The following is a 42,273-nucleotide window of genomic DNA, read 5'->3' on the forward strand; positions in this document are numbered from 1 at the left end:
ACTTCGGCGATGATCTGCTGAGCCAGTACGTCCAGCGGCGCCACGGGAATCTGCAGCGTATCCAGCTCGCCCCGCCTGACGCAGTCGAGCAGGGCGGCGCATTCGATCAAGTCATCGCGGGTAGTGGCAAACAGACGGCCCTTGGGCGTGCCGCCGACCTGATGCCCGGAACGGCCAACCCGTTGCAGAAAGCCGTTGATCGAACCGGGTGAGCCGATCTGGCACACCAGGTCCACGTCGCCGATATCAATGCCCAGTTCCAGCGACGCCGTGGCAATCAGTACTTGCAACTCGCCGGCCTTGAGCCGCTGCTCGGCGTCCAGGCGCAGCTCCTTGGCCAGGCTGCCATGGTGCGCGGCCACGGCAGCCTTGCCCAGGCGCTCGCTCAAATGCCGCGCCAGGCGTTCGGCCAGGCGCCGGGTATTGACGAATATCAGGGTGGTGCGGTGTTCGCGGGCCAGTGTGGCGAGGCGGTCGTAGACCAATTCCCACACATCGTTGGCCATCACCGCCGAAAGCGGCACTGGCGGCACTTCGATATCCAGGTCGCGAGCCCGTGCATGACCGATATCGACGATGGCGCACGCGCGCCCCGTGCCCACCAGAAAGCGCGAGACCGCCTCGATAGGTTTTTGCGTGGCCGACAGGCCGATCCGCGTCAGCGGTTCGGTGCACAGCCCTTGCAGGCGCTCCAGGCTTAACGCCAAGTGACTGCCGCGCTTGCTGGCGGCAATGGCGTGTATCTCATCGACGATCACCGTGCGGGTGCTGCCCAGCATCTGCCGGCCGGAGTCCGAGCCCAGCAGCACATACAGCGATTCTGGAGTGGTCACCAGGATATGCGGTGGGCGCTTGCGCATCAGGGCGCGGTCTTTCTGCGGGGTGTCGCCGGTGCGCACGGCGGTGCGGATCACCAATGGCGGCAGGCCCTGGCGCTGTAACTGTGCGGTGATGCCCGCCAAGGGGTTTTGCAGGTTGATCTGGATGTCGTTGGACAGCGCCTTGAGCGGCGACACATACACCACCAGCGTTTCATCCGGCAGTTGCCCGCCATGGGCCAGGCCCTGATGGACGAGGTCATCGAGTACCGCCAGGAAGGCGGTCAGCGTCTTGCCGGAGCCGGTGGGCGCGGCGATCAGGGTCGAGCGGCGCTGGCGGATCAGCGGCCAGGCCTGTGCCTGCGCATCGGTCGCCGAGGGGAAGGTATTGCGGAACCAGGCGCTGACGGCGGGGTGGAAGCCGTCCAGGGCCGTGTCCGTGGATTCAGGAAGGTTCATGCGCTCAGTTATGGCGCCGGCCCCGACAAGTTGCAACCCCACACTTTTATCCGTGACGGTTGCGCGATAAACCCGCAAAATGCAACGATTCTTACAAATATCCAAAAACCTTCGTTCCACACAGACCGGGCCTGCTCAATCTATGCGAATGCGCCTTATGTTACTGGGCGGCGGGAATGCCCTCGGGCAGGCGCTGATTCGCCTCGGTGCAGAGGAAGACATCGGTTTCCTCGCACCCAAACCGCCCCAAGATGGCTGGGATGCCGCGAGCCTCACCCAACTGCTCGACGACACCCGTCCCGATGCGTTGATCAACCTCGCCTACTATTTCGACTGGTTCCAGGCCGAGGCCGTCAGCGAAAGCCGTCTGGCCGCCCAGGAGTTCGCCATCGAACGCCTGGCTGAACTGTGCCAGCACCACGGCATCACCTTGCTGCAACCGTCCAGCTACCGTGTGTTCGACGGTTCCCGCGCCACCGCCTACAGCGAAAAAGACGAGCCGGTGCCTTTGGGCCTGCGCGGCCAGGCGTTGTGGCGTATTGAACAGAGCGTGCGCGCGACCTGCCCGCAGCATGTGTTGCTGCGTTTTGGCTGGCTGTTGGATGACAGTGTGGAGGGCACCCTGGGGCGCTTTCTGGCCCGTGCCGAAAAAACCGATGAGTTGTTGATGGCGGACGACCGTCGCGGCAACCCGACGCCGGTGGATGACGCTGCGCGGGTGATCATTTCAGTGCTCAAGCAACTCGATTGCGCGGCACCGCTGTGGGGCACCTATCACTACGCCGGCCAAGAGGCGACCACGCCGTTGGCCCTGGGCCAGGCGATCCTCACCGAAGCGCGCAATTATCACGCGCTGGCCATCGAGTCACCCACCGCCCAGGCCCACGCGGCACGGCCGGATGCGAGCGATGAGCCGCAACATGCGGTGCTGGCCTGCAAGAAAATCCTGCACACCTTCGGCATCAAGCCACGGGCGTGGCGGGCGGGGCTGCCGGCATTGCTGGACCGCTATTACCGCCACACCTGACCCGCTACAAAACCCAATGTGGGAAAGCTCCAAATGTGGGAGGGGGCTTGCCCCCGATTGCAGTGTGTCAGCCAATATACATTTGACTGATGCACTGCAATCGGGAGCAAGCCCCCTCCCACAATCCCCTCCCACAGGGTGATACGGTGTTGCTTAGAACTTGTAGCCGATACCCACCATGTAGACCATCGGGTCCACGTCGACATTTACCTTGGCGCGAGTGCCTTGGCCCAGCGCGTTGTTGTCCACGGTCGCCTTGGTGCTGATGTCGATGTAGCGCGCCTGGGCGTTGATCATCCACTTGTCGTTGATCATGTAGTCGGCGCCGATCTGCGCGGCCCAGCCCCAGGAGTTCTCGGCCTTGAAGTTGCTGAAACCGGCTTGCTGCGCACGGCTGCCGACATGCTCGTCGTAGATCCAGGTGTAGTTGATACCGGCGCCGACGTAGGGTTGGAACGCCGACTTGCTGTCCAGCGGGTAGTACACGACGCTCAGGGTCGGCGGCAGGTGTTTCAAGGTGCCGAGCTTGCCGTTGGCGGCGCCCAGGGCGGTGTTCTTGATCTTCACGTCATGCTCGAACGGAGTGGCGGCCAGCAGTTCGATACCGACGTGGTTGGTCAGCATGTAGGCGAAGTTCAAGCCCAGCTGAGTGTCGCTGCTCATGGTCGCCTTGCCGCCCAGGTTGGTGCCCGCCAATGGGCCCTGGTCAACTTTCACGTGGCCGCTGTCAGCCTTCGGGTTCACGGTGATAGCACCGGCGCGAACCAGAATGTCGCCCGCTTCGTGAGCGTGGACGGCAGGGGCGGCGAGGGCGAGCGCGAAGAGGGACGCGCCGAGCAGGGACTTGTTCATGGGAGCTCCAAAAGGACGTTTAAAAGTTGTGCGTCCAATGGTAAAGATCGTTCCGCTCGATCTTTTGACTCAGCTCAATGAATGGGCAATCAGCGCTAGTCCGGCAGTTCGTAGACGTAAATCTTCTCGGCATCCATTTGGTAACCGGCATCCGCCAACTCGCTGGTGGAGGGTTTGACCTGCATTGAACCCTCGATCCAATACGGTTGGTAGAGCTCATCGAGCTTCACGCCGATTTCGCTTTTCACATGCACGATCTGGTTCGACGGCGGCGGCGGTACGTGAATGCACGCGCCGAAATACGGCACCAGCAGAAACTCGGTGGTGCGGCCTTCTTCGCTGACTTCCAGCGGCACGATATAGCCCGGCAAGCGGATATGCTGGCCGTCCAGGCTTTGCACCACCGGCGCGTTGGGCAGTTCCTGCTTGGCCGCGGGCGCCGCCTCGACCGACAAGGCATCGGCCATGTTCGACAGGTCGTGCAACGGTTTCATGTTGGGGATTTCCGGTGGCGCATCCGGCGGGATCATCTCCTGCCAGGACAGGTCCTTGGGCTGGTCGGCGGACCAGGCGGGCACGCTCACCAGCAGCAACAGCGCAAACAGGGCACGACGCATCGAAGCCTTCCTCATAAACGGATCGACAGGCCATCGGCCAGGGATTGCCGATAGGCGCGCCACGCGGGCACGCTGCCCATCAACAACGCTGCGCACAGGATACCGGCGAGCAATGTCCATTCATATTCGCTCGGCCACGACATCGGCAAGTCCAGCCCGTAGTTGGCCTGCAAATACCCACGCGATGCGGCGATGCACAGGTACAACAAGCCCACGCCCGCCACCACGCCGGACAACGCCAGGGCGAAGGCTTCAAAGATCAGCAGCGTGGCGATATGCCAAGGCCGCGCGCCCACCGAGCGCAATATCGCCATTTCGCGGCGTCGTTCGTTGAGGCTGGTGAGGATCGCCGTGAGCATGCCGATCAAACCGGTCAGCACCACAAACAACGAAATCACGAACAGCGCCTTTTCGGCGGTGCCCATCATGCTCCACAGCTCTTGCAAGGCCACGCCCGGCAAGATCGCCAGCATGGGCTCGCCACGGAAATCATTGATTTCCCGTTGCAGGGCGAAGGTGGAAATCTTGTTGTTCAGCCCGAGCATGAACGCGGTGATGGCTTGTGGGGTGAGGTCCATATTGCGCGCCTGATCGGCACTGATGCGGCCTTTGCCCTGGGCTGGTACGCCGTTGTGCCAGTCGATATGGATCGCTTCCATGCCGCCGAGGCTGATGTGCAGCGTGCGGTCTACCGGGGTGCCGGTGCGCTTGAGAATGCCGACCACGGTGAACGGCTTGTCATCGTGTTTCACCAGGCTGACGACCGCCACGCCGTGGGCCAGCACCAGCTTGTCGCCGAGTTTGTAATGCAGGGCGTCGGCCACTTCGGCGCCCAGTACCACTTCGAACGGGTCGGTGGCGAAAGCGCGGCCGCTGGCCAATTCGAGGTGCTGTTTGCGGCCGTACTGGTAATGCTCGAAATAGGACTGGTTGGTGCCCATCACGCGGTAACCGCGATGGGAGTCACCGAGGGAAATCGGGATCGCCCACTTCACTTGCGGGCTGGCGGCGAAGTGCTCGAAGCTGTCCCAGCGGATGTTGTTGGTCGCGTTGCCGATGCGGAACACCGAATACAGCAACAGGTTGACCGAGCCTGAGCGGGCGCCGACGATCAAGTCGGTGCCGCTGATGGTGCTGGCGAAGCTGTTGCGTGCTTCGGTGCGCACCCGCTCCACGGCGAGCAACAAGCACACTGAAAGCGCGATGGCGAAGGCGGTGAGGATCGCGGTAAAGCGGCGGTTAGCCAGGCTGGCCATGGCTAGACGGAACAGATACATCTCAAACCTCTGCAGGCGTGGCGGCGCGATTGAGTTCGGCCAGCGAAAGGTTGCGGTCGAACAGCGGTGCCAGGCTCTGGTCATGGCTGACAAACAACAGGCTGGCGCCCGCTTCGCGACATTCGGCGAACAGCAACTGGATGAACGCTTCGCGGGCGTCATGGTCCAGGGCCGAGGTGGGCTCGTCGGCGATCACCAGTTCCGGCTGGCCGATCAGCGCACGGGCAGCGGCCACCCGTTGCTGCTGGCCGATGGACAGCGAGTCGGCGCGGCGCTCCAGCAGGTCCGGGGCGTTGAGCCCCAGATGCGCGAGCAAGGTGGCAGCCGCCTGATCGACACTGCCGTGACGCTGAACCGCCCGTTGCGCGCGCAGCCTGGAGAAGTGGCAGGGCAGCTCGACGTTCTCGCGTACCGACAAAAACGGCAGCAGGTTGAACTGCTGGAAGATATAGCCGGTGTGGTCGACGCGGAAACGGTCGCGGGCACCCGCCGACAGTTCGGTGAGTTCCTGGCCGAGCAGGCGGATGCTGCCGCGGCTGGGTTTCTGCACGCCGCCCAGCAACCCGAGCAGGGTGGTTTTGCCACTGCCGCTCGGGCCTTTGAGGAACAGGGTTTCACCGGCTTCCAGGCGGAATGCGGGGATGTCCAGCAACTGGGGGTGACCGGGCCAGCTGAAGCCCAGGTCAGACAGTTCGATCAATGCTTGGGTCATGTGTTCAGAACTTCAGGGTGGCTGCGGCGGCCGTCGCTTCAACACCTTGCTGGCCGCTCGGACCGATCAGTTGTACCTGGATTTTCTGGGTCGCGGGGAAGGTCTTGAACACTTGTGTCAGGTCAAGGTTGCTCAATGCCGTTGGCGTGGCGCAGGTGAATTGATAGTGGGCGTGGATCTCGCTGTGATCATGATGATGCTCGTGTGCGGCGGCGCCTTTGCCGTCGGTGGCATGGTCGTCATCGTCGTCGTCATGCTCGGCTTCCGGCTTGTCGCCGAACAGAGGGCTGTTGAGTTCCTGGGTGCTGATCACGCAGCCGGCGGCCTTGGGCAGGTTGAACAGCGCCAGCGGGTTTTCCAGCTGTTTGCGTGCGGCGGCGACCTTGGCCTTGTCGGCGGCGGTGCTGGCCTGGTGTTCGAAACCCACGAGGTTCATGGCCGGGCTGTCGAACTCCACCTCCAGCGCCTGGCCGTCGAGCACGGCGTTAAGGCGGCCGACCCCGTGCTCATGGGCGCCGAGGCTGCCATGTTCATGTTCATGTTCATGTTCGTGTTCGTCATGAGCGTGGGCGACAGCCAATGGCAGCAGGGCAAACGGCAAAGCGAGCAGCAGACGGCGCATGAGAAGGCTCCAGAACATGAAAGTTTTGTTATGTGATCTTATAACAGTGTGTGCAGAGTTTGACCGCCCGCTTGGCGTTGCGCAAGCCGCGTGGGAGCATGCCTGTCAGAAAAATGCAGGAGGAAGGACGATGTTGCGAATTCGTGGAACCGTTGGCGATCTGCCGGTGGATTTGACCCTGGAGCTGGACGACGCCGACTGGGCCCGGCTGGGCGCGCAGTTGCAGGCCGCCCCGGCGCCCCTCGCGGCGACTGCTGCGCCAGTCAAGCAGACCGATGATCTATGGCAGAAGGCCCAGGACTTGTTGCGCCAGGCCGGGCAACTCAGCGGGCTGGAATTGCTCGATCAACTGGAAGGGCTGGCCGGCGATGCCGCGTCCGGCAAGCGCCTGTTGGTGCGCTTGCGACACAGTGCCAATGTCAAAGTCGCCAGCGGCGGGGACACGCCGCTGTACCGTTGGGTCGAGGCTTAATACAGCGCGGCGAACAACTTGCGGCGGTATACCGTGACCAGCGGGTGGTCGTTGCCGAGCAATTCGAACACCTGTAGCAGGGTCTTGTGCGGCAAGCCTTCGCTGTAGCTGCGATTGCGGATAAACAGCTTCAGCAGGCCTTCCAGCGCCGCGTCGTACTGCTGGCGCGCCAGTTGTTGAATCGCCAGCTGATAGGCCGCTTCATCATCCTGCGGGTTTTGTGCCAGGCGGCTTTTCAGGTCGGCGGCGTCCGGCAGGTCGGCCGCCTGGCGCAGGAAGGTGATCTGTGCCTTCGCCCCGGCGAGTGCGGCTTTGTGATCATCGCTCTTCACGGCATCCAGCACCGCCTGGGCTTCGCCCAATTCACCGCGTTCGGCCAGGCAGCGTGCGTACAGGATCAGCGCGGCGGCGTGGGTGTTGTCCTCGCCCAGCAGTGCGACCAGCACCGCTTCGGCCTCGCTGATACGCCCTTCGGCAAACAACGCCTGAGCCTGTTCCAGCGGGTCGGCCGCGGCCGGTGGCGGCATCTGCACATGTGGCTCCAGCATCGCCCGCACCGCCGACTCCGGCTGCGCTCCGGCAAACCCGTCCACCGGCTGGCCATCCTTGAACAACACCACCGTCGGCAGGCTGCGAATGCCAAAACGCGCAACGATATCCTGCTCGGCCTCGCAGTCGACCTTGGCCAACAGCAACTCGCCCTGATAACTCTCGGCAATCTGCGCCAACAGCGGCATCAACGCCTTGCACGGGGCACACCACTCGGCCCAGAAATCCACCAACACAGGCTTGTGGAACGAGTTTTCGATGACTGCCTGATCAAAGGTGGCAGTGGTGGCATCGAAGATGTACGGCGTGGGCTCACTCATGGGGCGTCTCGAATAAAGCGGGAATGGCGCAACTATAAGGGCTAGCGCGGGCTACCGGAAGCGGCTTGGCGTTCACTCGCGGGCGGCTTGCCAAAAGGCGTCTTCATACCAATCTCGGGGAAAACCCATCGACTTAAGGTTAACGGCGGGAAACTCACTGATCAGGTGATATAAGCGTTGGTCCCAGCGGGAGTGGGGGCTTATCTGATGCATCAGGTGGGTAAGAATGCAGAGCACCGGAAAAATACGGGCATGTGGTCCAAGTTGGAAAAGATATTCAGGCCAAGGAAAATTGGCTTTCTTTGGCAGTTCCGGACGAATACCGAGTTCTCGATTCCACATTCGCGAGTGATGGGCGCAAATGTTTCGAATAGTGGTCAGTGTATGCAGCCAGGACTGCATTAATGGAGCCGCAAGCCTCAGGCGCTTGGCGATGGCTTTTTTATCGGTGTCCTTGGCCAGGCCTTTGTAAAGATGGGATAGATCTCCCAGGGTGAGTTCCTCCAACATGGCCCAACCAGGCATCAAAGCCGGATGGTTGTAGTTCGTTGGGTAATGGCGTGAGTAGCTCTCTTTCGCTCTATGGCGTTTCAATCGCTCTTTTCTGGAGTTATTTGCGTTCAGCCTGTCGATCCGGTCGCATTCGCGCTGGTAATCACGCAATGCAGTTGACTGTTTCGTCGACAATGTTGAAAGCAGGCGCTGGTGATCGAACGTCGAATGAAATCTCCGTGGATCCATATACCAGTGGCTACCGTAGGTAGGTCCCATGTGGTTGCTGATAACAGCGCGGGATGCAATCTCAACTCTTTCGATGGCATCCATCGTTAGTAATCGAAGGCGCCGGTCAAAATCGTACAGTTGGGTTAACTGGCGGAACTGGCTGCCCTCACGGAACCGATGGTCGAGACTTTCCGGCTTTTGGAAAGGCCGCATGTAAGGGCTTAATCGAAAGAAACTGACGACCTGTAAAAAGGACTCGGCGCGGGCCTCATTTTGAATGTGCAAACCGCGCTGCTTGAGCAGTTCCAATTGATCAGGAACGTCTATGGCAGGCTTGTTGAATGTCCTCATGCTCAAAAAATACCGAGCATAAAAAACCCGCACAATTTGTGCTTGGTTACTGACGCAACCAGAGGCATGGCGGGTGTATTACTGCGAAGGTTAGGCAGCTGCCCGGCGTTTTGCAAGCCCTTCATACGACCGGCGATAGGCGACGGGGTCTGGAAATGCATGCTGATTAATTGTCCAAGTGCGTGCAAAAGGAGGGCATTTTCCACAGCCATTCCTTTTATGTCTCAGCGAACGTATTGCCAGAAATTTGTAACGTTCGGGTTTAACGCCGCGAATGGTACAGGCTCACCTTGCGAAACTCCCAAGGCTCGGCCAGGTCGGGCAGTGTCAGTGCATCAAGGATCTGCAACCGCCGGTAATCCGGGTGCTGGAAGTCCCTGACCCGCGAGTCGGCCACCAGCGCTTCGCGGCCACGGGTGAGGAATTGATCCAGCAGCGGCAGGTTGGCCCGGTCGTAGAGCACGTCGGCCACCAGGATCAGGTCGAAGCGGTCGGCTTCGGCGAAGAAGTCTGCCGAATAACCCAGCGTCACACCGTTGAGTTCGGCATTGGCCCGGCAGGCGGCCAGCGCCAGTGGGTCAAGGTCACAGGCCACCACTTCGCGTGCGCCCGCCTTGACGGCGGCAATCCCGGCCACGCCGGAGCCGGCGCCGAAGTCCAGTACGCGTTTGTCGGCAACCCACTCGGGGTTGGCCGCCAGATATCGCGCCAGTGCCAGGCCGCTGGCCCAGCAGAAACTCCAGTAGGGCGGCTCATGCAGGATACGCCGGGTTTCTTCCTGGCTGAATTCGCGGTCCATGTTGTCCGCATCCAGCAGCCACAATGACAACTCGGTGCCCGGCAGCGGGCAGGGCACCAGTTGCGCATCGCCGATCAACTCGCTGAGGGCGCGCTGCAGAGGCAGCGGTGGCGTCATGGTGCCTTGACGAGTTGCAAGGGACCGGTGGTCTGGGTGATCGCCTGGGTGATACGCACGGCGGGCAGGTGCAGGATCAACTGGCCGGACTGGCTGGCGCGGCCGCGTAATTCAACCCGCGCACCGGCCGGGAACGCCTCGGGGTTGAAGCGCAGGCGGAAGGCCAGGGGCTTGCCGTTGGCGGACAACACGCTGCTGGCGAGCAATTGTTGCGGGCGGTTGCGCTCATCGATCACCAGCAGTGCCAATTCGACTTCGGCATTGGCCGGCACGCCGTTGAGGATGCCGCTGATTTCCCGCTGATACGCCGGCAAGGGGCCAAGGTCTTCAATACCCGGGACTTTTTTCTCTTGGGCTGGTGTCGGTTGAGGCGCGGTCGGCTTGGGGGCTTCGCTGCTGCAGGCGACCAGAAAACTGAACAGGCCGAGTAAAACCAGTGGTCGTAACTGCATGTACGGCTCCAGAAGTGACAAAATCCGTGGTTTGAAAATCAAGAAACATAATAGCCCGCCTATATACCGTAAAGGCTATGGCTTGTCTTGCCACGGGGATGCGCTACCATGGCCCTCCCTTTTTTTGTTGCCTGCCACCATGCACTGTCCCTTCTGCGGTGCCAACGACACCAAGGTCATTGATTCGCGTCTGGTCGCCGAGGGCGATCAAGTGCGTCGCCGGCGCGAATGCCTGGCCTGCGGTGAACGTTTCACCACCTTCGAAACCGCCGAACTGGTATTGCCGCGTCTGATCAAGTCCGACGGCAGCCGCCAGCCTTTCGACGAAGACAAACTACGCGCCGGTATGCAGCGCGCCCTGGAAAAACGCCCGGTGAGTGTCGAGCGGCTGGAGGCGGCGCTGGTGCACATCAAGCACAAGCTGCGCGCCACCGGCGAGCGCGAGGTCAAGAGCCTGGTGGTTGGAGAACTGGTGATGGGCGAGCTGCAAAAGCTCGACGAAGTCGCCTATATCCGTTTCGCCTCGGTGTATCGACGCTTCCAGGACCTCAATGAGTTCCGCGAAGAGATCGACCGCCTGGCCCGTGAGCCGGTCAAAGAATGAACCCGTCTTCCACTGCCGAGCAGGCTGTCCTCGACGCTCATTACATGGCCCGCGCCCTGGAACTGGCGCGCAAGGGCCTGTACACCACTCACCCCAACCCGCGTGTAGGCTGCGTGATCGTGCGCGATGGGCAGGTGGTCGGCGAAGGCTGGCATGAGCGCACCGGCGAACCCCACGCCGAGCCCAACGCCCTGCGCGCCGCCGGCGACAAGGCGCGTGGCGCCACGGTGTACGTGACCCTCGAACCCTGCAGCCATCATGGGCGTACCCCGCCGTGCGCGGATGCATTGGTGAGTGCCGGTGTGGCGCGTGTCGTCGCCGGGATGCAGGACCCGAACCCGGAAGTGGCCGGGCGTGGCATGCAGCGCCTGGCTCAGGCCGGTATCGAGGTGCAGAGCGGTGTGCTGGAAGCGCAGGCGCGTGCATTGAACCCGGGTTTCCTCAAGCGCATGGAACACGGCCTGCCGTTTGTGCGGGTCAAGTTGGCGATGAGCCTGGACGGCCGCACCGCCATGGCCAGTGGCGAAAGCCAATGGATCACCGGCCCGGCTGCCCGCGCCGCCGTGCAACGCCTGCGTGCCGAAGCCAGTGTGGTGCTGACCGGCGCCGACACCGTGTTGGCCGACGGCGCCCGCCTGACCGTGCGTGCCGCCGAACTGGGCCTGGATGAGGCGACCACCGCTTTGGCCATGTCGCGTCCGCCCTTGCGCGTGCTGATCGATGGCCGCCTGCGCGTGCCGCTCAACGCGCCGTTCTTCAAGGCCGGCCCGGCCCTGGTCATCACCTGCGTCACTCCGGAGAATCAGTTCCCGCGGGGCCCTGAATGCCTGGTGGTGCCGGGCGTTGATGGTCAGGTCGACCTGCGTTCGGCCCTGGTTGCCCTGGCCGCGCGTGGCGTCAACGAGGTGCTGGTGGAGGCCGGTCCGAGCCTGGCAGGCGCCTTCGCCCAGCAGGGGCTGGTGGACGAGTACGTGATTTTCGTCGCCGGCAAGTTCCTTGGCTCCGCCGCCCGGCCTTTGTTGGACTGGCCGCTTGAGAAACTGGCGGATGCCCCCCAACTCAAGATCACTGAAATGCGCGCTGTGGGCGACGACTGGCGAGTCACTGCCATTCCTTTGCCAGTAGCGAGCGTATAATTTCCGGCCTGCGCCCGGCGCAGCCCTGTTTTCCTGGAGAAGGCCATGTTCACCGGCATTATCGAATCCATCGGCAGCATCCGCGCCATGACCCCAAAAGGCGGCGATGTACGCCTGCTGGTTGAAACCGGCAAGCTCGACCTCGGCGACGTCAAGCTGGGCGACAGCATCGCCGTCAACGGCGTATGCCTGACGGTCATCGAATTGCCGGGCAACGGCTTTGCCGCCGACGTCAGCCGGGAAACCCTGGACTGCACGGCGATGAATGACCTCAAGGCGGGCAGCCCGGTCAACCTGGAAAAAGCCCTGACCCCCACCACCCGCCTGGGCGGTCACCTGGTCAGCGGCCATGTCGACGGCGTCGGCGAAGTGGTGGCGCGCAGCGAAAACGCACGTGCCGTGGAATTTCGCATCCGGGCTCCCAAAGAGCTGGCCAAGTACATCGCCCACAAAGGCTCGATCACCGTCGATGGCACCAGCCTGACCGTGAACGCGGTCAATGGCGCCGAGTTTGAATTGACCATCATTCCCCACACGCTCAGCGAAACGATCATGGCCTCGTACCAGCCGGGTCGCCGGGTGAACCTGGAAGTGGACTTGCTGGCCCGTTACCTGGAGCGCCTGCTGTTGGGCGAAAAGGCCGCAGAGCCAACCGGTAGTAACATCACTGAAAGTTTTCTGGCCGCTAACGGCTACCTGAAATCCTGACCAAGGGGGTGCCGCGTGGCGCTCAATAGCATCGAAGAACTGGTTGAAGACATCCGCCAAGGCAAGATGGTCATCCTGATGGATGACGAAGACCGTGAAAACGAAGGCGACATCATCATGGCCGCCGAGGCCTGCCAGCCTGAGCACATCAACTTCATGGCCAAGCACGCCCGCGGGCTGATCTGTATGCCCATGAGCCGCGAGCGCTGCGAGTTGCTCAAGCTGCCGTTGATGGCGCCGCGCAACGGCTCGGGTTTCGGCACCAAGTTCACGGTTTCCATTGAGGCGACCACCGGCGTCACCACCGGTATCTCCGCCGCTGACCGCGCACGCACTGTGCAAGCCGCCGCCGCCAAAGATGCCAAGGCGGAAGACATCGTCAGCCCGGGTCACATTTTCCCGTTGATGGCCCAGCCGGGCGGCACCCTGGCACGTGCCGGCCACACCGAGGCGGCCTGCGACCTGGCGCGCATGGCCGGTTTTGAGCCGAGTGGGGTGATCTGCGAGGTGATGAACGACGACGGTACCATGGCCCGTCGTCCTGAGCTGGAAGCTTTTGCCGCTGAACACAACCTCAAGATCGGCACCATTGCCGACCTGATTCACTACCGCATGATCCACGAACGTACCGTTCAGCGGATTGCCGAGCAGCCTCTGGACAGCGAACTGGGCCAATTCAATTTGGTGACCTACCGTGATTCAGTGGAAGGCGACGTGCACATGGCCCTGACCCTGGGCAACATCTGCGCCGAAGAACCGACCCTGGTGCGGGTGCACAACATGGACCCGCTGCGTGACCTGCTGATGGTCAAGCAACCGGGGCGCTGGAGCCTGCGGGCCGCCATGGCTGCGGTTTCCGAGGCCGGCAGCGGTGTGGTGCTGCTGCTCGGTCACCCGCTTGATGGCGATGTGCTGCTGGCGCATATCCGCGAAACCGCCGACCACGCGCCGGTGAAAAAACCGACCACCTACAGCATCGTCGGTGCCGGTTCGCAGATCCTGCGTGACCTCGGTGTGCGCAAAATGCGCCTGATGAGTGCACCGATGAAATTTAATGCGATATCCGGTTTCGACCTGGAAGTTGTAGAATACGTGCCCTCCGAATAAAGGCCGGCGATTTTTGCCCCTTGTTCGCGGTTAAATCATCACTAAGGGGCGCCTTTTTCGCGTCCCGGCTCTTTAAGAGATTTGTCGAATGACCCTGAAGACCATCGAAGGTACCTTCATCGCCCCCAAAGGCCGCTATGCCCTGGTGGTTGGCCGCTTCAACAGCTTCGTGGTTGAAAGCCTGGTAAGCGGTGCCGTGGACGCCCTGGTTCGCCACGGTGTGAGCGAAAGCGATATCACCCTCATCCGTGCCCCTGGCGCCTTCGAAATTCCGCTGGTTGCGCAAAAAGTCGCACAGCAGGGCGAATACGCGGCGATCATCGCCCTGGGCGCGGTCATTCGTGGCGGTACTCCGCATTTCGAATACGTGGCTGGCGAATGCACCAAGGGCCTGGCCCAGGTATCCATGGAGTTCGGCGTACCGGTTGCCTTCGGCGTGCTGACCGTTGACTCCATCGAGCAAGCTATCGAGCGCTCCGGCACCAAGGCCGGTAACAAAGGCGCCGAAGCTGCCCTGTCCGCCCTGGAAATGGTCAGCCTGCTGTCGCAGTTGGAGGCCAAGTGATTTCCGACGAGAGCGATCGTTTCAACCCACGCGACCCACGCCCAGCGGACGCCGGCAAGCCATCGAAGAACGAGAAGCGTCGTGCTGCTCGTCAGCTGGCGACCCAGGCGCTGTACCAGCGCCACCTGGCGGGTGCTTCGTTGAACGAAATCGAAGCGCAGTTTCGCGTCGACAACGATTTTACCTTTGCCGACCTGCCGTACTTCCACGACATCCTGCACGGTGTGCATGCCCACCTGACCGAGATCGATGCGGCCCTGGCACCGTGCCTGGACCTGACCATCGAAGAGCTGGACCCGGTTGAACTGTGCGTGATGCGCTTGTCGGCCTGGGAACTGCTCTATCGCGTCGACGTACCGTACCGCGTGGTGATCAACGAAGGCATCGAGCTGGCGAAAGTCTACGGTTCGACCGACGGCCACAAGTTCGTCAACGGTGTGCTCGACAAGCTGGCCCCGCGCCTGCGTGAAGCCGAAGTGAAGGAACATAAGCGCTGATTTGCGCTTGAGTCCCTGATGGGTGAGTTCGAGCTGATCCGCAACTACTTCGCCGCCGCGCCCTGTGCGCAAGGCGGCGAAGGCATTGCCCTGGGGATCGGCGACGACTGCGCCTTGCTGGCGCTCCCGCCTGGGGAGCAGTTGGCAATCTCCACGGATACGTTGGTGGCCGGCGTGCATTTTGCCGACCCTTGCGATCCGTTCCTGCTCGGCCAGCGCTCGTTGGCTGTGGCGGTGAGCGACCTGGCTGCCATGGGCGCCAACCCTCTTGCGTTTACCCTTGCCTTGACTACGCCGACGGTCGATGCCGATTGGCTGCAACGCTATGCCCAGGGTTTGAGCGCCATGGCCCAACGCTGCGGTGTGAGCCTGGTGGGTGGCGACACTACCCGTGGGCCGTTGAGCCTGACCCTCACGGTATTGGGGCGTGTCCCGGCTGGGCAGGCGTTGACGCGCGGCGGGGCACGGCCGGGTGACCTGCTGTGTGTGGGCGGTGAGTTGGGCAACGCTGCCGGTGCCTTGCCGCTGGTGCTGGGCCAACGCAGTGCACAGGCGGCCATCGCCGATCCGTTGCTGGCGCATTACTGGTCGCCGCAACCGCAGCTGGCCTTGGGGCTGGCGTTACGGGGCAAGGCCACGTCTGCGATGGATATCTCCGACGGGCTGCTGGCGGATTGCGGGCATATTGCCAAGGCGTCATCTGTCGGCCTGCTGATCGAGCTTCAGAAGCTGCCACTGTCCACGGCCTTGCTGGCGTTTGTCGGCGATGACGAGGCGCGTGTGGCCGCCTTGAGTGGCGGCGACGACTATGTGCTGGTATTTACCTTGCCACCGGCCCAGTTGGCGCCGCTGCAGGCCGACGGCTGGCCGATCCATGTGATCGGTCGGGTCGAAGCGGGGCAGGGCGTGAAGCTGCTCGATGCAAATGGGCAGGACATCACCCCGGCCGTTCGGGGCTATCAGCATTTTTGCGAAACGCCATGAACCGGCGGGCTACGCTACCCTTTATACGGTCCACACTGTGTTGGAGACCGTCACCATGCCTATGCGTCACTGGCTGCTGATTGCGTTGTGTGCCGTCGCCCCGCTGGTGCAGGCGGATGAAGCGTCGCCCCCAGGCAAGATCATGCTGGCCAGCGAGGAATGGAACGACTACACCAACGCGGATGGTACGGGGCTGGCCTGGGACGTGTTGCGCCAGATCTTCGAGCCGGCAGGCATCACCTTGCAACGCCGCAGCGTGCCTTATACCCGCTCGGTCGGCCTGGCCCAGCGCGGCGAAGTGGATGGCTGGGTGGGGTCCTACCGCAACGAAGCCGATGGCGTGCTGTACCCCCACTGGCACTTTGATTCGGACCACATCTACGCCCTTGGGCTGGCCACCGCGCCGACTCCGAGTATCGCCACGCTGGGCAACTATCGTCTGGCCTGGGTGCGCGGTTACAAATATGAGGCGTACCTGCCCAATGTGCAGCGCTTCCACCCGATTGAGCGGCGCAGCGGCATTCTGCCGATGCTGCAATACGGCCGTGCCGACTTTTATATCGATGCGCTCCCCGAAGCCCAATACATCCTGGCTCAGGCAGACGACCCCACACAATTCAAGCTCACCCATATCGCCGAACTGCCGGTGTACGTAGGCTTTGCCGATAACGAGCGGGGGCGTGCCCTGATGGCGGTGTATGACCAGCGCGTGGCTGCCCTGGTCAAAAGTGGCGAATTGAAGCCGATTTTTGCACGCTGGAAACAGCCCTATCCGTTCTGACCTGCATAGAACCAGGACGAAGGCCAATCGAACCGATTGATCTTTATCAGCGATAATTCAGCTTAAGCGTCTGTAGGAACCTGCTGTTACAATGACCGCCTCTGTGAAATCTAGAAATCAGGAGCACACGGTGCCCGTCGTTTTCGTCGCCGCTTCCAAGCTGCCTACCCCTTTTGCCACGTTCACCATGAACGGCTTCCTTGAAGAGGCCACCGGCCGCGAGCACGTTGTGCTCAGCCTGGGTGACATCACCGACGGCGCGCCCGTGCTGGGCCGTGTGCATTCTGAGTGCCTGACCGGTGACGCACTGTTCAGCCAGCGTTGCGACTGCGGTTCGCAATTGGAAGCCGCATTGCGCGCCATCGCCCGTGAAGGCCGTGGCGTGTTGTTGTACCTGCGTCAGGAAGGCCGCGGTATTGGCCTGATGAACAAGATCCGCGCCTATGAGCTGCAGGACGGCGGCGCCGATACGGTGGAAGCCAACGAGCGCCTGGGCTTCGCCGCCGACCAGCGTGACTACGCCATCTGCCTGCCGATGCTGGAGCATCTGGGCGTGAAATCCCTGCGCCTGATGACCAACAACCCGCGCAAGGTCAAAGCCTTGACCGAGATGGGCATTACTGTGGCCGAGCGTGTGCCGCTGCACACAGGGCACAACCCGCACAACAAGCTTTACCTGGCGACCAAGGCCAGCAAGCTCGACCATATGATGGGCAACGAACATCAGGGCGAGGTCGACCGCGCGTGACCCGTGGCCAGGTAAAGCGGCGACTGTCCTTCAATTGGTGGCAGTACCTGGCCCTGGCGTTGCTGCCCTTGTTCGTGATCAACCTGCTGTTCAGCCAGGCCGAACCCATGCTGTCGGTGCTGGCCATGCCGTTTTTTATCGCCGGCGTGGCCTCGATGTTTCTGAGCCTGCGCTACTTCAACGGCTATAAACACGCGCTGATCGCCACCTCCAAAGCCCTCGACACCCCCGATGAACCGGCCGCCTGGATTACCCTCGCGGCGCGTCGACGCACGGCGTTGATGGTGGCTGCCCTGCCAGCCTGGATCGGTACGCTGGCGGTATTCGTGGGCCTGGAAGCAGTGCCGTTGTGTTTGCTGGCACTCTCGACCCTGGTGCTGTTCTACCTTTATCGCATCCCGCGTCAGCTGGGATGAGGCGTCATTGGCTGGCGGTGTTGCTGCTGGCATTCAGTGTGCCGGGGCTGGCCGTTGAACGGGTGGTCAGCCTGGCGCCATCTCTCTCTGAAATCGTCGTGGAGCTGGGGGCGGCCGACCTGTTGGTGGGCGTGCTCGACGGCGGCGAACGTCCTGCTGCATTGGCCAAGGTGCCCTCGGTCGGGCATTACGGCCAACTGGATATGGAGCGCCTGCTCAGCCTCAAGCCGGACCTGCTCCTGCTTTGGCCCGGCAGCGTCGGCTCGGCCCAGCGTGAGCAGCTGCAACGCCTGGATATCCCCGTGTATGTCGCCGAACCCCACAGCCTTGAGCAACTGACCGGCCAAATCCAAGCCATTGCCGAGCAGTTGGGGCGGGCTGAGGCGGGCCGACAGTTGGCGGGGCAGTTGCATCAGCGCCTGGCCGACCTGCGCCAGCGCTACCAACGGGCCGAGCCGTTGCGGGTGTTTTATCAGGTGTGGAACCAGCCGTTGTATACCGTCGGCGGCGGGCAGATCATCAGCGATGCGTTGAGTGTGTGCGGTGCACGCAATGTGTTCGATGACCTCAAGCTGCCCGCGCCGCAAGTCAGCATCGAGTCGGTGTTGCAGCGCAATCCCGAGGTGATCCTGGTCGGCGATCAACCTCAGTTGGAAGCATGGAAAGCATGGCCTCAAGTCGCCGCAGTGGCGCAGGGGCGGTTGCTGGTGGTGCCGGACAAGGGCCTTGAGCGGCCCAGCGGGCAGATGCTGGAGGCGGTGGCGCGTTTGTGTGAGGTGCTTGCCCGTTAGAGTTCCGGAGTCCAGGTGACGCCAAACATCAACGTCCGCCCTTCTTCGCGGTAGCCATATTGCTGGCCTTGATACTGATACAACGCCCGGCTGTAGCGTTTATCCAGCAGGTTATCGAGCTTCATGTTCAGCGCGATTTCACGGCTCATGGCCCAACTGGCGCGTAACCCGAGCAGTCCATAGCCGCCCAACGGGTGTTGGTTCTTCGGGTCGTCATAGCTGCTGCTGACGGCTTGCCAGCTGGCGCCTACGCCGAAACGCTCGAATTGCCGATCCAGGTCCAGGCTCAGGGTACGCCGGGCGCGACGTGCCAAGGTGCGCCCGGTATCGCGGTCGCGTGGGTCAATCATGGCCAGGCCCAGGCTGCCTTGCCAGCCGAACAGCTCCTGCCTGAGCGTGGCTTCGAAGCCATTGATGCGTGCCGAACTGACGTTTTGCGGGCCGTCGCTGCCGAACACGATCGCGTCCTGGATATCGGTGCGGTACAGCGAAGCTTCCAGGTGGGCGGTGTCGCTGAGTTGGCTGCGCCACTGCACTTCGTAACTTTTCGAGGTTTCGGGGCGCAGGTTCGGGTTGCTGTTTTTAAAGCCGTATTCGTCCGGGTAGTACAGGTCATTGAACGTCGGGGCGCGAAACCCCTCGCTGTAACTGAACAGCAGGTCGTTGTCCGGGTTGACGGGCAGGGTCAAGCTGCCGCTCCAGCTGTTGTGGCCGCCGAACTGCTGGTTCTGGTCGCGACGCAGGCCCAGCTCGGTGGAAAAGTACCGCGCTGCAAAGCGATGCTGGATAAACACCGCACGGTTCCAGCGGCTGTCTTCGGCGAGCGCGGTGCTGCTGTTGACCTGATCTTCGTAGCCATCGGCGCCCAGGATCAGGCTGTTCTGATCATTGAGGGTCAGGTCGTTCTGCCAGTTCAGCGAATTGCGGTAGGTGTTGAACACACTGCGTTCATCGCTGAGTTTGTCCAGCGACTCTTCGCGGTTTTCGCTGTGGCCCAGTTCGACGCGGGACTTCCAGGTGTCGTTGATCCGCGCGTCGATAAAGCTGCTGACGTTACTGACGCTGAAGTTGGTGTAGGGTTTCTGTTGGAAACTCTGGAAGGTGGTCGAGTCATAGCGACCAAACGGGTTGTCGTACGCGCTTTTGCCACGGTTATCCAACACGTTGATGCCGGCGTCGACCTGGTCGCTGAAGGCGTGGCTCAGGCTGAAACTGAGGGCCTGGTTGCGATAGGCATCATGATCGCCATCGCTGGGGTAGGAGGTGTAGGTGCGGTTGATCCCGGCGGTGTCATCCAGGCTGGCGCCGAGGTTGAAGCGGGTCTGCGAATCGCCCCCGGACACTCCCAGGCTGCGTTCCCACGTCTGGCGGCTGCCGAAGCCCAGGTGAAGGCGCGGTTGCAGACCGGACGTCGTATTGCGCCGGGTGAAGATCTGAATCACCCCGCCAATGGCATCACTGCCGTAGATCGCCGAGCGTGAGCCTCGCAGCACCTCGACGCGCTCGATCTGCTCGATATTGAGGTATTGCAGGTTGCTGGTGCCGGTGGTGGAACTGCTGATGCGTTGGCCATCCACCAGCACCAGGCTCTGGGCGGTGGAGGTCCCCCGAATGTAAACGTTGGTCGTGCTGCCACGGCCGCCACTGGGGGCCACCTGCACACCTGGCACGCGGCTCAGCAAGTCGCTCACGCTGCTGGGCTGCAAGCGGTCGATATCGTCGCGGGTGAAGACCGTGTTGGCGGTGCTGCTGTCACTACGTGCCTGGACCTGGCGGTTGGCGCTGATGACCACGTCGGGGAGTTTCAGGGCGTCGTCGCGGGTGTCGGCGAGCAGTTCGCAGGAAGGCAGAAGCAGCAGGGCGAGGCACAGGCGTTTCATGGTCTTTCCGTAGTTTTGAAGTGAACACCCATCAAATGTGGGAGGGGGCTTGCTCCCGATAGCGGTGCATCAGTCATAGATATCGAGACTGACACACGGCAATCGGGAGCAAGCCCCCTCCCACAGTTTGATGCTTGTTACAGGCCCAGCAGCGTCATGCGCTCACGCACCGCCACCTCGATACCGGCTTCATCCAGCCCGCATTCAGCCAGCATCTGCGCCGGCTTGGCATGTTCGACGTACACATCCGGCAAGCCCAGGTGCAGTACCGACTTGAGCACATTCTCCCGCGCCAGGAACTCGCTGACCGCCGCGCCCGCACCGCCCATGATGGCGTTCTCTTCGAGTGTCACCAGCAGCTCATGGCTACCGGCGATCTCACGCACGAGTGCTTCATCCAGCGGCTTGACGAAACGCATGTCGACCACGGTGGCGTCGATCTTTTCGGCCACTTTCAAGGCTTCGGCCAATTGCACGCCAAACACCAGGAATGCCGTCTGGCGGCCTTGGCGGCGCACGATGCCCTTGCCGATCTCGATCGGTTCCAGGTCCTTCTCGATCACCGCATTCGGGCCCGTGCCGCGTGGGTAACGCACTGCAGCCGGGCCGTTGTACAGGTGGCCGGTGCTGAGCATTTTGCGCAGTTCGTTCTCGTCGCTTGGCGTCATCACCAGCATGCCGGGGATGCAACGCAGGTACGACAGATCGAAACTGCCGGCGTGGGTCGGGCCATCTTCGCCCACCAGGCCGGCGCGGTCGATGGCGAACAAGACGTCGAGATTCTGCACGGCCACATCGTGGACGAGTTGGTCGTAACCGCGCTGCAGGAACGTCGAGTAGATCGCCACCACGGGCTTGGCGCCTTCACAGGCCATGCCGGCGGCGAAGGTGACCGCGTGCTGCTCGGCAATCGCCACGTCGAAGTAACGCAGCGGGAAACGCTCGCTGAACGCCACCAGGTCAGAGCCTTCCTTCATGGCCGGGGTAATGCCCACCAGGCGCGGGTCGGCGGCGGCCATGTCGCACAGCCATTCGCCAAATACCCCGGAATACTTCGGCCCGCTGGCCTTTTTCGGCGCAGCGGCGGGGGCGTCCAGTGGCTCCAGCTTGGTGATCGCGTGGTAACCGATCGGGTCGACTTCCGCCGGCGCGAAGCCTTTGCCCTTCTTGGTGACGATATGCAGGAACTGCGGGCCCTTGAGGTCGCGCATATTGCGCAGGGTGGCGACCAGGGTCGGCAGGTCGTGGCCGTCGATGGGGCCGATGTAATTCCAGCCCAGCTCTTCGAACAGGGTGCCAGGCACCAGCATGCCCTTGGCGTACTCTTCGGTGCGTCGGGCAATTTCCCACGCGCCCGGCAGACGCGAGAGCACTTTCTTGCTGCCTTCACGCATGCTTGCGTAAGTACGGCTGGAGAGGATTTTGGCCAGGTAGTTGGACAGGCCACCGACATTGCGCGAGATCGACATGTCGTTGTCGTTGAGGATCACCAGCATATTGGCGTCCACTTCCGGCGCATGGTTCAGCGCCTCGAAGGCCATGCCGGCGGTCAATGCGCCGTCACCAATCACCGCAATCGCCTTGCGCTCGCTGCCTTGCAGGCGGGCGGCAATCGCCATGCCCAGCGCTGCACTGATGGAGGTGCTGGAGTGGCCGACGCCAAAGGTGTCGTACTCGCTCTCGGAGCGACGCGGGAAGGCGGCCACGCCGTCCTTCTGGCGCAGCGTGCTCATGCGCTCGCGACGACCGGTCAGGATTTTATGCGGATACGCCTGGTGGCCCACGTCCCACACCAGCCGGTCGTCCGGAGTGTCGAACACGTAATGCAGGGCGATGGTCAGCTCGATAACGCCCAGCCCGGCACCGAAATGCCCACCGGTCTGGCCGACCGTGTAGAGCAATTCCAGGCGCAACTCATCGGCCAGGGTTTCCAGCTCGGCTTCACCCAGTCGACGCAGGCCGTCCGGCGTGGCAGCACGGTCGAGCAGGGGTGTGGACGGGCGCTTGCGGGGAATCTCTTGAAACGTCGTGGGCATCAGGCGAATCGTTATAGGTATAAAAGAGGCGGCAGTTTACCTCAAGCATCGCAAACTGCCCACGCGAAGCGCCGAACTTGGCTGATTAGGCGGCGCGAATGGCCGCACTTGCTCAGTGGCGGCTCAGTGGCGGCGTTCGACGATATACCGCGCCAGGTCGCGCAGCGGCTCGGCGGCCGCGTCGAAAGGTCGCAGGGCATCCAGGGCCTGGTCGCGCAGTTCCAGGGCATAGACTTTGGCGGCTTCAAGGCCGAGCAGGGACGGATAAGTCGGTTTGTCCCGCGCGATATCGGCACCTTGGCGTTTGCCCAGGGTGGCGGTGTCACTTTCCACATCCAGAATGTCGTCCTGCACCTGGAACGCCAGGCCGATGGCCCGGGAGTAGGTCTGCAGGGCCGCCAATTGCGCAGCTTGCGCGCGGCCACTGGCCAGGGCGCCCAGGTGCACGGCGGCTTCGATCAGCGCGCCGGTCTTGTGGCGATGCATGTGTTCCAGGGCGTGCTGGTCCAGCTTGAGGCTGACGGAGCCCATGTCGATGGCTTGCCCGCCGACCATGCCGGCCGGGCCAGCGGCGTGGGCGAGTGTGGTCACCATGCGCAGGCGGATCTCGGCATTCACGCTGCTCAAGCGCGGGTCCAGCAAGGCGCTGAACGCCAGGCTCTGCAGGCCATCACCGGCCAGAATCGCATAGGCCTCATCAAAGGCTTTGTGAGTCGTCGGCTGGCCGCGACGCAGATCGTCGTCGTCCATGGCCGGCAAATCGTCATGCACCAGGGAGTAGGCGTGAATCAGTTCCACCGCACACGCCGCGCCATTGGCCTCCTCGGCCGGCGCACCCAGGGCTTCACAGGCGGCATACGCCAGCAATGGGCGCACGCGCTTGCCGCCATTCATCACGCTGTAGCGCATGGCGGCATACAGGCGGTTCATTTCCGGGCTGGGCGCCACAAACAAGGGTTCCAGCGCCGCATTGACCCGGGCTTGGCTACTGGCCTGATACGCGTCGATCATTCCGGCTGTTCCGCATCGAAAGGTTCCTCGGCCAACTCCCCGTCACGTTCCAGCAGCACTTGCACCTTCTGCTCCGCCTGCGCCAACGCGCTCTGGCAGTCGCGAGTCAGGCCGATGCCTTGCTCAAACGCCGTCAACGAGTCTTCCAGCGACAACTCGCCGTTCTCCAGACGCTCGACCAGGGCTTGCAGGTCGGCGAGGGATTGTTCGAAATCGAGTGCAACTTTTTTGCGGGCCATGGCGGCTATTCCGGTAGACGGTAAACCGGCGCGACACTAGCAGACATGGGGATTCTGGGCAAATGAGCGGGGCGCTCTTCAATCTCTCCCATTGTTGATTTGATAGCGTGTGCTGCGGCCTCCACCGGGCAATCGCACCAGGCAGCCGGTTTCCAGCAGATCAGCCAGGTGACGCGTCGCCGTGGCTTTTGACACCTTGGCGACGGCTTGGTACTGAGCGGCGCTGATCCCGTGCTCAAAACCCTTTTCACCGCCGTCGAGCAGGCGGTTGAGCACCTTGATCTGTTCGGCGGACAACGCGAGGTCGCGGTGCTGCTGCCAGAAACGGCTTTTGTCCAATACCCGATCAATCCGAGCCATCGCCTGCTGCAGGCTGTTCAACAGGGTTTTGAGGAACCATTCCAGCCAGTCGGTGATATCCAGCGTGGCCTTCTGACTGGACTCCAGTGCGTGGTAATAACCGGCGCGGTCCTCGAGAATGCTGGCCGACATTGCGTAAAAACGGATGGCTTGGTGCTCGCCCTGGGCCAACGCCAAATCCGTGATGGCACGGGTCAGGCGACCGTTGCCGTCATCGAATGGGTGCAGCGTGACAAACCAGAAATGCGCCACGCCGGCGCGGATCAGTGGGTCCAGTTCCGGTTGATTACGACTGCTTTCAAACCATTCCAGGAACTCCTCCAGCGCTTGCTCAAGGCCCAGGCGTGGCGGCGCCTCGAAATGCACGGTCGGTCGGTCAAGCCGGCTCGATACCACCTGCATGGGCTCATCCCCGCGCAGTGCACCTATATTCAATGCACGGGCGGCAAAGCCTGCCTCGGGTGCCGGAAACAATAAGTGGTGCCAATTCAATAGACGCGCGAGGGTGAATGGCTGCGCGAATGGTTGAGTGGCATCCATCATCAATTCAGCAAGGCCCTCGCTGCGACGGCTGACCTGCCCGTCTGTCATTGCCTCCAGGCCCAGCCGTCGTGCAAGGGACGAACGCACCGAACCCACATTCAACTGCTCCCCCTCGATGGCCGAAGAGGTCAGGATGTTTTGCAGCAACGCATCCAGCGCATTCTGCGCACTGACCGTTTGGCTGACTGTACCGAGCATACCCAGCAGCTTGCCTTGCGCTTGCCCGCACTCGCGCAACAAGGCGGCCAGGCGTCCCGGTTGCCAGTGGAAATGCGGCCAATCGTTGTGTTGCCAGATCCAGAGCGGGTGATCCATGGAGAGACACCTGAGTGTGTGAGCCGAATAAAAAACGCTATTCGGCTCATTATGTGAGCCGATTGTGCATTCTATTCGGCTCATCGTCCACTCAGGCAGGGGCTGTGGCCGATTGAGAGCAAAGGCCGTGTGCGTTTTTTAATTGGGCTTCGAACTCAAGCAGCCCCGTCTGCATCTTTTGCAGTGCAGCCATCTGTACGGCCAACTCGCGTTTCTTATTGTTGATGGCCTGTTCCGCCCGTTCCCAAGGCAATGCGTCACCTTGATGGCCCTGGAGGATTTCCTGCAATTCCTTGAGTTTGAACCCGAGCTGTTGTGCGCACTTGATAAACATCAGCAACTCGACGCTCTGCTCCGAATAGACCCGGTATTGGCCTTGGCGCTGCGGTTCTGGCAGCAGCCCAATCGCCTCATAGTGACGGATCGCCTTGATGGTCGTGCCTGACAACTGCGCGGCTTTGCCGATGTACATGAAAACTCCCTTTTCCTATTAAAGCGCCGGCCTGTTTCAGCCACTTGTCCCGCTGCGCCGCAGTAGAGCCCAGCACCGGACCGAACTGCAACGTCTTGACCGGCTTGATGCCGCAAAACGCCAGTGTGGTCTTGCGCATCTGATGGATGCCCGGCATGCGATAGAACCAGCGGTAATACCAGGGTGGTGTGTCCAAGGTCACCAACAAGTGTGCGGTCCGGCCCTGCAGCAGCTTGTCAGGGAACGCCTTGCCGGCTCGGTATTTGAAGGCGAAGCCGGACAGGAACACACGATCGATGAAGCCCTTCATCAAGGCGGGGATGCCGCCCCACCAGACCGGGAAAACAAACGTCAGATGGTTGGCCCAAAGGATGTCGCATTGCGCGCTGAGCAGGTCGAGCTCCAGTGGTTGGGCCTGGCTGTAGCCGTGGTGCAGGACGGGGTCGAAAGCCAGCTCCCCCAGGCGCAGCACGCGTACTTCATGGCCGGCGGCTTTTGCGGCATGGATGTAGGCGTCGGCCAGGGCCGAACAGAAGCTGGCGTTAGAGGGGTGGCCGAGAATAACCAGGGTGCGCGGCGGCATGAGGCGGGGTCCTGAACAGGGTGTTTCAGGGTAAGGGTTGCCGTATAGGGGAGAGTCAAGCGTGGGGTCTGCAATGCGCCGATTTGTCAGTGCCAGCAGGACGTTTCGGTAATCCTTGGAAGGCTGTTCCTGAACCGCCCTTGGCCCCTTGTGACAGCCAATACCCCTGACTAGCCTGCCTCAAAACTCAACGAGTGAAACTGCATGAGCGAAACCTGTATCGGCTTGACCACGCCTCCAGCGGGCTACAGCGACTGGCTGACGGACCTGAAAGGGCGTATTCACGCGGCGCAACAGCGCGCCACATTGGCGGTCAATCGGGAGCTGGTGTTGCTCTATTGGCAGATTGGCCACGACATCTTGACCCGCCAGGCCGAGCAGGGGTGGGGGAGCAAAGTCATTGATCGCCTGGCCCAGGATTTGCGCACGGCTTTTCCCCGCATGAAGGGGTTCTCGCCGCGAAATCTCAAGTACATGCGCGCTTTTGCCGAGGCGTGGCCAGACTCGGAATTTGTGCAAGAGGTGCTTGCACAATTGCCTTGGTATCACCAACTTGCGCTACTGGACAAACTCCCCAGCCCCGAACCCCGCCGCTGGTATATCGCCCAGGCAATCGAGCACAACTGGTCGCGTAATACCCTGGTCATGCAGATCGAAAACCGATTGCTGGAACGCAGTGGCAAGGCTGTCAGCAACTTCGAATATCACCTGCCCAAGCCGCAATCCGACCTGGCGCGGGAATCGCTAAAAGATCCCTATCGTTTCGATTTCCTCAGCCTGGGCCTGGACGCGCAGGAGCGTGACATCGAAAACGCCTTGATCAAGCACGTCACCGATTTCTTGTTGGAGCTCGGTGCGGGTTTCGCCTTCGTCGGCCAGCAAGTATTGCTGGACGTCGGCGGCGATGAGTTCTTCGTCGACCTGTTGTTCTATCACTTGAAGCTGCGCTGCTACGTGGTGATAGAACTGAAAGCGGGCAAGTTCAAACCCGAGCACCTGGGGAAGTTGAGCTTTTATCTCGCGGCTGTCGATGCCCAGCTTAAGCATCCACAAGACGGACCCACCATCGGCCTGCTGTTGTGCAAGAGCAAGAACGAAGTCGTCGCCGAATATGCGCTGCGCGACAACAATCGACCGATAGGCGTGGCGCAATACCAGTTGGTTGAGTCGTTGCCCGCAGAGTTGCAAACCAATCTGCCGAGTATCGAGCAGATTGAACGGGAGCTGGCGGGCTGATTGCGAATGGCGAGTTACTCACGAAAAAAGCCTGCTGTTCAAGGCAGGCTTAGTGGTGCAGCGGTTGACTCAGTTCTTGCGCGCCGTCAGCGCCGAATAACTATTCATCAAGTTGCGATAGTTAGGGATGCGCTGGGACAACAGGTTCCCCAGCCCTTCAATGTCGTTGCGCCAGTCGCGGTGCAGCTCACACGCCACCGAGAACCAGTTCATCAACTGCGCCCCGGCTTGGGTCATCCGGCTCCACGCCGCTTGCTGCACCGTGGTGTTGAACGTACCGGACGCATCGGTGACCACAAACACCTCAAACCCTTCCGCCAATGCCGACAACGTCGGGAACGCCACGCACACATCCGTCACCACACCGGCAATGATGATCTGCTTGCGGCCGGTGGCCTTGATCGCCTTGACGAAATCTTCGTTGTCCCACGCATTGATCTGACCAGGGCGAGCGATGTACGGCGCGTCCGGGAACATTTCCTTCAGCTCCGGCACCAGTGGGCCGTTAGGGCCTTGCTCGAAGCTGGTGGTCAGGATGGTCGGCAGGTTGAAGAACTTGGCCAAGTCGGCCAGGGCGAGCACGTTGTTCTTGAATTCGTTGGGGGAGAAGTCCTGCACCAGAGAGATCAGGCCGGTCTGGTGGTCAACCAGCAGAACGATGGCGTCGTCTTTGTTGAGGCGGTTGTAGGTTGGAGTGCTCATGGTTGAATCCTTTTTGTTTAAGTGGGTTTGGCGTTGCGTTGAACATGGGCACAGATTACTGGGGGAGCGAAGAGCGATAAATCGGCTGAAACAGGTCATACCGTCAACTCAAAAGGGACAATGTTGAATGGCTAAAAATCTCACGCGTGAGCTATTGAGTCCGGCAAGCATTACCTGTAGATTTTCTCACGCGTGAGTTTTTCAGAGCGAGGTCAGTGGTATGAACAGCAGCTCTCCATCGAGCCCGTCAGCAGGGCCCGAGACCGATTCAGCAAGCCTTCAGGGAGAGCGCTTGAAACCGTCCGCGAAAAAACCATCGAGCTTCTACATGAAGCAGATGCGCGCGGGCCTGGCGGCCGCCGGTTATGTGAAACACGAGACTTGGGTGCTTCCCGAAAATCGAAGCCTGCTCAAGCAAATGGAGAAACAGCTTCGCCAGCCGATTCTAGCTGGCTCATTCTTGTCGGAGACTTATATGAGCGCAGGTACTAACTGGAACATCGATCGCCTCTTCAGCGCGCTTCAGGCCCTGGACGAGGTGGTCAACAAGGACATCACGCTTTCTCTGCTTCAAGGCTCCGAGTCCAGCATCAAGCTGGAAATGAACGACTTCGGTGGCTTGCCGATTTACATCGCGGTGGTGGGCGATCAGATCATCGTCGACACCGTGCTGGTCGACGTCGAGTCCATCAACGATGTACCCCGGTTCAATGACGCGGTGCTGCGCAGCCGGGAAATGTTCCCGCTGTCTTCCATCGGTATCGAGTCCATGCCTAACGGGCAGGTCGTCTACAACATGTTCGGCGCGTTGAGCTCCGACTCCAGCCTGACCAACATCGTGACCGAGGTGAAAACCCTCGTCGACAACGTGCAACGCGCCAGCGAAGCCTTTGAACGTTTCTTCAATTAAGTATTCGGGAGTATCCAATGACTCAATCCATCTGGAGCAAACTGTTCACCGCGCTGCGTGGCGGTGCCAACGAAGTCGGCGAATCGATCGTCGATCAGCAAGCCTTGCGCATCCTCGACCAGGAAATCCGCGATGCCGACAGCGCCCTGGCCAACGCCAAGCGTGAACTGGTCAGCATCATGGCCAAGCACAAACTGGCGACTGATCGCGTCAACGAGTACAACGCCAAGATCTCTGACCTGGAGTCCAAGGCGATGGCCGCGATCCAGGCCAATCGTGAAGACCTGGCCCTGGAAGTGGCCGAAGCCATTTCGACCCTGACCAACGACCGCGACGTCGAGCAAAAGCAGGCGGCCGAGTTCGGTGGCTATGCCGACGGCATGCGCAAGGACATCACCAAGGCCGAAGGCCGGATCAAAAGCCTGCGCCAGCAAGTGGATATGGCCAAGGCGCGTGAAAGCGTGCAGAAGGCCCAGGTCAGCGCTTCCATCGCCAGCGGCGGTGCCAACGGCAAGCTGGAAACCGCCGTCGGTACGCTCAATCGTCTGCAGGCCAAGCAGCAGCAACGCGCCGCTGAGCTGCAAGCCCAGGACGAACTGGCCGATGCATCGACCGGTACCGACCTCGAGCGCAAGCTTCGCGAAGCTGGCATCACGCCGAACGAAGGCAGTGCCAATGCGATTCTGGAGCGTTTGAAGCAAAAGTCGGCCGAGTAAATACAGCCGCAACAAGAAGGGCGCTGTCTGCCCTTCTTTTATGTCGAGGTCAGGATGGACGCCCTGAAAGGTTTCAAGACAATCGCAGGCCTGGCCCTGTTCATGGTCGCGCTGCAACTGCTGAATGTAGCGACCGGCTACAGCCTCATGGCGTTTGGTCTGATCCCAAGAACACTGCAGGGGGTGGCCGGCATCCTCACGTCACCGTTTTTGCACGCGTCTTTCGCCCACCTGAGTGCGAACCTGATTGCCTTCCTGGTGCTGGGCACGCTGGTGATTATCGAAGGGCTCAATCGGTTCGTGACCGTCAGCGCGATCATTATTCTGCTGGGCGGTTCGCTGGTCTGGTTATTCGGTTTCGCGGGCATACACGTGGGGGCCAGCGGTTGGGTATTCGGCTTATGGGCCTACCTGTTGTCTCGCGCCTGGTTTCACAGGAGCTGGAGCAACCTGATAACAGCGGGTGTCGTGGCGGCACTGTATGGCGGTCTGGTCCTGGGCTTTCTTCCTCGCCAAGGGGTTTCCTTCGAAGGGCATCTGTTTGGTGCATTCGCCGGATTTATTGCAGCCAAGGTACTTCTCTCCAAACCACGTAGCAGGTTTAATGCCGGCTGAGCGCACTCGAGCATCCAGATGCCGAGGCGACGACATCAGGAAGCAAAAACCCAGGGAACCAGGGACGAAATGTCGATTTTTCTTCTATTGCGCATGTACGCTTCCTCCCTTTTTCACCGTTTCGGCTGGGCAGGTCTGGTCATTGCCTTGGGCGTTCATCTGAGCACGGCTTATCTGGGCCTGGTATATCTGGGCGAGCAACACCTGACCGCTCTCGCCACATTTGTTTACTTCTATCTCACCACCACGCTGACCGTCGGCTATGGCGATCTTGCGCCGCAGACTTCGGCAGGCCGAGTGTTCGTGGCGGCTTGGGTCATGCTCGGAGGCATCGCGCTGCTGACCGCAGCCATCGGTAAAACCACCAGCAGTGTCATCGATGCATGGAGAAAAGGCATGAAGGGAAAAGGCGATTTCACCGGCAAGGTCGGCCATACCGTGCTCATCGGCTGGGAAGGCGCATCCAGTGAGCGGGTCATTGAGTTGTTGCTGCAAGACGAGACCTCGAACGACAACCTGATCGTCATCTGCGATTGCACCCTCGACGAAAACCCGATGCCGGGCAAGGCGGCATTCATCCGCGGCGAAAGCCTGTCTTCCATCGCGTTATTGCTGCGTGCGGGGGTGCCCGGTGCAGAGCGCGTGCTGGTGCGAACCCCCTCTGACGATCTGACCCTGGCCACCGTGCTGGCGGTGAACCAACTCAATCCTGTCGGGCATGTGGTCGCCCACTTCAATGACAGTGAAATCGCCGCACTGGCCAGCTCCTATGCACCCCGCCTGGAGTGCACCTCAAGCATGGCCATCGAGATGCTGGTACGCGCCTCTCAGGATCCGGGCTCGTCGGTGGTCATTAATGAGCTGCTGTGCGTGGGGCAGGGTGCCACCCAATACCTGATGAAGTTGCCCGAAGCCTTTGAAGCCACCTTCGGCGACCTGTACACCCGGATGAAAGAACAGCACAACGCCACGCTCATCGGCTATCGCGCCAAAGATGCCCAGCAACCGTCGATCAACCCGCCCAGCGCCACCCGCGTTGAAGGCGGCGAACTCTTCTACATCGCCTCCACCCGCCTCAAGGAAATCTCCAATGGGATGGTTTAAACAGTTGATGGGGCTTGAGGCCCCGAACGCGAATACCCCAGCGAACCGGGCCGCCGCCGAACCGCTGCCGACGACCGGGCCGCTGGGCCTGGCGCCGGGCAAAGGCGTGATGTTCGACAGTAGCCTGAAGTTGCTGCTCGATGGGCAAACCACGGTGGTCATCCCCGGCTCCCAGGAAATCTGGAGCAACGGCACCATTGACCTCGGGCAGTCGACCTGGCTGTCGCGCTATTACATGAACGATGAAGACTACTGGTTGCAGGTGCACAACACAGGCGACATCGCCGGCCAGGTGGAGTCAGTGATCCTGTTCAACTACCTGAGTTACGTCACCCTCAGCAGCGAAGCGGAACTGCGTCGGCTGGCCGGCCCGCAAAGCCTGATCGGGTTGCCGACCTACACCCACGACGGCGTCGAATACGCGCGCGTGTGGGGCAGCGAAAATGGCCAGACAGAACTGGTGGCGATGAGCGAGCAGGTGATAAACCCCGAGACCTCCTACAGCGTTGAGCACCGCTCGATGCTATATGCCCGTGATACCGGCCTGACCGATCGCCGGGAGTTCCTGCTGTTCTCCGTCGAGGAAGACGCTGAAGGCACCGTCAGCCTGAGCACGTCGCTGGGCATCTCGCTGTACACAACCGATTTGAATGTGCTCTAAAAAAGGAAGAAGTCCATGCTCGAAGCTCTCTCTATTTCCCTGAACAAAGCGGCCGTGCTCGGGTTTGTCATCTACATCCTGGGGGCTGCCGTGCTGTTCGGCCTGTTCCAGTTCATCTACACCCGCGTCACCCCGCACAAGGAGTTCGAGCTGATCCGTGCGAACAACGTGGCGGCGGCGGTCGCGCTGGGCGGTGCGATTATCGGTTTCGCGATTCCGGCCAGCAATGTGATCGCGTACTCGATCAACCTCCTCGACTTCGCCGTCTGGGCGGTGATCGCAGCCGTCGTCCAGCTGTTGGCGTTTCTGCTGACCAGCCTGGTGCTCAAAGGCACGTCCGAGCGCATCAAGAACGGCGAGCTCGCGGCCGGTATCTACGTGGCCGCCGTCGCCATCAGCGTCGGCATGTTGAATGCCGCGTGCATGACGCCTACCCAGAACTGATTGCGCACGGAGCCTTTGATGAAACGAAGCAAGTATGTCCAGCTGTCGCTGGCTGCGTCGGTCGCCATGGCGATATCCGGTTGTGGGCCGACGGAAAAAACCTACGATTTGCAGAAGAAGTACAACTTCCAGTCGGTTCAGCAATGCGCCGATGAAAAGCTCCCGGTGGACGTCTGCTCGGACGCCTACATGACGGCCATGGCTGAGCACCGCCGCATTGCGCCGGTGTACGACAGCCAGGCCGATTGCGATGCCGACTTTGTCGCCGACTGGTGCCAGCAGGACTCCACCGGCAAGTTCATCCCCAGGCTGGGCGGTTTCGAACTGACCGCCGCGGGCCAGGTGACACAGTCCCAGGTCGACGCTGCCAACGCCCAAGTGGCTGGCGCGCAAGCGAGCGGTGGCGGCTCCGGCTTCTCCACCAGCAGCCTGCTGACCGGGCTGCTGATCGGCAACATGCTGAGCAACAACCGCAACAGCTACAGCTCCGAGCCGGTGTATCGCTATCGCGATGATCGCGGCAACTACGCCTCCTCGACGCTCAATCAGCGCGTGTCCAATGGGGCCACATTCGGCCGCTCGAACCAGGCCCGGTACGGCAGCAGCAACTACTCGAACACGCTGCGCTCTTCGAGCAAGCCGGTGTCCGTTGCATCGTCCACCTCCCGTGGCGGTTTTGGCAGCAAGGCCAGCGCACGCAGCGGCTGGGGCGGCGGCGGGTCGAGCAGTTAAGGAAATCTGGCCATGAAGAAGATCCATTGCGCAGAGCGTCATGACTGGAAACAGACGGCCGAAAGCCTCGGCTTTCTGTTCCATACCATTGACGACGAACCCTACTGGGACGAGCGCGCGTATTACCAGTTCACGCTCAAGCAAATCGAGCAAGACCTCGAAGACCCGACCACCGAGATCCATGACATGTGCATGGACCTCGTGGCCCGCGTGGTCCACAGCGAAGAGCTGCTCGGGCGCCTGAGCATTCCCGCAGCCTTCTTCGACATGATCCGAACCTCATGGCTCGAAGGGCACCCGCACTTGTATGGGCGCATGGACTTCTCCTACAACGGCGCCGGGCCGGCCAAGTTGCTGGAGCTCAACTACGACACACCGACCAGCTTGTATGAAGCGGCGGCGTTCCAGTGGGGCTGGTTGGAACAATGCATCGAGCGCGGCTTGCTGCCCAAGCATGCCGACCAGTTCAACAGCATCGACACCAAACTGCACCAGGCTTTCGCCCAGTTGCAGGTCAAGCAGCCGTTCTACTTCGCCTCGATGAAAGACTCGGTCGAAGACAAAGGCACCACCGATTACCTGCGCCTGGTCGCGGAAACAGTCGGCATCGAATCGCGCCACATCGACATTGAAGACATCGGCCTGACCAGTGAAGGCCGTTTCGTCGATCTGGAAGATCGCTGGATTCCCCACCTGTTCAAACTGCACGCCTGGGAATTCATCTTCCACGAGCCTTTTGGTGCGGCGATTGTCCAGAGTGATACGCAGTTTTTCGAGCCCGCCTGGAAATCCATCCTCTCCAACAAAGGCATCCTGCCGCTGTTGTGGGAGTTCAACAAAGGCCACCCGAATCTGCTCGCGTCCCACCTGGATACCGACCCCGGCAAGGCCGTGCCGAAAGGCTGGGTGCGCAAGCCGTTCTTCTCGCGGGAAGGCGCGAATATTGAGCTGCAAACCGCTGACGGTCTGATCGTGAAGGAGGACGGGCCTTACACGGATGCGCCGTTTATCCTTCAAGAGTTTGCGCCGCTGCCAAGGTTTGGCGACAGCTACACGCTGATTGGCTCTTGGGTGATTGGCGATCAGGCCGCAGGCATCGGCGTGCGGGAGGACAATAGTCTGATTACCAAGGATTCGAGCCGGTTTTTGCCGCACTTGATACTGGACTGAGAAAGCCTGCTGGCCTCTTAGTCAGTACTCGCAGGCACGCCTCAACCGATCAGCTAATTGCCCGCGTCAGCGGGCAATTAGTCCATCCTCAACAGGTCGCCATCTGAGCGTTGGAATGGTTGTGTGTGAGCCGTTTGAGTGCGATCTCAAGCGCTTGATCGTCGAACAACTTGTTCTTACGAGCACCGGCACCGGCACCGCCCTCCCAGTGTTTCAATGCCTCGCGCACAGCTGGGACGCTAGGGGAGACATTTTTCTGGCTCAGCAACCAATCGACTGTTGCCAGCAGCTCCATACCAAACGGGGACTCAAAGCCGTCAATCAGTTCCGCAGTGCACTCCAGTGCTTCGGAATATTCTTTGGCTTCTGTTTTAAGATAGGTTTGTAAAAAGGCTTTGCGGTCTTGGTCGAACCAAATCACATCACTGTTTTCCGCATCACCGATGCGCTTATCGCAATGCAGATAACTACCGTCCAGGTTGTTAAGGAGGTGCTCTAACCGATTGGCATACGGCCCGTATTTGTGAGCAACGAACTTGAGGTCCAGTGGGTTCTTGAGGTTTGGCCGCTTCTCAATAGCACGTTCCAAGAACCAAGCCAGCTTTTGAATCTCAAGTAGGCTGCATTCCATGCCTAACACCCAGTATCTCCGCACCAGTTCCGCAATAAGCGCGCGGGCCGGCGTGAGCTTCTCCACGCCGCTGCGTTTGGCAACATTCAGGTACTGATTGGATGGTTCAAATACCAATACATCGATGTCCAGATCACTCAAGACATCAACGATCTGTTCGCGAACGGTTGGCCATTTCAGTCCGCCGTTACCTGCACCCAGGGGGGGGACCGCCACAGATTTCACATGGTTTTCGATCAAAAAACGACGTAGGTCGTGTAAACCCTCAGTTATCCATGCCATCTGCGATGGTGATCGCCAATGCCGTTTAGTCGGGAAGTTAACAATCCAGTGAGGTCCGTCCAATTCGTTGACTGCGGTCACATAAACCTTTCCGGTCTCTACTTCGCCAGCCTTACAGGCTGCCGCGTACAAGCGATAGTTTTCCGCAAAGCGCTCCTTGAACATCAGCGCGATGCCTTTGCCCATAACGCCTACGGTATTCACCGTGTTGACGAGGGCTTCGGTGTTGGCCTCCAAAAGGTTGCCCTGGGTGAATCTGATCATTGGAAATACCATCCCGGACGCGCATGCACAGACAACGTCAGGCCTTTGGCGGCAACGTCCTGCTCTATGCGTTGTTTCATTGCATCGGTGTAACACATGATGCCAAGGAGTCCTGTAATCGGTAGGTGGTGGTGAATCAGCGCTTCAGCCTGATAACGCTCCATTTTTCGAGGGTCATCGGGGTCACGTTTGAAGTCGCGTCGTTGAAGGATAGACCAATCGATTTCGTGGAGACTCGCCAGATCACTGTAGTAGTCTGTCCAATCCGGGTACGCATGTGCGTTTGTGAAGACGAACGGTAGGCCAAGCTCGGCGACGCGGTGGAGGCTTGAGACGAGAATCACGATCTCATCATTGTTACGCTGCTGAACGCTCCACCCGGATTGAATATTTTTCATCATCACAGAGAAGGGTGTGAAATAGAAGGGTACGTAGTCTGATAAAAAGCCAGCAGGAGCAATGGGGACACAGCGCGTGCGGCGTTTGTCGATTAAATCAACATTGCCTATGTTCACATACTGCGGAGCCTGCACCTCGGAACTGGCGCAGTGCAGGCCGTTTTCCAGAATCCAGGGCAGATTGTCACGATGAACGATCCGCCAGATCAGAGCCTTTTCTGGATTCAGGTTGCTATAAATCATCTAAGAAACATTCCCCGATTCACCCCTATTTGTACATTAACACCTGCCTCGCACATTTTAGACTCACAGAGGGCTTCAACTTCGGCATTAGAAACAAAAACCTTGAAGAAATCGTTAGGGGAAACTACACCGGGCGATAGGCACTCGGCCATACAGATGCTCTTGCATTGAGGGTCATGGTAATCCCTGGCATTCATGACCTCCCAATTGATGGCCTCGAAGCCCTCAGCATAATCGAACAACTGAATGGCATCGGTAGCCAATGGATGTTGGGGAATGACCTTCCACTGCTTTCTAATTGCCACGTTTCGACGAACCGTAATCACGACAAATTGAGCATCAGGTCTTCTGCGTTGAACGCTTCCATCGAATGGGTTTGCGGCAAACCAGTGGAAGGGTACGTACTGCTCTAGTGCGAGATCTTGTCGTTTTTTCAGAATCTCGGCGTCAGCCACATCTTTGAATTCCCTGAGGTGCGCTCGCGGTTTAAGTCCGTTTTGAAAAATACCGCTCACGTTTTCTAGCGAAGTAAGGTGATAGAGAAGTTTTTGTTCCTTGATATCCGGCATATCGGTCTCCTTGACCTACGTACTAGCTGAAATTGTTTCATTCCTGCTCACTCATCAGTTGGCAGGATGAGTTAAGTGATTCTATTGTGATATCACTTTGGCTCGCAATGGCCGCACTTTATATGGCGAGCTGCTGAAAAACCATGCGGATCAGTAGACTTACAGTGTTCTCACATTCGTTACGCCAGTAGGGCCGATCCCTATCATTTGCGGGACGTTTCCGAGAGAATCCCAAGCGCATTGCGCCAGCGGGGTTGGGTGACTAGGCTGCGGTTTGTCACTGCTTATTCAGTGATCGGGTTTAGTCGCCCGGATTCGATTGGCGCATTAGCAACTCACGAGTCAGGCACCCCTTCGCCTGCATCTTATGGTGGCTGTGCGCAGGGCACCTCCGGGTGCGCCGGGCCCAATCGACCGGTCGACTAACCTGCGTACAGCTGCCGCCTTTTGTTTAGTCGCAGGAAGTGGCAGCTCCAAATTATCGATTGGAGATTTGCTATGGGTAACGTTGTTTCTGATTCGTCGTCGGTCACCAAGCCATTTGTCGTAAATGAAGAGCTGAGCTTTGAGGACGCCTGGGTGCGGGTTGCGGAGTTGCTGCAGTGCGCGGTGGCGACGTCACAGGTGCTTGGAGAACCACGGGCTGCGCCGCAGAGGGCGGTGATGCATTTGGTGGAAATGGCGAAGATGGTGGCGGATCGTGCGGTGGAGTGTTTGCAGCCGAGGTGACGTGACATAGGTATTTGGTCAGCAATATGCTGATCAAATGCCGTAACGGCCAGCATGTTTTAGTCTCGTGCCTATGTCGTCATTTGCCGTTTTTTTCGACACGTTTTTCTTTCATGTCGTTATTGGCGACATATCAATGTCCCACTGAATTTGAGCAGCAGCCTGCTGCCCAATTGCACATCTCGCCAGAATGACGTGCAACGGTGTTAGAGTCCCGGAATTCCACCTCATCAAGGATGTGCCACGTGCCCATAAAAACGGATGTTTGGACCGTCGGTGTTGCGCCGAACAAGCTCCCTGTAAGTCGGTTGGTCAGTGAGCGGCTGCTTGAGGACATGATCCTCAACTCACCTGGCATTCTCTCAGACGAGTGGATGCTGATAGGCAAGCAAGAAAAAACTAGCTCAGGTGGGCGCATTGACCTGCTGGCGATAGCCCCCGACGGCAACCTTGTGCTGGTTGAGCTCAAACGCGACCGTACCCCTCGGGACGTTGTTGCTCAGACACTCGATTATGCTGCGTGGGTTCAAGGTTTACAGCCTAATGAGATAGGTGCGATTTACGAGCGATTCCGGCCAGGAAATACCCTGTACGCTGACTTTTTAACTCGTTTCGGACGAGTTTTAGACGATGACGAACTAAATCAAAGCCATCAATTGGTCATCGTTGCGACGGAGTTAGACGCCAGCAGCGAGCGGATTGTTGAATACCTCAGCAAACGAGATATTCCGATCAACGTGCTTTGCTTTCAAATTTTCCAAATGGGCGAGCAGCAGCTGTTGAGTCGGTCCTGGCTACTCGATCCCGTTCAGACTCAAGTGAATGCGGTATCGGTGAGCGAGGGGCATAACGAGCCTTGGAACGGTGAGTTCTATTGCTCGTTTGGAGATTCGGCTTCTCGCTCATGGGAGGATGCCAGGGAGTTTGGCTTTATTTCAGGTGGCGGCGGCGCTTGGTATAGCAGAACGTTGCAGTTGCTTTCGCCAGGTGATCGTGTGTGGGTGAACATTCCGCAGCAGGGTTATGTTGGCGTTGGAAGGGTGCGTGGAAAGTCGACCCCCGCACACGAATTCACCGTAACAGTGAACGGTGAGGAGCGCCCTGTGCTGGAGGTTGCCAAGCGTGCAAATTATCACGCTGAGTTTGTGGATGACCCGGAACGGTGTGATTACTTTGTGTCGGTTGAGTGGTTAGATACGGTGCCTGTGAGCCAAGCTGTGCGGGAGACTGGGATGTTTGGTAATCAGAATACGATTTGCAGGCCAAGGACACAGAAGTGGCGGTGGACGATTGAGCGGTTGAAGGAGAGGTTTGCTGATTTTGATGAGATTGTTGCGAGTATGTTGTAGCGATGCGTACGGGGCTGAAAATGCGGTTCAGCACGCATTAAAAAGCCGGCTTGTGGCCGGCTTCTCGGGGACCGCCTCAGTTTGTTTTTGACAAACCTCAGCAGCCTTCAAATCGCTCAGCCAACATCGCGTCTGGCTGAATAGTAGGGGCATCCGCGGGAACTCCTCCGCTCCGCCTGGCAGGGTGTGTGACTGAAAGCCTCCCCTGCCCAATGTGCCGCGCATGATACCCACATTCACCTCAATTGCCCACCTCCGGTTCCGATTTAGAGCCTTCCCAGCCCAAAAGCTGGTCATCCAGCGGTACGGGTGGGCGGCGGTTGTTGAGGGTGGACCACCAGAACACCCAGCCCACGATCTCAAAGTTCTGTTCGAAGCGTTGTTCGTAGGTGAGGTATTCGTCGGGGTGTTCGGCGGCGTTGTGGCTTCGCATGCGCAAGCCGCCGCCGGGGCGGTTGTAGAGGTATTTGATGCGCAGCATGCCTTCGTGCAAGACGGCGTAGATTTCGCCGTCGATGATTTGGGTGCGGCCGCAGTCGACGCCGACCGTGGCGCCTTGTTGGATCATCTCGACCATGCCGTTGTCGACCATGTAGGCGCCACAGGCGCGGTCAGGGTTTACTGTGAGGAGGTCGAGGGTGTGCCGGGAGACGCGGATGCGTTCGGTGGAGGTGAATGTGGGGTGGAGGGGGATCTCCACGTCGAGTTTTTCCGCAGGGCAGGCCGGGCCTGTGAGGTATTTGCCGCTATCTTCGCGGGTGAGTGCAGTCCTTGCAGTGGGGCCGTCCAACAGGAAGTTGGCCGGTGGATGTTTGGGGCCCAGGCCGGTGTTCAGCCACCGGCTGGAGACGCATAACAGCTCTGCGATCTCGTTGAGTCGGCCCATGGGGACGCCGCGCTTGAACCAGTTGTTCACGTGTTGAGGCGTGACGCCGCGGTTCTTGGCGAAGTCGGAGGCGGAAAGATGAACTTCCCGTAATAGCGCTTTTAAACGATCACCTGATGTATTCATAAACGCAGAGTTTACTGGCCGGGAAAACTAATCAAATAAACTATGCGTTGAATTGCGCCTGTAGGCTTTTACTGGGTTGTAGCCGGATTTTTCTATAGTTCCAAGGTATTAAACAGTGTTAGTTGTTAGTTGAACTTGGTGTTTAATTTTATGCATAAAAAAGCCCCGAATAGTCGGGGCTTTTTGTATTGCCGAAGCAATGAAGAACCGGTATCAGCCTTTGTAGGCGGCAACCGACTTCATGATCTCGGCGCGGGCGGCGTCTGCGTTGCCCCAACCGTCGATCTTCACCCATTTGCCTTTTTCGAGGTCTTTGTAGTTCTCGAAGAAGTGCTTGATCTGTTCCAGCAACAGTGGTGGCAGGTCGGTGTATTCCTTCACGTCCACGTACAGCTGGGACAGCTTGTCGTGGGGGACTGCGATAACTTTGGCATCGCCGCCGCCATCGTCGGTCATGTTCAGGATGCCGACCGGGCGTGCACGGATAACCGAGCCTGGGGTCACCGGGTAAGGGGTTACCACCAGCACGTCGAGGGGGTCACCGTCGTCAGCCAGGGTGTTGGGGATGAAACCGTAGTTGGCCGGGTAGAACATTGGGGTGGCCATGAAACGGTCAACGAACAGGCAGTCGCTGTCTTTGTCGATTTCGTATTTGATCGGCGCGTGGTTGGCCGGAATCTCGATGGCGACGTAGATGTCGTTCGGCAGGTCTTTGCCAGCCGGAATCTTGCTGTAGCTCATTGGGCGTTGCCCCCGTTAATTGGCCAAGAAACTTGGCCGGATTGGCCTAAAAGTGGCGGCGATTATAGGCATATTCTGACGCTGATGCCATGCGCCAGACGTCGTAAGCTCATTCGCCGTGCGGCGAGTAGCGCGGGTCATGGGCTTGTAGCCGGACCAGGCGTTCCAGAGGGTCCTGGCGGTAAAAACGGCTGAGTTGCGCGTATACCTGCGGATAATGGCTGACCAGTAAATCCGGGGCACTGAAGAAATATTCGCTGGTGACGGCGAAGAACTCCGCCGGGTTTTCGGCGGCGTAGGGGTCGATCTCGGTTTCGGCGTCCGGGTTGGCGTCCAGCTGGCGATTGAGGTCATCAAACGCGCTTTGCATCACGCTGGCCCATTCCTGCACGCGCATGTCGTGATGCAGCGGCGGCAGGCCGTTGGCGTCGCCGTTGAGCATGTCGAGTTTGTGCGCCAGTTCGTGGATCACCAGGTTGTAGCCTTCCCAATTGCCGCTGGCCAGGACGCCGGGCCAGGCGAGGATCACCGGGCCTTGTTGCCAGGCCTCGCCGCTGTGTTCGCCGTCCCATTCATGCTCGACGCCGCTGGCATCGCGATGGCGCTGCGGGCTCAGGAAGTCATCGGGGTATAGCACGATTTCATGGAAGCCCTGGTACCAGTCCAGGTCTCCCAGGTTCATCAAGGGCAGTTGCGCCTGGGCGGCGAGCAGCAGGCGTTGTTCCTGATGCAGTTCGACGCCGGGCAGGGCGGTGAGGTGCTTTTCGGCGAGGAACACCACGCAGGCTTCGCGCAGCCACTGGTCTTGCTCGGCGCTGATGCCGTCGAGGAAGGTCAGGTGGTGGCGCACCCGCTGCCAGGTGTCATCGGCAATCGGGTGCTTGGCCAGCAGGCGCCGGCGACGCCAGGCGCTGAGGGACCACATCGGTGATCAGGGCTTGGCTTCGGAGGAAGCGTTGCCGAAGCGGCTGCGGATCACGCCGATGATCATCGGCACCAGCGACAGCAGAATGATGAACACCACCAGCAACGACAGGTTTTTCTTGATAAAGGGCACGTTGCCGAAGAAGTAACCCAAGGTCACCAGGCCACCGACCCAGATTACGGTGCCGAACACGCTGAACCCGAAGAAGCGCGGGTAAGGCATCTTGGCGATACCGGCGACGAACGGTGCAAAGGTGCGCAGGATCGGCAGGAAACGCGCCAGGGTCACGGTTTTGCCGCCGTGCTTGTCGTAGAAATCGTGGGTCTTTTGCAGGTAGTCGCGGCGGAAGATCTTCGAGTTCGGGTTACTGAACAAGCGTTCTCCCGCCGTTCGTCCGATCACATAGTTGGTGCTGTCCCCCAGGATCGCCGCCAACATCAACAGGCCGGCCAGCAACACCGGGTCCATGCCGCCACCTGCGGCGACGGCGCCGGCGATGAACAGCAGCGAATCACCTGGCAGGAAGGGCATGACCACCAGGCCGGTTTCACAAAAAATAACCAGGAACAAAATGGCGTAGATCCACACACCGTAGTTTTTCACCAGCATGTCGAGGTACACGTCGAGATGCAGGATAAGGTCGAGCGGGTTGAAATCCATGAAAGGCACCTGTGTGAATGGCCCGGCTCAGCAGGCCAGTGCGGGGGGCTACGGTTAAGTTGGGCTACAAGCTTATGTCGTGATTCTTACAACCGAAAGAGGCCCGCATTATACGGATCGGCAAGTGAAAAGCGTGTTGGTTTTGTAGCGGGGGATGTCGCGATTATCAAAGCTATACATCAATTCAGGTGCGGGAGATGTGGGAGGGGGCTTGCTCCCGATAGCGCAGTGTCAGTC

49 protein-coding genes (1 of these 49 running past the window's edge) are annotated in these 42,273 nt (G+C 60.1%); 24 read left to right on the plus strand and 25 right to left on the minus strand.

Annotated features, from left to right (window positions below):
• Nucleotides 1-1,277: the 5' end (the start) of a DEAD/DEAH box helicase gene (locus ACQRBT_RS26885; RefSeq protein WP_412047438.1), read on the minus strand. 2,971 nt of this gene lie to the left of the window's left edge; 1,277 of the gene's 4,248 nt are visible here — the first part of the coding sequence; its start codon is at nt 1,275-1,277; its stop codon lies beyond the left edge, outside the window.
• Nucleotides 1,278-1,419: 142 nt separating this feature from the next.
• Between ACQRBT_RS26885 and ACQRBT_RS26890 the strand changes: the two genes are divergently transcribed.
• The gene (locus ACQRBT_RS26890; RefSeq protein ID WP_090365586.1) at nt 1,420-2,304 is read left to right on the plus strand and encodes a sugar nucleotide-binding protein; all 885 of its coding nucleotides are present in this window, start codon (nt 1,420-1,422) and stop codon (nt 2,302-2,304) included.
• A 153-nt stretch (nt 2,305-2,457) separates the two neighbouring features.
• Here ACQRBT_RS26890 and ACQRBT_RS26895 read toward each other — a convergent pair whose 3' ends face one another.
• The 5 genes from ACQRBT_RS26895 to ACQRBT_RS26915 all read right to left on the minus strand — a co-directional run bounded on the left by ACQRBT_RS26895 (nt 2,458) and on the right by ACQRBT_RS26915 (nt 6,384).
• Nucleotides 2,458-3,156 carry an OmpW/AlkL family protein gene (locus tag ACQRBT_RS26895; RefSeq protein WP_060755268.1) on the minus strand — a complete coding sequence of 233 codons (699 nt, stop codon included), beginning with the start codon at nt 3,154-3,156 and terminating at the stop codon, nt 2,458-2,460.
• Between the two features lie 95 nt (nt 3,157-3,251).
• On the minus strand, nt 3,252-3,773 hold the full coding sequence (locus ACQRBT_RS26900) for a DUF3299 domain-containing protein (RefSeq protein ID WP_060755267.1): 522 nt from the start codon (nt 3,771-3,773) through the stop codon (nt 3,252-3,254).
• A gap of 11 nt (nt 3,774-3,784) precedes the next feature.
• On the minus strand, nt 3,785-5,050 hold the full coding sequence (locus tag ACQRBT_RS26905) for an ABC transporter permease (protein ID WP_412047437.1): 1,266 nt from the start codon (nt 5,048-5,050) through the stop codon (nt 3,785-3,787).
• 1 nt (nt 5,051) lies between these two features.
• A complete protein-coding gene (locus tag ACQRBT_RS26910; protein WP_412047436.1) occupies nt 5,052-5,762 on the minus strand; it encodes an ABC transporter ATP-binding protein in 711 nt (236 codons plus the stop codon).
• Nucleotides 5,763-5,766: 4 nt separating this feature from the next.
• Entirely contained in the window at nt 5,767-6,384 is a 618-nt protein-coding gene (locus ACQRBT_RS26915; RefSeq protein WP_412047435.1) for a DUF2796 domain-containing protein, read from the minus strand.
• Between the two features lie 130 nt (nt 6,385-6,514).
• On the opposite strand from ACQRBT_RS26915, the gene ACQRBT_RS26920 reads away from it, so the two are divergent.
• Nucleotides 6,515-6,856, plus strand: a complete 342-nt coding sequence (locus ACQRBT_RS26920; RefSeq protein WP_198762255.1) for a hypothetical protein — start codon at nt 6,515-6,517, stop codon at nt 6,854-6,856.
• Here the strand turns inward: ACQRBT_RS26920 and trxA are convergent.
• The 4 genes from trxA to ACQRBT_RS26940 form a co-directional block, all read right to left on the minus strand.
• A complete protein-coding gene (gene trxA / locus ACQRBT_RS26925; RefSeq protein ID WP_412047434.1) occupies nt 6,853-7,725 on the minus strand; it encodes a thioredoxin in 873 nt (290 codons plus the stop codon). The genes ACQRBT_RS26920 and trxA overlap by 4 nt on opposite strands.
• 72 nt (nt 7,726-7,797) lie before the next feature.
• Nucleotides 7,798-8,799 (minus strand): Abi family protein, encoded by a 1,002-nt coding sequence (locus ACQRBT_RS26930; RefSeq protein WP_412047433.1) that lies wholly within the window; start codon nt 8,797-8,799, stop codon nt 7,798-7,800.
• Nucleotides 8,800-9,061: 262 nt separating this feature from the next.
• On the minus strand, nt 9,062-9,715 hold the full coding sequence (locus tag ACQRBT_RS26935) for a class I SAM-dependent methyltransferase (protein WP_060755259.1): 654 nt from the start codon (nt 9,713-9,715) through the stop codon (nt 9,062-9,064).
• The gene (locus tag ACQRBT_RS26940) at nt 9,712-10,167 is read right to left on the minus strand and encodes a YbaY family lipoprotein (RefSeq protein WP_060755258.1); all 456 of its coding nucleotides are present in this window, start codon (nt 10,165-10,167) and stop codon (nt 9,712-9,714) included. Before ACQRBT_RS26940 ends, ACQRBT_RS26935 begins: the two co-directional genes overlap by 4 nt.
• Nucleotides 10,168-10,306: 139 nt before the next feature.
• Here ACQRBT_RS26940 and nrdR point away from each other — a divergent pair, with 139 nt between their 5' ends.
• The 11 genes from nrdR to ACQRBT_RS26995 all read left to right on the plus strand — a co-directional run bounded on the left by nrdR (nt 10,307) and on the right by ACQRBT_RS26995 (nt 18,504).
• Nucleotides 10,307-10,771 carry a transcriptional regulator NrdR gene (nrdR, locus tag ACQRBT_RS26945; RefSeq protein ID WP_029299433.1) on the plus strand — a complete coding sequence of 155 codons (465 nt, stop codon included), beginning with the start codon at nt 10,307-10,309 and terminating at the stop codon, nt 10,769-10,771.
• Entirely contained in the window at nt 10,768-11,907 is a 1,140-nt protein-coding gene (gene ribD / locus ACQRBT_RS26950; RefSeq protein WP_060755257.1) for a bifunctional diaminohydroxyphosphoribosylaminopyrimidine deaminase/5-amino-6-(5-phosphoribosylamino)uracil reductase RibD, read from the plus strand. Before nrdR ends, ribD begins: the two co-directional genes overlap by 4 nt.
• 45 nt (nt 11,908-11,952) lie before the next feature.
• Entirely contained in the window at nt 11,953-12,615 is a 663-nt protein-coding gene (locus ACQRBT_RS26955) for a riboflavin synthase (RefSeq protein ID WP_060755256.1), read from the plus strand.
• Between the two features lie 15 nt (nt 12,616-12,630).
• Nucleotides 12,631-13,722 carry a bifunctional 3,4-dihydroxy-2-butanone-4-phosphate synthase/GTP cyclohydrolase II gene (ribBA, locus tag ACQRBT_RS26960; protein ID WP_060755255.1) on the plus strand — a complete coding sequence of 364 codons (1,092 nt, stop codon included), beginning with the start codon at nt 12,631-12,633 and terminating at the stop codon, nt 13,720-13,722.
• Between the two features lie 88 nt (nt 13,723-13,810).
• Entirely contained in the window at nt 13,811-14,287 is a 477-nt protein-coding gene (gene ribH, locus ACQRBT_RS26965; RefSeq protein WP_003194576.1) for a 6,7-dimethyl-8-ribityllumazine synthase, read from the plus strand.
• Nucleotides 14,284-14,784 carry a transcription antitermination factor NusB gene (nusB, locus tag ACQRBT_RS26970; protein ID WP_060755254.1) on the plus strand — a complete coding sequence of 167 codons (501 nt, stop codon included), beginning with the start codon at nt 14,284-14,286 and terminating at the stop codon, nt 14,782-14,784. Before ribH ends, nusB begins: the two co-directional genes overlap by 4 nt.
• 18 nt (nt 14,785-14,802) lie before the next feature.
• Entirely contained in the window at nt 14,803-15,768 is a 966-nt protein-coding gene (thiL, locus tag ACQRBT_RS26975) for a thiamine-phosphate kinase (protein WP_412047432.1), read from the plus strand.
• A 55-nt stretch (nt 15,769-15,823) separates the two neighbouring features.
• Nucleotides 15,824-16,549, plus strand: coding sequence for a substrate-binding periplasmic protein (locus ACQRBT_RS26980; protein WP_412047431.1), 726 nt, complete (start codon nt 15,824-15,826; stop codon nt 16,547-16,549).
• Nucleotides 16,550-16,679: 130 nt separating this feature from the next.
• Nucleotides 16,680-17,297: a GTP cyclohydrolase II gene (gene ribA, locus ACQRBT_RS26985; protein ID WP_198762248.1), complete on the plus strand. Its 618-nt coding sequence runs from the start codon at nt 16,680-16,682 to the stop codon at nt 17,295-17,297.
• Nucleotides 17,294-17,713, plus strand: a complete 420-nt coding sequence (locus ACQRBT_RS26990; protein ID WP_060755250.1) for a hypothetical protein — start codon at nt 17,294-17,296, stop codon at nt 17,711-17,713. Before ribA ends, ACQRBT_RS26990 begins: the two co-directional genes overlap by 4 nt.
• On the plus strand, nt 17,710-18,504 hold the full coding sequence (locus ACQRBT_RS26995; protein WP_412047430.1) for a cobalamin-binding protein: 795 nt from the start codon (nt 17,710-17,712) through the stop codon (nt 18,502-18,504). The genes ACQRBT_RS26990 and ACQRBT_RS26995 overlap by 4 nt, the downstream gene beginning before the upstream one ends.
• Here the strand turns inward: ACQRBT_RS26995 and ACQRBT_RS27000 are convergent.
• The 7 genes from ACQRBT_RS27000 to ACQRBT_RS27030 all read right to left on the minus strand — a co-directional run bounded on the left by ACQRBT_RS27000 (nt 18,501) and on the right by ACQRBT_RS27030 (nt 25,943).
• Nucleotides 18,501-20,384 carry a TonB-dependent receptor domain-containing protein gene (locus ACQRBT_RS27000; protein WP_412047429.1) on the minus strand — a complete coding sequence of 628 codons (1,884 nt, stop codon included), beginning with the start codon at nt 20,382-20,384 and terminating at the stop codon, nt 18,501-18,503. The two genes, ACQRBT_RS26995 and ACQRBT_RS27000, sit on opposite strands and share 4 nt — an antisense overlap.
• A 137-nt stretch (nt 20,385-20,521) precedes the next feature.
• Entirely contained in the window at nt 20,522-22,420 is a 1,899-nt protein-coding gene (gene dxs / locus ACQRBT_RS27005) for a 1-deoxy-D-xylulose-5-phosphate synthase (protein ID WP_412047428.1), read from the minus strand.
• A gap of 123 nt (nt 22,421-22,543) precedes the next feature.
• Entirely contained in the window at nt 22,544-23,431 is an 888-nt protein-coding gene (gene ispA, locus ACQRBT_RS27010) for a (2E,6E)-farnesyl diphosphate synthase (RefSeq protein ID WP_060755246.1), read from the minus strand.
• Entirely contained in the window at nt 23,428-23,670 is a 243-nt protein-coding gene (locus tag ACQRBT_RS27015; RefSeq protein ID WP_003194556.1) for an exodeoxyribonuclease VII small subunit, read from the minus strand. Before ACQRBT_RS27015 ends, ispA begins: the two co-directional genes overlap by 4 nt.
• 78 nt (nt 23,671-23,748) lie before the next feature.
• Complete coding sequence (locus ACQRBT_RS27020; RefSeq protein ID WP_412047427.1) at nt 23,749-24,888, minus strand: Fic family protein; 1,140 nt, start codon at nt 24,886-24,888, stop codon at nt 23,749-23,751.
• A 91-nt stretch (nt 24,889-24,979) separates the two neighbouring features.
• A complete protein-coding gene (locus ACQRBT_RS27025) occupies nt 24,980-25,360 on the minus strand; it encodes a MerR family transcriptional regulator (RefSeq protein ID WP_412047426.1) in 381 nt (126 codons plus the stop codon).
• Nucleotides 25,299-25,943, minus strand: a complete 645-nt coding sequence (locus tag ACQRBT_RS27030) for an NAD(P)H-dependent oxidoreductase (RefSeq protein WP_090365611.1) — start codon at nt 25,941-25,943, stop codon at nt 25,299-25,301. The genes ACQRBT_RS27025 and ACQRBT_RS27030 overlap by 62 nt, the downstream gene beginning before the upstream one ends.
• Nucleotides 25,944-26,147: 204 nt before the next feature.
• Between ACQRBT_RS27030 and ACQRBT_RS27035 the strand changes: the two genes are divergently transcribed.
• Nucleotides 26,148-27,179, plus strand: a complete 1,032-nt coding sequence (locus tag ACQRBT_RS27035; RefSeq protein ID WP_198762243.1) for a PDDEXK nuclease domain-containing protein — start codon at nt 26,148-26,150, stop codon at nt 27,177-27,179.
• Nucleotides 27,180-27,248: 69 nt separating this feature from the next.
• Here ACQRBT_RS27035 and ycaC read toward each other — a convergent pair whose 3' ends face one another.
• Nucleotides 27,249-27,881: an isochorismate family cysteine hydrolase YcaC gene (ycaC, locus tag ACQRBT_RS27040; protein WP_104996077.1), complete on the minus strand. Its 633-nt coding sequence runs from the start codon at nt 27,879-27,881 to the stop codon at nt 27,249-27,251.
• 328 nt (nt 27,882-28,209) lie between these two features.
• Here ycaC and ACQRBT_RS27045 point away from each other — a divergent pair, with 328 nt between their 5' ends.
• From ACQRBT_RS27045 to ACQRBT_RS27080, 8 genes are all read left to right on the plus strand, one after another.
• Nucleotides 28,210-28,791 carry a YjfI family protein gene (locus ACQRBT_RS27045; protein WP_244385013.1) on the plus strand — a complete coding sequence of 194 codons (582 nt, stop codon included), beginning with the start codon at nt 28,210-28,212 and terminating at the stop codon, nt 28,789-28,791.
• 17 nt (nt 28,792-28,808) lie between these two features.
• On the plus strand, nt 28,809-29,507 hold the full coding sequence (locus ACQRBT_RS27050; protein WP_060755239.1) for a PspA/IM30 family protein: 699 nt from the start codon (nt 28,809-28,811) through the stop codon (nt 29,505-29,507).
• Nucleotides 29,508-29,561: 54 nt separating this feature from the next.
• A complete protein-coding gene (locus ACQRBT_RS27055) occupies nt 29,562-30,122 on the plus strand; it encodes a rhomboid family intramembrane serine protease (RefSeq protein WP_412047425.1) in 561 nt (186 codons plus the stop codon).
• Nucleotides 30,123-30,191: 69 nt separating this feature from the next.
• On the plus strand, nt 30,192-31,226 hold the full coding sequence (locus ACQRBT_RS27060) for an ion channel (protein ID WP_090365617.1): 1,035 nt from the start codon (nt 30,192-30,194) through the stop codon (nt 31,224-31,226).
• Complete coding sequence (locus ACQRBT_RS27065; RefSeq protein WP_412047424.1) at nt 31,213-31,887, plus strand: DUF2491 family protein; 675 nt, start codon at nt 31,213-31,215, stop codon at nt 31,885-31,887. Before ACQRBT_RS27060 ends, ACQRBT_RS27065 begins: the two co-directional genes overlap by 14 nt.
• Nucleotides 31,888-31,902: 15 nt before the next feature.
• The gene (locus ACQRBT_RS27070) at nt 31,903-32,331 is read left to right on the plus strand and encodes a DUF350 domain-containing protein (RefSeq protein WP_161548457.1); all 429 of its coding nucleotides are present in this window, start codon (nt 31,903-31,905) and stop codon (nt 32,329-32,331) included.
• 18 nt (nt 32,332-32,349) lie between these two features.
• Nucleotides 32,350-33,063: a DUF1190 domain-containing protein gene (locus tag ACQRBT_RS27075; protein WP_060755234.1), complete on the plus strand. Its 714-nt coding sequence runs from the start codon at nt 32,350-32,352 to the stop codon at nt 33,061-33,063.
• A gap of 12 nt (nt 33,064-33,075) precedes the next feature.
• Nucleotides 33,076-34,233 carry a glutathionylspermidine synthase family protein gene (locus ACQRBT_RS27080; protein WP_412047423.1) on the plus strand — a complete coding sequence of 386 codons (1,158 nt, stop codon included), beginning with the start codon at nt 33,076-33,078 and terminating at the stop codon, nt 34,231-34,233.
• Nucleotides 34,234-34,321: 88 nt separating this feature from the next.
• On the opposite strand, the gene darG is transcribed toward ACQRBT_RS27080, so the two are convergent.
• Genes darG through ACQRBT_RS27095 form a run of 3 tightly spaced genes read right to left on the minus strand, consistent with a single transcriptional unit; the run spans nt 34,322 to nt 36,620 of the window.
• Nucleotides 34,322-35,410 (minus strand): type II toxin-antitoxin system antitoxin DNA ADP-ribosyl glycohydrolase DarG, encoded by a 1,089-nt coding sequence (darG, locus tag ACQRBT_RS27085; RefSeq protein WP_412047422.1) that lies wholly within the window; start codon nt 35,408-35,410, stop codon nt 34,322-34,324.
• The gene (gene darT / locus ACQRBT_RS27090) at nt 35,407-36,051 is read right to left on the minus strand and encodes a type II toxin-antitoxin system toxin DNA ADP-ribosyl transferase DarT (RefSeq protein WP_412047421.1); all 645 of its coding nucleotides are present in this window, start codon (nt 36,049-36,051) and stop codon (nt 35,407-35,409) included. The genes darG and darT overlap by 4 nt, the downstream gene beginning before the upstream one ends.
• Nucleotides 36,048-36,620, minus strand: coding sequence for a DarT ssDNA thymidine ADP-ribosyltransferase family protein (locus ACQRBT_RS27095; RefSeq protein ID WP_412047420.1), 573 nt, complete (start codon nt 36,618-36,620; stop codon nt 36,048-36,050). Before ACQRBT_RS27095 ends, darT begins: the two co-directional genes overlap by 4 nt.
• A gap of 498 nt (nt 36,621-37,118) precedes the next feature.
• Between ACQRBT_RS27095 and ACQRBT_RS27100 the strand changes: the two genes are divergently transcribed.
• Nucleotides 37,119-37,349 (plus strand): hypothetical protein, encoded by a 231-nt coding sequence (locus tag ACQRBT_RS27100; protein ID WP_412047419.1) that lies wholly within the window; start codon nt 37,119-37,121, stop codon nt 37,347-37,349.
• A 245-nt stretch (nt 37,350-37,594) separates the two neighbouring features.
• On the plus strand, nt 37,595-38,698 hold the full coding sequence (locus ACQRBT_RS27105) for a nuclease (protein WP_412047418.1): 1,104 nt from the start codon (nt 37,595-37,597) through the stop codon (nt 38,696-38,698).
• Between the two features lie 241 nt (nt 38,699-38,939).
• On the opposite strand, the gene ACQRBT_RS27110 is transcribed toward ACQRBT_RS27105, so the two are convergent.
• From ACQRBT_RS27110 to ACQRBT_RS27125, 4 genes are all read right to left on the minus strand, one after another.
• Nucleotides 38,940-39,710 carry a LexA family transcriptional regulator gene (locus ACQRBT_RS27110; RefSeq protein ID WP_412047417.1) on the minus strand — a complete coding sequence of 257 codons (771 nt, stop codon included), beginning with the start codon at nt 39,708-39,710 and terminating at the stop codon, nt 38,940-38,942.
• Nucleotides 39,711-39,923: 213 nt separating this feature from the next.
• Complete coding sequence (ppa, locus tag ACQRBT_RS27115) at nt 39,924-40,451, minus strand: inorganic diphosphatase (RefSeq protein WP_003176323.1); 528 nt, start codon at nt 40,449-40,451, stop codon at nt 39,924-39,926.
• A 109-nt stretch (nt 40,452-40,560) separates the two neighbouring features.
• Nucleotides 40,561-41,376: a zinc-dependent peptidase gene (locus ACQRBT_RS27120; protein ID WP_060754750.1), complete on the minus strand. Its 816-nt coding sequence runs from the start codon at nt 41,374-41,376 to the stop codon at nt 40,561-40,563.
• A gap of 6 nt (nt 41,377-41,382) precedes the next feature.
• On the minus strand, nt 41,383-42,036 hold the full coding sequence (locus ACQRBT_RS27125; protein ID WP_060754749.1) for a DedA family protein: 654 nt from the start codon (nt 42,034-42,036) through the stop codon (nt 41,383-41,385).
• Between the last annotated feature and the right edge of the window lie 237 nt (nt 42,037-42,273).

Source organism: Pseudomonas sp. R19M (assembly GCF_050312585.1).
Lineage (GTDB): Bacteria > Pseudomonadota > Gammaproteobacteria > Pseudomonadales > Pseudomonadaceae > Aquipseudomonas > Aquipseudomonas palleroniana.

What these genes read in the sequence shown, in the direction of transcription:
- ACQRBT_RS26890 (WP_090365586.1), top strand. Translation starts at nt 1,420, where the DNA reads ATGCGAATGCGCCTTATGTTACTGGGCGGCGGGAATGCCCTCGGGCAG.
- ACQRBT_RS26895 (WP_060755268.1), bottom strand. Translation starts at nt 3,156, where the DNA reads ATGAACAAGTCCCTGCTCGGCGCGTCCCTCTTCGCGCTCGCCCTCGCC.
- ACQRBT_RS26900 (WP_060755267.1), bottom strand. Translation starts at nt 3,773, where the DNA reads ATGCGTCGTGCCCTGTTTGCGCTGTTGCTGCTGGTGAGCGTGCCCGCC.
- ACQRBT_RS26905 (WP_412047437.1), bottom strand. Translation starts at nt 5,050, where the DNA reads ATGTATCTGTTCCGTCTAGCCATGGCCAGCCTGGCTAACCGCCGCTTT.
- ACQRBT_RS26910 (WP_412047436.1), bottom strand. Translation starts at nt 5,762, where the DNA reads ATGACCCAAGCATTGATCGAACTGTCTGACCTGGGCTTCAGCTGGCCC.
- ACQRBT_RS26915 (WP_412047435.1), bottom strand. Translation starts at nt 6,384, where the DNA reads ATGCGCCGTCTGCTGCTCGCTTTGCCGTTTGCCCTGCTGCCATTGGCT.
- ACQRBT_RS26920 (WP_198762255.1), top strand. Translation starts at nt 6,515, where the DNA reads ATGTTGCGAATTCGTGGAACCGTTGGCGATCTGCCGGTGGATTTGACC.
- trxA (WP_412047434.1), bottom strand. Translation starts at nt 7,725, where the DNA reads ATGAGTGAGCCCACGCCGTACATCTTCGATGCCACCACTGCCACCTTT.
- ACQRBT_RS26930 (WP_412047433.1), bottom strand. Translation starts at nt 8,799, where the DNA reads ATGAGGACATTCAACAAGCCTGCCATAGACGTTCCTGATCAATTGGAA.
- ACQRBT_RS26935 (WP_060755259.1), bottom strand. Translation starts at nt 9,715, where the DNA reads ATGACGCCACCGCTGCCTCTGCAGCGCGCCCTCAGCGAGTTGATCGGC.
- ACQRBT_RS26940 (WP_060755258.1), bottom strand. Translation starts at nt 10,167, where the DNA reads ATGCAGTTACGACCACTGGTTTTACTCGGCCTGTTCAGTTTTCTGGTC.
- nrdR (WP_029299433.1), top strand. Translation starts at nt 10,307, where the DNA reads ATGCACTGTCCCTTCTGCGGTGCCAACGACACCAAGGTCATTGATTCG.
- ribD (WP_060755257.1), top strand. Translation starts at nt 10,768, where the DNA reads ATGAACCCGTCTTCCACTGCCGAGCAGGCTGTCCTCGACGCTCATTAC.
- ACQRBT_RS26955 (WP_060755256.1), top strand. Translation starts at nt 11,953, where the DNA reads ATGTTCACCGGCATTATCGAATCCATCGGCAGCATCCGCGCCATGACC.
- ribH (WP_003194576.1), top strand. Translation starts at nt 13,811, where the DNA reads ATGACCCTGAAGACCATCGAAGGTACCTTCATCGCCCCCAAAGGCCGC.
- thiL (WP_412047432.1), top strand. Translation starts at nt 14,803, where the DNA reads ATGGGTGAGTTCGAGCTGATCCGCAACTACTTCGCCGCCGCGCCCTGT.
- ACQRBT_RS26980 (WP_412047431.1), top strand. Translation starts at nt 15,824, where the DNA reads ATGCCTATGCGTCACTGGCTGCTGATTGCGTTGTGTGCCGTCGCCCCG.
- ACQRBT_RS26995 (WP_412047430.1), top strand. Translation starts at nt 17,710, where the DNA reads ATGAGGCGTCATTGGCTGGCGGTGTTGCTGCTGGCATTCAGTGTGCCG.
- ACQRBT_RS27000 (WP_412047429.1), bottom strand. Translation starts at nt 20,384, where the DNA reads ATGAAACGCCTGTGCCTCGCCCTGCTGCTTCTGCCTTCCTGCGAACTG.
- dxs (WP_412047428.1), bottom strand. Translation starts at nt 22,420, where the DNA reads ATGCCCACGACGTTTCAAGAGATTCCCCGCAAGCGCCCGTCCACACCC.
- ispA (WP_060755246.1), bottom strand. Translation starts at nt 23,431, where the DNA reads ATGATCGACGCGTATCAGGCCAGTAGCCAAGCCCGGGTCAATGCGGCG.
- ACQRBT_RS27015 (WP_003194556.1), bottom strand. Translation starts at nt 23,670, where the DNA reads ATGGCCCGCAAAAAAGTTGCACTCGATTTCGAACAATCCCTCGCCGAC.
- ACQRBT_RS27020 (WP_412047427.1), bottom strand. Translation starts at nt 24,888, where the DNA reads ATGGATCACCCGCTCTGGATCTGGCAACACAACGATTGGCCGCATTTC.
- ACQRBT_RS27025 (WP_412047426.1), bottom strand. Translation starts at nt 25,360, where the DNA reads ATGTACATCGGCAAAGCCGCGCAGTTGTCAGGCACGACCATCAAGGCG.
- ACQRBT_RS27030 (WP_090365611.1), bottom strand. Translation starts at nt 25,943, where the DNA reads ATGCCGCCGCGCACCCTGGTTATTCTCGGCCACCCCTCTAACGCCAGC.
- ACQRBT_RS27035 (WP_198762243.1), top strand. Translation starts at nt 26,148, where the DNA reads ATGAGCGAAACCTGTATCGGCTTGACCACGCCTCCAGCGGGCTACAGC.
- ycaC (WP_104996077.1), bottom strand. Translation starts at nt 27,881, where the DNA reads ATGAGCACTCCAACCTACAACCGCCTCAACAAAGACGACGCCATCGTT.
- ACQRBT_RS27045 (WP_244385013.1), top strand. Translation starts at nt 28,210, where the DNA reads ATGAAGCAGATGCGCGCGGGCCTGGCGGCCGCCGGTTATGTGAAACAC.
- ACQRBT_RS27050 (WP_060755239.1), top strand. Translation starts at nt 28,809, where the DNA reads ATGACTCAATCCATCTGGAGCAAACTGTTCACCGCGCTGCGTGGCGGT.
- ACQRBT_RS27055 (WP_412047425.1), top strand. Translation starts at nt 29,562, where the DNA reads ATGGACGCCCTGAAAGGTTTCAAGACAATCGCAGGCCTGGCCCTGTTC.
- ACQRBT_RS27060 (WP_090365617.1), top strand. Translation starts at nt 30,192, where the DNA reads ATGTCGATTTTTCTTCTATTGCGCATGTACGCTTCCTCCCTTTTTCAC.
- ACQRBT_RS27065 (WP_412047424.1), top strand. Translation starts at nt 31,213, where the DNA reads ATGGGATGGTTTAAACAGTTGATGGGGCTTGAGGCCCCGAACGCGAAT.
- ACQRBT_RS27070 (WP_161548457.1), top strand. Translation starts at nt 31,903, where the DNA reads ATGCTCGAAGCTCTCTCTATTTCCCTGAACAAAGCGGCCGTGCTCGGG.
- ACQRBT_RS27075 (WP_060755234.1), top strand. Translation starts at nt 32,350, where the DNA reads ATGAAACGAAGCAAGTATGTCCAGCTGTCGCTGGCTGCGTCGGTCGCC.
- ACQRBT_RS27080 (WP_412047423.1), top strand. Translation starts at nt 33,076, where the DNA reads ATGAAGAAGATCCATTGCGCAGAGCGTCATGACTGGAAACAGACGGCC.
- darG (WP_412047422.1), bottom strand. Translation starts at nt 35,410, where the DNA reads ATGATCAGATTCACCCAGGGCAACCTTTTGGAGGCCAACACCGAAGCC.
- darT (WP_412047421.1), bottom strand. Translation starts at nt 36,051, where the DNA reads ATGATTTATAGCAACCTGAATCCAGAAAAGGCTCTGATCTGGCGGATC.
- ACQRBT_RS27095 (WP_412047420.1), bottom strand. Translation starts at nt 36,620, where the DNA reads ATGCCGGATATCAAGGAACAAAAACTTCTCTATCACCTTACTTCGCTA.
- ACQRBT_RS27100 (WP_412047419.1), top strand. Translation starts at nt 37,119, where the DNA reads ATGGGTAACGTTGTTTCTGATTCGTCGTCGGTCACCAAGCCATTTGTC.
- ACQRBT_RS27110 (WP_412047417.1), bottom strand. Translation starts at nt 39,710, where the DNA reads ATGAATACATCAGGTGATCGTTTAAAAGCGCTATTACGGGAAGTTCAT.
- ppa (WP_003176323.1), bottom strand. Translation starts at nt 40,451, where the DNA reads ATGAGCTACAGCAAGATTCCGGCTGGCAAAGACCTGCCGAACGACATC.
- ACQRBT_RS27120 (WP_060754750.1), bottom strand. Translation starts at nt 41,376, where the DNA reads ATGTGGTCCCTCAGCGCCTGGCGTCGCCGGCGCCTGCTGGCCAAGCAC.
- ACQRBT_RS27125 (WP_060754749.1), bottom strand. Translation starts at nt 42,036, where the DNA reads ATGGATTTCAACCCGCTCGACCTTATCCTGCATCTCGACGTGTACCTC.